Genomic DNA, 57,671 nt, shown 5'->3' with positions numbered 1-57,671 from the left:
GCAGCACTGGGTTCTGCTGACGCTTTATCAATTGAAGCCTCTACAGATTCAACTTGCTCATCAACGCCAGTTGATACCGTTTCTTCGTTCTGAACCGCTGCCTGTTCGCTCTCAGTATTCTTAGCACCAACTTTCTGACCGCTAACGTTTGGCTCGGAATGCTCGACTGGTTCAGGTACTGACTGTGAATCGTGGCTATCAGAATGATGGGCTTCAGCGGAAGAAGAAGCAGGCGCGCTACTTGTTGTCGTTTGGCGAGTAGCGTCTGCGTGCTGAGCTTCACTGTTAACAGTATTGCCGGGACTCTCTTCAGCCATAAATATGCTGGGCTCCCGACGCTCGGACTCAGGAGTTGCAGACCTGCTTAACGTGTGCTCGGCTGAAGCAGTATCTGGCTGAACGGATGCATGGCTCGTTGAGGTGGGGTGTCCAACCGCAGAAGGCTGCTCATGTTTTCGAGGCTCATTTTTACGGGACCACGAAAAATGCGCATTGGCTTTTGACTTGGCCGAACTGGCAGAGCTGGAAAAAGAACGACGAAAATCGGACAGCACTTTGGAAGGCCCTGGATGCTCTTGGCGTTCCAACTTTGGTTTTTGGCCAAGGTTGCTGTAGTCGGCAGGCTTGACTACCCTGGCACCACCGTTTGGCAGTTCCCAGTTTATTTCCGCCTCTTTAACTTCATCATTAAATTCTTCGGATTTAGCGGCTGGCAAGTCTTTACCCGCTTGATCCAGACGGGGCACACGGCGTTGGCGCTGAAGCCTTCGCACACCGTCAACTACGATGAGCGAAACCAGTGCCAGTCCTAGAATGATTAACCACTCTCTTAATTCCATGTCGAGCATTCCATGGGTCAATATACCGATTGCAAAGGCGCGATGCCTGATGACGTAAACATATTCGAAATTAGCTAAATATCATCAAGCATAGCGCGGTTGCTACGAAAAGGGCCACTTTTTGCAGATTTTCACGCTTTAACACCGCTATAGGTGGTTTTAGGCCAAATCTCTGACTATATCAACTAAGAAAAGTGCCATTTTAGCGCTAACTTATCCCGACAGGACACATCGTCACATCATCGTCTGCTTTCTATAGGGAGAATTGTTGCTCCCTTGCTCGCCTTTTCACGCCGTAATATGACAAGCCCAAGCCCACACTAAAACCTACGTAACGAAACGCCACTGCTCTGCCAAAACTGCCCTACCAACTGCTGTCCGATCAACACTGTCCTGTTACAAATCTGTCTCACCAAGAAATCTGTGGTAACAAACAGTATTGAATAGCTAACGAAATCATAGCATAAATGTTTTAAACCCTTAACTAACGCTATACAAGAGTAATGAAAGTTCACATTTCAGATTTATCGATTTTCGCTAGAGGAACACGCTTAGCGGCACGCCGCGCTTTAGCAGGAGCAGCCCCCAACGCTTTGATGAAGGTGGTTAACCAGAAGCCTTGAATAAATATAAACAACTGATAATAAATAATTTTTACGATCAAAAAGAATAGAGAAAGAAACGCTATCAATAGCCACTAATGAATCTAATATGGGATAGCTAAGCTAAAGCAGCACGACTCACCCTCATGTCCGCACACACCGTCACAGGCTTGCTCCAGCACAGTTTTTGCATATTTCCCGAGGCATTTAAGAGGTGAAAATTCGTTTAATTCAGCACTATTACTGCCGAGAAAGCACTTAATCAACCAGCGCAGCAGCTTCATCAATCCCAACTGACACAAGCCTAGACACACCAGGTTCCTGCATGGTGACCCCCATCAAGCGTTCGGCAGCTTCCATCGCTATTTTGTTATGGGTGATATAGATGAACTGAACACTTTCCGACATTTCTTTAACAAGTTTGGCATAGCGCCCTACGTTGGCATCATCCAGCGGAGCATCGACTTCGTCCAACATACAGAAAGGTGCAGGGTTCAATTGGAAAATTGCGAAAACCAGCGACAGTGCTGTTAGCGCCTTTTCTCCCCCTGAGAGTAGGTGAATAGTGCTGTTTTTCTTACCTGGCGGCCGCGCCATAATTGCCACACCGGTTTCCAGCAAATCATCTCCGGTAAGGGTTAGCCAAGCAGCTCCCCCACCGAAAACTCGTGGAAATAGCGTTTGTAGCCCCGTATTAACTTGGTCGAATGTTTCTCGAAAGCGAACGCGCGTTTCTTGATCGATACGTTTAATCGCCCGCTCTAACGTTTCTAATGCTTCCGTAAGCTCAGCATGCTGAGCTTCCAAATAGTTACGCCGCTCGGCTTGCTGATCGTACTCTTCAATCGCCGCAAGGTTGATGGCACCTAAACGGCGAATCTTATCTGTGGTGTTTTCCAACCGCTCCTGCCAAGCAGTTTCACTGGCGTCGCTAGGCAAGTGCTCTGCTAAAGCATCGGGGTCATGGCCTAATTCTGCCAATTGCTCATCTTGAGTGGCCGCTTTAAGCGCCAGCGCTTGAACATCCATACGGCGCTGCTGCAGCTGCTCACGGCTTTGTTCCAAATTGCGTTCATGCTGCTGGCGAGCCAGCTCGTCGTTGCGCAGTTGCTCTGCCAATGTTTGGGCCTGCTGGCGGGTATCATTAAGACGCCGCTCCTGCTGCTCACGCTGGTGTAGCAACTCCTCTAACTCTTCGGCAGCCAATTCATCTGGCTCTACCAGCATTTCCCGTGACTCTTCTAGCTCAGCAATACGCAGCGCAAGGCGCTCTTCACTATCGCTACTACGACTTTGTTGGGCTCGCAGGCTATCGCGCTCAGCATTTAACCGCTCTCGCTCTAGCGCCAATGCCTGCTGACGCGCTTTCATGGGAGCATGTTGCTGATTTAACTGGTCACGCTGCTCACGTTGGCGACTGCGCTGTTCAGCACTAGTTTCGCGAGCTTCGGCAGCGGCTTCAAGCTGTTCCATGGCCGCATGCCAGCGAGCGCGCTGCTCTTCTAAAGTGAGCGTTAACTCCGCCTCATCCTGTTGTAGTTGGGCGAGTTCATCATCCAATTCAGTGGCACGACTCTCTAAATGCTCTAGGCGTTGAGCTAGGCGTTGTTCTTTCACCGCAAGCTGTTGAAGCGAAGCGGCGTGGGCACGCTCTTGCTCGGCCTGCTGCTCACGGGTTTGCTCTAGCGCTTCGATGGCTTCGCTAGCGGCTTCGCACTGCTCATCCAGCAGCGCTAACGCCTCTTCATCCTGGGCAAGACGGGCGTCTAACTCATCAAATCGACGACGCGTCACCAATAGCGCATCAACACCTTCACCGTTAGCTTGTTGGTGCAGCCAGCCGCGCCCACGCCACACCCCTTCTCTGCTGACAACACTTTCTCCAGGCGCCAAATTACCTAGTAGCCTCTCGGCATCTTCGTTGTTTTCTGCGAAGTGAATACTTGCCAACCATTCGCCTAACGCACCTGCCCCAGACACCAACGAATCTAAGCGCTGCCTAGATGAGGCTGGCTGCTCAGCTTGGTCGATTAAGCACCAATCAGTGGCGAGAGCATTAGGTAGTGCTTTTAACTGATTTGCAGTCACTAAACGGGCGTTTAACCACGGCGCAAGCAGCCAGGAAATCACTCGCTCCCAGCCAGGTGCAACACGAATCGCTTCACCAAGACGTGGCGCATCAGCTAAGCCGTAGGCCGCTAATGCGTCGCTCAAATCCGGGTCGTGATCAGCTAGGGCGGCATCAATTAACGCCTTCAATGAGGCGAGTTCGCCTTGATGTTGACTTAGTTCAGCACGCTGTTGATCACGCGCCTGAGTGGCCTGCTGATAAGCGGCCTTGGCATCGCTATAGCGCTGTTGCCAGTGGTCACGTTCGGCTTGGAAGTCTTCAGCACGCTGTTCAGCCTCTTCCCGTAGGGCCTGGCATTCAGCGTGTTCATTGCGCAGTTCAGTAACATCGGCAAGTTCGCCGCGCTGCTGTCGGCGGCGCTGGTTTTCCGCCTGCATGCGTGCAATACGTTGCTCTAAATCGCGTAATTGGTCTTGGCTACGATCCGCTTCCCGACTGGCATCGCGCCAGTGATTCTCTGCATCGGCCCACTGCTGTTCGGCAGCTTCAAGAGCGGGGGTTGCATCCGCTAAGGCTTGCTCAAGTGTTTCTAGCTGCTCTTCAAGGGCTTCGTGCTCTGGAAGCAAGTCCTCTAAACGAGCCTCTATCGCGCCAAGTCGCTCTTGATCGCTTTCACTGACTCGCCGCTGTTCATCAAGGTCACGGCGCGCCGTTGCTATATCGCTTGCCAATTGAGCCTCACGGCTGCGGCGGTGCGCTTGATCCTGTTCCAGGCGGGCAATTCGGGTGGTGGTTTCAAAGAACTGTTGCTGATGGCGTTCTAATACATCAGCAAGTTCATCATGCTGCTCACGCGCTTGTTCCAGTCGCGTTTCACACTGACGTACGCCAAATACGTCTTTCTCAACCGCAATCTCCAGCTCGCGCACTCGGCTTTCTTGGTGAGATTGCTCAGCCCGCAATGCGCGTCCACGCACTAGTGCCAGCTCACCTTTTAGCCGGTACTCCTGCTGTTTTAACTCTTGGTAGCGCTTAGCAGCTTCAGCCTGACGTTTAAGGCGTTCGAGCTGTTTGTCCAGTTCCTCACGGATATCATCCAGGCGTTCCAGGTTCTCCTGGGTGCGGCGCATACGGTTTTCAGTTTCACGACGGCGCTCTTTATATTTTGAAATACCCGCCGCTTCTTCCAGCGTGGCACGCAGGTCATCGGGGCGAGCTTCGATTAGCCGTGAAATCATCCCCTGGCCGATAATGGCGTAAGAGCGCGGGCCTAAACCAGTACCCATAAACAGATCAGCAATATCTCGCCGACGGCACTTTTGACCATTAAAGAAGTAATTGGATTGACCGTCACGGGTGACTAAGCGCTTTACCGCAATTTCTGAGTACTGCGCGTAAGCGCCCCCCATGCCACCATCGCGATTATCGAATTTGAGCTCGATAGAAGCTTGGCCGATCGGCTTACGACCGGTGGAGCCATTGAAGATAACATCGGCCATCGACTCACCGCGCAGGGTTTTAGCTGAGGACTCCCCCATTACCCAACGCACCGCATCGATGATATTAGATTTGCCACAACCGTTTGGCCCAACGATGGCCGTCATATTGCCATCGAAGGGCACCGTTACTGGATCAACAAAAGACTTGAACCCAACAAGACGAATAGAGGTTAAGCGCATTGCGACCCTTAGCTGCGGTTGTTTGCGTGGACGTTATTCAAAAACGCGGTCAATAACAACATTTGCCGCATCATCCTCACTAATAGGTCCAACGCTGACGCTTTCCAGATCGCCAAACAGATCACCAGGCTGAGGGGTTGCCTGGCCAGATTGCGAAACGCGAACAACTAAGCGTGCTTCACGCACTTGTGAGATTTGCGCTTGGGGTGACATGGCCGCGTTGTCATCCAACACGACCGTCATGGGAAGCTCTGACACCTGAGTACGAATAACAGCCAGCGGCGGCAGTTCGCCTTTCATATCCCGGGCAGTAATAAACACGCTAGTATCGTCACTGACGTTATCCATCAGCGCTTCGTCTAATGAGACCGTCACACGCACGCCTTGGCTTTGGCCAGCCCCAACCGCCTCTGCTTCTGGCTCGACTCCTAAACGCTCTTGAGCAACGCGAATACCTTCGCGCAAAGAGGATGCCGTTTCGGGGTCTTCTATGTTTGCGACAGCACGACGCCAGCGGTCAATCGCTGTTTCATAGTCGCCATTATCAAACGCATGAATACCAAGCACGCCGAGCACTGTGGGCTGGCGTGGGTCTTGCGCTAGCGTCTCATCCACTAGCGACTGCACTTCGGGAGTCAGTTCGCGTTCCGCCATAAAAAAGCGCAGTTGAGCCAGCTGTGCCAACAGGGGAGGAATCCGCCCTTCAATAGCAATCAACCGCTCTAACGCATCAGCAGCCTTGTCGGACTGACCGGTTTCACGGTAAAGCGGAAACAGTGAACTCCATACATTGGGATTATTCGGCTGACGCTCGACCTCTGCTTCCATGCGTTCTAGATACATGGCCAGTGAACCATCGGGGTCGTTTTGCACTTCTTGCTGAATAGCATAAAGCGTTAAATCGCCTTCCGCGCCGTTTTGCTGATACCAAAACGTACTCGCCCCCACTACAGCAACCATAACCAAGGGAACAGCAAACCTACCCGCCGTTGCCGCCTTCAACGGGCGTTTAGTTCGGCTAGCGGTGTCTTCCAATAAGCTGCGCTCTAACTCCAGACGGTCTTCTTTAAACTGTTTCTCATCCATATCACCACGTTCGTGAGCAGCTTCCAACGAGGCCAAACGGCGCTTAAAAATCGCCACATTTTGCTCATTAGCGGTATCGTTAGCTTCGAAGTGATCTAGCTTGTCACGTAGCCCATGGGCACCGCGCATCGGCGCTATTAATAACCAAAGCGCAGGGAGTAATAGTAAAGCAATTGCAATCCACAGCGGTGTCATGAAGACCTCTCGCGGTTAATCAGGGCATCCAGGCGGGCACGCTCTTCGGCGCTAAGCGCTTTCGCTGAGGCATTACGGCGAGCGCGAACCATCATCACGACGACCACGACACCGAGCAGCACCAAACCTAGCGGTAACCCCCACAGCAGGTAAGTGCGATTTTCTAAACGCGGGTTATAGAGAATGTACTCTCCAAACCGCTGCACCATGTGGTTAACAATTTCGATATCCGATTGACCATCCTGTAGCAATTGATAGACACGCTCACGCATATCCGCGGAAATTGGCGCGTCAGAATCATTGATAGCCTGGTTCTCACATAAAGGGCAACGCATCGAAGCGGTGAGATCATGGTAGCGCTGTTCCATCACAGGGTCATCGAACTCACGTATCTCAATACCGCCGGCCAACGCGCCGCTAGCCAGTGTCAGCAGCGCGACGGTAAGCATTAAGCGTATTAGCGCCATTTTTCCACCTCCGGCAGAATGCGTTCACGAACGTCTTCCGGCGACACGTAACCTTTGTGGTGGTAGCGAATGACACCGTCAGCATCAACAAGGAAGGTTTCCGGCGCACCGTAGACCCCTAGGTCAAAGCCCAAGTTACCATCAGGATCAAATACATTAACTTCGAAGGGATCCCCAAACTCGCTCAAGAACTCCAGCCCTTTTTCGCGAGTATCACGATAGTTAATGCCGACCATGCGAATTCCGTGATCAGCCAGCTCCAGCAGCTGCGGCATTTCCTGCTTACAAGCGGGGCACCATTCACCCCATACATTCACCAAGGTGACGCTGCCAGTTAACAGGGTTTGATCAACTTGGCGATTTTCATCACGTAGTGTTGTGGCTTCAAACGCAGGAAACTGCCTAGCCATTAGTGCCGAGTCGCGGTGCGAAGGATCGCGCCCTAGCCCTTGATAGAGAAACAAAGCGATCCCCAGAAAGCCAATCGGCAGGAGTAAAAGCAATAGGCGGCGTGTCATACCATAGCTTCCTTCGAGGTTGCAGACTCAGACGTTGCAGGAGCCGTGCTAGCAGACGCTTTGCGCGATATGACACGACGATACCGTTTATCAACTATCGCCAGAATGCCACCGAAAGCCATCAACAACCCACCGAGCCATAACCAGCGTACAAACGGTTTGTATTGAACGCGCATCGCGTAACTACCATCGCCAAGGTCTTCGCCCATAGCGACATAGAGGTCACGGAAAAGCCCGGGACGAAGCGCCACTTGGGTCATTGGCATTCGGGTAGCGAGATAGAGGCGCTTTTCCGGGCGCATCACAAAACTGCTTCCGGAGTCGCCGCGCTGCACTTGAATAATAGAGGTATCTGCTAGGAAGTTCGGGCCCCGGCGATTGGTCAGCTCCGTCATCGTAAACTGATAGCCTGCCACTTCGACAGTCGTGCCCGGCGACATCCGCACGTTGCGTTCGATGTTGTAATTGGAAACAACTGCCACGCCAACGATAGTGACTGCGATGCCCACATGACCAAGCACCATGCCCCAATACGCTAACGACAGCTTACGCAGCCCCGCAAAAAAAGAGTTGGCATGGCGAACTTTATCGAACAAGTCACGCACGATAGGCAGTACGATCCAGAGCGCCGAAACAATGCCCAAGGAGACCCAAAGATTCCACTCGCCGCCATATAGCAACGGCATAGCACCGCCCAGGATCAGCGCAGCAGCGCCGGACAGCCAAAGCTTACGCCACAGCTCACTGGCACTCATACTTTTCCAGCGGGCGATCGGCCCCAACCCCATAAACATGCACATCACCACCGTTAGCGGTACAAAAAGTGCATTAAAGTACGGAGGCCCCACGCTAATTTTACCTAATCCAAGGGAGTCCAAAATCAGCGGATAAACCGTCCCTAACAGTACGGTGACCGTCATAATGACCAGTAGAATATTATTGACCAACAACAACGAGTCTCGGGATAGCCAATTAAAGCCGACCTTATGGCTCACTCGGGGTGCGCGTACAGCGAATACCAGCAACGATAGCGTCACGGTAATTGCCAACAGCATTAGAATAAAGAAGCCGCGAGAGGGATCGTTAGCAAACGCATGCACAGAGGTCAGCACACCAGAGCGGACCAAAAACGTGCCCATTAGTGACAGCGAGAAGGTTGAAATAGCCAGCAACACTGTCCAGCTTTTAAACGAGCCGCGTTTTTCCGTGACCGCCAACGAGTGCACCAGCGCCGTTCCGGTTAGCCAGGGCAGTAGTGAGGCGTTTTCAACCGGATCCCAGAACCACCAGCCGCCCCAACCTAGCTCGTAATAAGCCCACCAACTACCTAGCGCGATGCCTACGGTTAGAAATGCCCAGGCCACATTAGTCCAAGGGCGCGCCCAGCGGGTCCAGGCAGCGTCTAAGCGCCCGCCTAGCAACGCGGCAATGGCAAATGCAAATACCACTGAGAAACCTACATACCCCATGTAGAGCATAGGGGGATGCACAACTAGCCCAAAATCTTGCAGCAGCGGGTTAAGATCAGCCCCGTCTTGGGGCATATTTGGCAGCAGTCGCTCAAATGGATTGGAGGTCATCAAGATAAATAACAGGAAGCCAACGCAGACCATTCCCATCACGCCTTGCACCCGCGCTACCATATCGCGAGGTAGGTCGCCGGAGAATACCGAAGCGGCATACCCCCAGCCAGCCAGCATTAAACTCCACAATAAGACCGAGCCTTCATGGTTTCCCCACACGGCACTAAACTTGTAGTACCAAGGCAGCAGCGAGTTGGAATTATTAGCAACGTTCGCCACGCTGAAGTCATCCAGCATATAACTGGCTGTTAGGCACAAATAGGCAATGGCAATAAACAGGAACTGCCCCGTGGCCATAGGTCGACCATAGGCCATCCACAACGGACGACGAGTGGCCGCGCCTGCCAGCGGCATCACAGCTTGTATCACAGCCATCAACAGGGCAATGACCAGAGCAAAGTGGCCGATTTCAGGAATCATCTTGATGAACATGCGCGCTCCGAATTAGCAGTGGGTATCACCGTCTGCTTGACACGATAAGACATTAGTAATCGCTTGCTTGGGGGGTGCCTTCCTGTTCCAAACGTTTACCCACCTCTGCCGCTTTTGCCTGATAATCTGCCGGGGAGTAGCCTGCATCTTCTAATGCTTGCGCCACTTCAGGCGGCATATAGTTTTCATCGTGGCGAGCTAAGACTTTATCAGCATATAAGCGCCCATCTGCCTGAAGCTCTCCTACCACGACCACCCCCTGCCCCTCACGGAACAGATCCGGCAAAATTCCGCTGTAGTAGACTTCCAAGTCCTCGACGTAATCCGTCACGGTAAACTCAACATCAAGACTGGCAGGGTCACGCGATACCGATCCCTCTTTAACCATTCCGCCCGCGCGAATCTGGCGCTCCATGGGTGCATCGCCCTGAGCAATTTGTACCGGGCTAAAAAATAAATTGATATTGGAGCGCAGCGCATACAGTGTCAGTCCCACCGCTATCGCGGTTAATGAAACCAACCCTAAAATGACGAACAGCTTCTGTTTACGTTTAGGCGTCATTACGAACGTCCCTTTGAGCAGAGTTAACTGGTGTTTGCGCAGCCTGGGGCTGGGCGTTTTGGCGGCGCACACGGCGCTTTACACCTTTCAGCAGCTGACTGCGCTCAAGGCGCGCATGCCAAACGATCACCAGCATCAACAACGCAGTAATGCCCCAAGCAGCCCATACATAAAGCCCGTGGCCACCCATGGCAAAAAATTCATTAAGTGAGGAAAAAGCCATTATCTCACCTCCTCTACTAGCTCTTGCACCCAGCGCTTATTGGTTTCACGGCGCAGTATTTCACTGCGCGTACGCATCAGGGTTAACGCTATAAAAAAGCAGTAGAAGCCGAGCACCATAATGAGCAGCGGTGCCCACATTTCCATAGGCATTGCCGAACGTCCGGTAATCGTAAACGAGGCAGGCTGGTGCAGGGTGTACCACCACTCCACCGAATATTTGATGATCGGAATATTAATCACGCCCACCATTGCTAGCACTGAGGCTGCACGTGATCCACTATCGCGACTACTGAAAGCACCGCGCAGTGCAATGACCCCTAAATACAAAAACAGCAAAATCAGCATGGACGTTAAGCGCGCGTCCCACATCCACCAGGTTCCCCAGGTGGGCACCCCCCATACTGCGCCTGAAAAAAGCGCTACAAAGGTCATCGCAGCACCTAATGGTGCCATCACGGTGGCCGCCATATCGGCTACTTTAATTTTCCAGACCATATATACCAAGCCTGAAACAGCCATCGAGACAAAAATGGATTGCGCCAAGAAAGCGGCAGGAACGTGGACATAGATAATCCGAAAGCTATTGCCCTGCTGGTAATCCGCCGGAGCAAAGGCTAGTCCCCAAACGCTGCCCAGCAGCAACAGTAACACCGCCGCTGTCCAGAACCAGGGCTGAAGCTTGGCGCTAATCGCATAGAACCACTTGGGTGATCTCAGTTTATTTATAAAGGCCCACATGGTGTTTTTGTCCTTTAACCGTTGATGCTGATGCGTAGCGAGGCGGCAATAGCCCAAGGTGCTAGCATTAACGAAATCGCTAAAAGTGCGCCCAAAATAGCCAGATGCGCCGCGATACCATCGCCTAAAATAGCAGCCTGCACAGCGCCGGCACCAAAAATAAGCACCGGGATATAGAGCGGCAACACCAGCAGTGACAGCAATACACCGCCTCGCGCCAACCCAACGGTCAGCGCGGCGCCAATGGCACCAATCAAGCTGAGGCTTGCGGTTCCCAATGCCAGCGACAGCGCTAAAACCATGTAGCTACCGGCAGGAAGAGCCAACATGATACCTAAAATTGGTGCCATGAGTGCTAAAGGCAGACCTGTCAGCAGCCAGTGAACGGCAACTTTTGCAAGGCTGAGCGCCGCCAACGGCTGAGGGGCTAACAGCAGCTGCTCCAAACTGCCGTCGTCGTAGTCACTCCGGAACAGGCTATCCAGGGAAAGCAGCGCCGCTAGTAATGCCGCCACCCACAGCAACCCTGGCGCTATTTCTGCTAGTAACTGGGGATCAGGTGAAATGCCAATCGGAAAGAGCGTTATCACCAAGGCAAAGAACACCAATGGATTAAGCACTTCACCACGACGACGTAGCAAAAGCGTTAGATCTCGCTTAAAGGTGGCACTAATGGCAACCATGAGCCCACCGGAAGGCGCATGCATCGACATTTCTGGGATGCCTGTCGTGGCGTGTGAGCTTGGCAACGCTGTCTCCTTCTACCCCAGTTGAACGCGCCTAAGCACGGATGATGCGGTTAATTCATGATGTGTTGTCACTAATACACAGCCGCCCGCGTTGGCATGTGCAACAAGCTGCGCTTCTAATGCTGCCACTCCGTGGCGATCAATGGCTGTAAAAGGTTCATCCAGGACCCACAATGCCCGTTTAGTAAGCGTCAGCCTTGCAAGAGCAATTCGCCGCTGCTGCCCTGCGGAAAGCTGGCCTGCGGGCACATCCTCAAAGCCACAAAGCCCAACCTGTGCCAGCGCTTCTTCACGCTGGTAATCGTCGCCTTTCTCGCCGCTTAGCGCTTGGTACCACGCCAAGTTTTCCAACGGAGAAAGACCCGCTTTTATACCAGGGGCATGCCCTAAATAGAGTAGATTGGCGAGAAAATGTTCACGCACCTCGCGCATCGAGTCGCCATTCCAATAAATGTCGCCATGGTAGTCGCTCAATTGGCCTGAGAGAATTTTCAACAGTGTCGTTTTTCCGCTCCCGTTAGGGCCTTCAATGCGCACTATTTCGCCACGTTGAATATCAAGATCTAACCCCTCAAACAGCCAACGGTCATCGCGTTCACAGGCTAGCTGTCGGGCTTGTAGGCAGAGGCTCAAGAATATCTCCAGGCACGTAGATTTTGCGTCGAACTCTACACGGAAAGCCCCTTTCTCGCCAGTCGCTCTATGCGGTCTGGGGTCGCATCACATTTCAACCAATCTTCGCTTAAGAACAATAGACTCTGCAGAGCACTAGCACTGTATGCAAAAACAGGTCTATACTACAAACACTGTATGAAAAAACACTACCGATTATAAACACAGCAATCTGCTCAATTACACGCCTAGGGAGCGGGCGCTGCATTGGAGAAAACTCATGACGATGACAATGCCAACACCCCTGAACATCACTCAACATACGCTACCTCAAACAGCGCCGAATACAGCACGCCCTGCTTATTCGCCCCCCCGTGTCACACGACGCAATACATATGCGCTACGCGTGCGCGGCAACAGAATGCGTGAATGCAACCTATTCGATGGTGATGTCATTATTATTCGCCGCTATCAGCAAGGCAGCCATCAAGAAACCGCTATTGCGACGATCAACCAGCGAGAAGTTGCCCTAAGACAACTTTCAATTAGTCGGCTTGGCGTTCACTTATGGCCCGAAGATGCAGCTATGCCTGCCGTCTTCCTGCATAATTGTGATATTCAAGTGCTGGGAATGGTGATGGGCGTCGGGCATGGCGCTAGCAACACTCAGCACCACTAATTGGCCACCCGCTTTAGGGAGCATCGATTGCGTTACCGAGTTCCAGACCTAGCACCCGCCACATGGCATACCGCTGAAATTGAGGTTGAAAAAAGTCGCTTCCTCACTTGGATATGCCATGCCCCCAACACTGGCGACTATCATACGATGTTGCAGGCGGCAAAAGCCGCTCATCCCAATGCAAGCCATCACTGCACCGCCTTTATTGCTGGTCCACCAGGAGAGCAAACACACATAGGGTTCTCTGATGATGGCGAACCTGGCGGCACAGCAGGTAGGCCCATGTATCAAGCCTTGCTCGGTAGCCAGATGGGCGAAATAGGTTGCGTGGTGATTCGTTACTTTGGCGGCACCAAGTTGGGCACTGGTGGGCTTGCCCGGGCTTACGCACAGGCGGTTAATGCCGGGATTGAAAGATTACCTACACGCGAAGTCGTCGAACGAGATAGCTACTTGCTACGTGTCAACTTCGCCCATGAAGCAGTCGCGCGCGCCTGGTGTGATGAGCAGAAAATTCCCATCCAACAGGCAGAGTACGATGGCAGCGGCGTATGCCTCACGATTGGCTGGCCAAAAGATGAGCCACTAAATTTTACTACGCTTGAAAATCGTCTCAAGACAGCACTCGATATGCAAAAAGTGCCGCCACCATAAGATCATTACTATCTCTAATAAAAAACGCGACTTACGCGAGCAGTTGCTCGGTAAGCCGCGTTTAAGATACCCGCCATTACCCAGACTTACTATGCAATGGCAGTACTAGTGGGTTTAGCCTAAATATTTAATCATCACACCCGCCGCAACGGCTGAACCGATAACACCGGCTACATTAGGGCCCATAGCGTGCATCAGCAGGAAGTTATGCGGATTTGATTCCAAGCCAACCTTATTAGCCACTCGCGCAGCCATCGGCACTGCCGAAACACCCGCGGCACCAATCAGCGGATTAATCGGCATTTTGCTGACCAAGTTCATCAACTTCGCCATCAACACGCCTGCGGCCGTGCCAATACCAAACGCCACAATACCCAAGCCCAGGATACCCAGCGTTTCGAATGCCAGAAAGCTGTCTGCCATCAGCTTGGAACCTACCGATAGCCCTAAGATAATCGTCACGATATTGATCAGAGCATTTTGCGCAGTATCCGATAAGCGCTCAACGACACCACACTCACGCATCAAATTACCAAAGCAGAACATTCCTAACAGCGGCGCTGCATCAGGTAGGAAAAGCGCAACGGCAATCAACAACATCAGCGGGAAAACGATCTTTTCCAGCTTAGATACCGGACGCAGCTGCGTCATCTTAATTTGACGCTCTTTCTGAGTGGTCAGCAAGCGCATAATCGGCGGCTGAATCAGCGGCACCAGCGCCATGTAGGCGTAGGCCGCCACCGCGATAGCGCCCAACAGCTCAGGAGCCAATACGCTTGATACATAAATAGACGTTGGGCCATCAGCGCCGCCAATAATACCAATGGCGGCTGCTTGATTTAGCGAAAAGTCCATCACCCCCAGCGAGGTAAGCACTACCGCACCAAACAGCGTGGCAAAAATGCCAAACTGAGCAGCCGCGCCTAAAAAGAGCGTCCGCGGGTTAGCCAGTAACGGGCCAAAGTCGGTCATGGCTCCTACGCCCATAAAGATAATCAGTGGCGCAATACCAGAGGCAATCGCTACTTTATAAAAGTTATAGAGCATCCCATCGCTATAGCCCACGCCAACCGCAATATCCTTTGCCGCACGCAATTGATCGGGAGCTGCTGCGTCGTGGGCAATCGCTTTAAGTAACTCTCGCCAAGCTTCCACACCACTTGATGGATCAAGGGTAGCACCCAGTGCGGAAGCGATCTGTTGCAGCACAGCAGGTTTTGCTACCTCGATCGCTTGGTCGAGCGCTGAGATTGCCAAGCCTGCTTCCGGGATATTCGCCAGAATACCGCCAAACCCAATTGGCACCAGCAGCAACGGCTCAAACTTCTTGTGAATGGCAAGATAGAGCAGCCCAAGCCCTACCAAAATCATGGCCGCCTGACCAAGCTCAAGGTTATAAAGCCCCGAGCCCTCCCATAAGGTAATTAGTTTTTCCATTGCCAAATGCCCTTAAAGCTCGATCAGCGAATCGCCGACGGCGACGCTGTCACCCTCGCTGACATTAACTTTCGAAACGGTACCAGAGCTACTGGCGCGCACTTCGGTTTCCATTTTCATGGCTTCCAAAATAATCACTACATCGCCATCCGCTACTTGATCGCCCGGGCGCACATTGACCTTGAAGATATTGCCAGCCAGCGGCGCATCAATGCTTTCTCCACTAGGCGCGGTCACTTCCTCTTTAGGTGCATTAGCACTCACTGCCGTCTGCTCTTGCACCGCCCCTATCTCGCCACCTTCAGACACTTCCACTACAAATGCTTTGCCATTGAGCTTAACGGTATAGGTTTCCGGGCCACTAGAAGCCACTGGCGCTTTGCTTTCGGCTTTTGCCGGCACGTTAGCGCTTTTCGCCTCAGCTGCTTGGGGAGCGGGCTCGAAGGCATCCGGGTTGTCACGGTTTTTAAGGAATTTCAGTCCAATTTGCGGGAATAGTGCATAGGTCAGCACGTCGTCTATTGCCTGCTCGCCGCTGGCAATACGGATGCCATCAGCACTCGCTTTTTCGTTAAGCTCAGTCGTAAGTCGGTCCATTTCTGGCGACAGGTTATCTGCCGGACGACAGGTGATCGGCTCGCCACCTTCGAGCACGCGTTTTTGCAGCTCTGCATTAAACGGCGCGGGCGCGGAGCCGTACTCACCTTTGAGCAGCGCCTGAACTTCTTTGGAGATGGACTTGTAACGCTCGCCCATCATCACGTTCATCACAGCTTGAGTACCCACAATCTGGGAGGTCGGCGTCACCAGAGGGATAAAGCCAAGGTCTTCGCGTACCCGGGGAATTTCATTCAGCACATCGTCAAGTTTATCGCCAGCGCCCTGCTCTTTAAGCTGGCCTTCCATGTTGGTGAGCATGCCACCAGGCACCTGAGCAATCAAAATGCGTGAGTCGATACCGCGCAACGAGCCTTCAAACGCCGCATACTTTTTACGTACTTCACGGAAATAGCTGGCAATGTCTTCCAACAACTCCAGATCAAGACCGGTATCACGATCGGTATCTTTTAGCATGGCCACGACGGATTCAGTCGGACTGTGACCATAAGTCATGGACATGGAAGAGATTGCAGTATCGACATTGTCGACGCCTGCCTCGACGGCTTTCAAAATTGTCGAGGTCGACAACCCGGTAGTCGCATGACAATGCAAGTGAACGGGAATAGATAGCTCTTTTTTCAACCGCGTGACAAGATCATAGGCAATATAAGGCGTCAGAAGCCCCGCCATATCCTTGATAGCCAGTGAGTCAGCGCCCATTGCGGCAATGGTTTTAGCGAGCTCTACCCAGCTATCCAGGGTATGTACCGGGCTAACCGTATAAGAGATGGTGCCTTGCGCATGTCCACCTACTTGGCGAACCGCCTTGATAGCACGCTCAAGATTGCGCGGGTCATTCATCGCGTCAAACACGCGGAACACATCAACCCCGTTGGTCTTGGCGCGCTCGACAAACTTATCAACCACGTCATCGGCGTAGTGGCGATAACCTAATAAGTTTTGGCCACGTAACAACATCGCTTGAGGTGTATTCGGCATCGCTTCTTTCAGTGCCCGAATACGCTCCCACGGGTCTTCACCCAAATAACGAATGCATGAATCAAACGTTGCTCCGCCCCAGGTCTCTAATGACCAATAGCCGACATTGTCGAGTTTTTCGGCAATCGGTAGCATGTCATCAAGACGCAAACGGGTGGCAAACAGCGATTGATGGGCATCGCGAAGAACAACATCAGTGATCCCCAGAGGACGTTTTGTTTCATTCATGGTCGTGGCTCACAATTTTTACGTTATGGATTTGTAGTAAATTTAACAAAACAAATAGTAATCGAGCGGTAGGATAACTACAAAAATAGGGCCTTACTTACGCCGCGAAGAACGATAACGGTGCACTGCAGCACTAATCACTGCCTTGACTTCATCATCCTGGCCTTTCGGTGCAGATGGTTTTGCATTATTTCGACCGCTCGGTGCTGCTACAGGGGCAGGCTGGAAACGGCCAATCAATTTCGACATTAGCGTAACGCTAATTACCAAAACCGTAAGAAAAACAAAAACAAAACCCATACCCAACCCCATAAGGGCAAGCCCCTCTTGGAGCAACTCTGACTCTTGCATACCGCATCCCCCCTCTTTCAAATGCTTCTCGGCACACCAATAGCCTCTAAAGGCGCTTGGCGCAGTGAGGCTAATACACTAACCTGCCACATCCAGGATAGATTGCAATCGCGCCATAGTGGAAGTCATGGTTGTTAATTTACTACATAAAGGCAGGATAGGCCTAGCGCCTATGGAAGGTGTCATCGACGCCTTAACGCGTGATTTACTGACTCAGCAGGCAGGTTTTGACTGGGCAGTGACTGAGTTTGTCAGGGTGGTCGACACACGACTCCCCCCTCGCGTGTTCTATAAACATTGCCCCGAACTGTCAGCAGGCAGCGTCGCCACTCCTAGCGGCGTTCCCGTGCATTTGCAGCTTTTGGGATCAGACCCCTTGGCGCTAGCCAGCAATGCGCAACAGGCACGCTCTCTGGGCGCCATCAGCGTTGATCTTAACTTTGGCTGTCCGGCAAAACTAGTCAACCGCCACGACGGTGGCGCATCGCTGCTTCGCCAGCCTGAGCGCGTCTATCGTGCCGTAAAAGCGGTCGCCGAAGCCCTGAACGGCGAAATCCCAGTAACAGCCAAAATTCGCCTTGGCTTTTCTGATCGTCGCCTAGCAGTCGCTTGCGCCCAGGCCACAGAAGCTGGCGGCGCTGCACAACTGGTTGTCCATGGCCGCACACGAGATGAAGGCTATCGCCCACCTGCGCACTGGGAGTGGATTGGCAAAGTTCGCCATCAAGTATCGATCCCTGTCGTTGCAAACGGCGATATTTGGACATTAGAGGACTACTGGAAGGCTCGCACGCTATCTGGCTGCGAGGATGTCATGCTTGGCCGTAGCGCCCTTTCAGACCCATGGCTTGCAGCTCGCATACGTCACTGGCAGCGCACCGGAGAGCGCCTCCCCGACACCACCTGGACAATGCGTGCCAATGTGCTGAAGCGGTACGCCGACTTACAGCGGCGACAACTACCAGACCGAGTAGTGGTATCACTCGTCAAGCAGTGGCTAGCACAAATGCGCCAAGGCAATAGCGAAGCTAATCAACACTTTCATCGCCTGAAGCGCCTTACGGACCTCGACACTCTGCTCAACAACCTGGCTCCTAGCGCAGCACTTTGCTGCGAGCCCGCATAAAGTCGCTTTCGAGATTAGATTAAAAAAAGCGCCCTTTGCTTGCACATAAGGGCGCTTTAAATGATCGCAGGACCAAATCATGGTCAAACTAGCAATAAAAAACCCGCTTTCAATAGAAAGCGGGTTTTTCGAATTTGGCGCGCCCGGGAGGATTCGAACCTCCGACCCCCTGATTCGTAGTCAGGTACTCTATCCAGCTGAGCTACGGGCGCTTAACAGTTTTTAACATCGTTTTCGCGAACAAAAACATAGTAACATCAATTGCTTACTCATTTCAAGTTGGCGCGCCCGGGAGGATTCGAACCTCCGACCCCCTGATTCGTAGTCAGGTACTCTATCCAGCTGAGCTACGGGCGCTTATCCAAATTGATGTTACTTTATGCAGTTGGCGGAGAGAGAGGGATTCGAACCCTCGATAGGGCTATAAACCCTATACTCCCTTAGCAGGGGAGCGCCTTCAGCCACTCGGCCACCTCTCCTTAACGGCACGGCGCGAATATTACCGATTCTGATGGTAGCTGTCCAGCCCTATGCCGATTTTTTTTCGCACCGCCCCGTAGTTACCGCTTAAACGCCCAGTAGTAGACGCAACACGGATAACCATTTACTCAGATTCACTTTCGCTGTTGCGTTCACGCTGAATGCGCTGGTAAATCTCTTCACGGTGAACCGCGACGTCTTTTGGCGCGTTGACACCAATACGTACTTGATTCCCCTTCACACCTAACACTGTAACGGTGATCTCATCACCTATCATCAGTGTTTCGCCGACACGGCGGGTTAGGATGAGCATGGCTGATCTCCTTCTCAGACGTTTTATACAACGGGATGTGTCCGCTCGAAGCGGCACCACTTTATTATGCGGCATGGTGCCGCCGCCACCAATGGCTCAAGCTCCTATGACACCTTAACCTCCCGTTGAAAGAAAGCTCACCACCACACGGCAGCAAGTACCCTTCAGCGTAGAAGGTTTAGTGCGCAATTGTTATTCGGATTCGATATCAGCTTTATCTAAACCGAATGCCTTGTGTAGGGCATTAACCGCAAGTTCCATATGCTTTTCATCAATAACGACGGAAATTTTAATTTCCGACGTGGAAACCATACGGATATTGACGTTTTCGTCGGCCAAAACACGGAACATTTTAGAGGCAACACCGGCGTGAGAGCGCATACCAACACCCACTAGCGATACTTTGGCAATATTGTCATCGCCACGCAGCTCACCACCACCCAAATCAGGAATTACCGTCTCTTCAAGCAACCTTTTGGTCGCTTTGTAATCACCTTTGGCAACGGTAAAGGTGAAGTCAGTGTAATCCCCAGCAGGTGCCACGTTTTGCACAATCATATCGACTTCGATATTGGCATCGGCAATAGGACCAAGAATACGCGACGCGACACCTGGCACATCAGGCGTATTCAAAAGGGTTAATTTGGCTTCATTTTTAGTAAAAGCGATACCGGAGATTAGCGGTTCTTCCATAGCGTCCTCGTCTTGGTCTGCGTCTGCAACAATTAGGGTGCCGGGGCCGTCTTCAAAGCTCGACAGCACGCGAAGTGGTACGTTGTACTTACCCGCAAATTCGACGGCGCGAATCTGTAGCACTTTGGAGCCCAGGCTTGCGAGTTCAAGCATCTCCTCTACGGTAATAGTCTCAAGGCGCTGAGCCTTGGAACACACGCGAGGGTCTGTGGTGTAAACACCATCAACATCGGTGTATATCTGACACTCATCAGCACCCAGTGCTGCTGCAAGCGCAACGCCCGTTGTATCAGAACCACCACGCCCAAGCGTCGTAATATTGCCGTCTTCATCGACGCCCTGGAAACCAGCCACAACGACCACTTTGCCTGTATCAAGATCAGCTTTTAGATCATCGGTTTCAATACGCCGAATACGCGCCTTGGTGTGGGCGCTATCGGTGTGAATGCCGACTTGGGCACCCGTATGAGAAGTAGCTGAAACACCTATCTGCTGAAGTGCCATTGCCAGCAGTGAAATGGTCACCTGCTCGCCCGTCGAGAGCAGCATATCCATTTCACGCGGCGCTGGGTCATCATTGATTGCGTTTGCCATGTCCGTCAGGCGGTTGGTCTCTCCGCTCATCGCGGACACCACCACTACCACTTGGTGGCCTTGTTCGCGAAAGCCTTTAACCTTTTCCGCCACGGCCTTGATACGGTCGACAGAGCCCACAGAGGTACCGCCGAACTTCTGTACGTATAATGCCATATGCCGTTTTTTCCTATAGGTTCGGGAATGGAGAGTGAGTATTGTTATTGCTATTTAACAAAAAGCCGGTAGCAAATAGTGCCACCGGCCTTTGTAATTAGCTAAGCGTATTTTCCAGCCAAGCCGGCACGCTGCTTAATGCTGCTGGCAAGGCATCGGGTAAACTTCCACCCGCTTGAGCCATATCCGGGCGACCACCACCTTTGCCGCCCACTTGCGAAGCGACATGATTGACTAATTCACCCGCTTTTACGCGGCCAGTTAAGTCTTGGGTAACCCCAGCAATCAGGCTCACCTTACCTGCCGCCGTATCCGCAACTCCCAGCAGGATAACGCCTGAGCCAAGCTTGTTTTTCAATTGGTCAAGCACGCCACGCAACTCTTTACCGGACACCCCCTCAAGCTGAGTGGCCAGTAACTTAACGCCGTTGATTTCTTGCACTTGGCTAAGCATGTCGCTGCCCGCAGCGCTTGCCAGCTTCGCTTTAAGTTGCTCAAGCTCTTTTTCTAGCGCGCGGTTACGCTCAACCAGCGAATCAACTCGAGCTTCCACTTGCTCGGGTTTGGTTTTTAGTCGTTCGCCAAGTCGCTGAACACGAGCTTCCTGCTCACGGAAGTAAGCCAGCGCGTTTTCACCGGTAATCGCTTCAATACGACGCACGCCAGAAGCGATACCCACTTCGCTCACCACATGGCAACAACCAATGTCGCCACTGCGGTTCACGTGAGTACCACCACACAGCTCGATAGAGAAGTCGTCAGCACCAATGGTCAGCACCCGTACGCTATCGGCATACTTAGCTTCAAATAGCGCGGCCGCCCCTTTTGCCTTTGCCTCTGCGAGACTCATCTGCTCAGTTTTGGTCGGCGCATTCGCTAAGATCTGCTCATTTACCAGCCGTTCTACTTCCGCTAATTGCTCTGCGGTCATCGGCTCGAAGTGGCTAAAGTCAAAGCGCAGGCGCTCTGCATTAACCAGCGAGCCTTTCTGCTGAACGTGGTCACCCAGCACCATACGCAGTGCTTTATGCAGCAAGTGAGTCGCCGAGTGATTACGGATGGTGGCACCACGCAAACTGGCATCCACCTCGCCTCGCACGTTAGCGCCGACGCTCAGCGAGCCATCGACCATAATCCCTTGGTGAAGGTGGTGGCCACTCTGCTTCTGCGTGTCGGTCACCTGGAAACGACCGCCATCAACGTATAAGTAGCCGGTATCCCCCACCTGACCGCCCGACTCACCATAGAATGGCGTACGGTCTAGTACAACGGTGCCTTTTTGACCAGCTTCCAGGGCCGCTAACGCATTACCTTCGCTATCCACGATAGCAGTAACCGTCGCTTGGTCGGCCAGATGGTCGTAACCGGTAAACTGGGTTTCACCCTCTAGATCAATAGCAGCGCTGTAGTCAGCGCCAAACTGACTGGCCGCACGCGCACGTTCACGCTGCGCTTCTAACTCGCGCTGGAAGCCGGCTTCATCCAATGTGACTTCGCGTTCACGGCATACATCCGCCGTCAGGTCGAAGGGGAAACCGTAGGTGTCATAAAGCTTAAAGACGGTTTCGCCGGGCAGTACGTCGCCTTGTAGTTCTTCAAGCGCCGCATTCAACAGCCCCATGCCATGGTCCAGCGTGCGCGCAAACTGCTCCTCTTCTTTAAGCAGCACGCGGGCAATTTGTTCACTCGCTTCACGCAATTCAGGATAGGCGTCGCCCATCTCAGTATCTAGTGCGGTTACCAGCTTGTGGAAAAACGGCTCGGAAGCTCCCAGTTTATGCCCGTGGCGAATCGCACGGCGAATAATCCGACGTAGCACATAGCCGCGCCCTTCGTTGGAAGGCAGAACGCCGTCTGCAATCAAGAAGGCACAGGAGCGAATATGGTCGGCAATCACGCGCAATGAAGGCGTAGTAGTGTCACCATGACCTGTCGCTTCAGCAGCCGCTTTCAGCAGGTTTTGGAACAGGTCGATCTCGTAGTTGGAGTGAACGCCCTGCATAACGGCAGCCACCCGCTCCAAGCCCATTCCCGTATCGATGGAAGGCTTAGGCAGCGGATTCAATGTTCCTGCGGCATCGCGATCGAACTGCATGAACACCAAGTTCCAGATTTCGATGTAGCGATCGCCATCCTCTTCAGGGCTGCCAGGCGGGCCGCCCCATACTTCAGGACCATGATCAAAAAAGATTTCAGAGCTGGGGCCACAAGGACCGGTGTCCCCCATTTGCCAGAAATTATCTTCATCAAGCTTTGAGAAACGTTCAGGGTCAATGCCGATCTCATCTTTCCAGATACGCTCTGCTTCGTCGTCACTGATATGCACCGTTACCCAGAGCTTCTCTTTGGGCAGTCCCAGGGTTTCCGTCAGAAATGTCCAGGCAAAGCGAATGGCATCACGCTTAAAGTAGTCACCAAAGCTAAAGTTACCCAGCATTTCAAAAAACGTGTGGTGACGCGCCGTGTAGCCAACGTTATCTAGATCGTTATGCTTACCGCCAGCACGCACGCAGCGCTGGGCTGACGTGGCGCGCACATAGGGTCGCGGGTCACGGCCAAGAAAAACATCTTTGAAAGGCACCATGCCTGCATTGGTGAAGAGCAGCGTCGGGTCATTGCCCGGCACTAGAGAGCTGGTGGGCACAATAGTATGCCCCTGCTTTTCAAAAAAAGATAAAAAGGCCTGTCTGATCTCTGCGCTTTTCATAGGGTATCCGTGACAAGAAAGCATGATGCCCCAGGGCGCTATCGCCGCCACCCGCTGGGGTCGCAAAAGGAGCATTATAACGCAGTTGTCAAACGACTAAAGCCGCAGTTAGCGACAGAACTAAAACAGAGGGTGAAAAAACACCCGGAGAAGGCTCGTATAAGGGGGTTTACAAGCAAGACAATGCGTAGCGGATTTGCTCAAAATTAAAGCCGCGCGTGGCGAGAAAGCGCTCGCGTTTAGCACGCTCTTTGGGAGTATCACCTGGCGAGGAAAAGCGCCTAGACAAGGTATCGTGAGCTAGCTCAAACCAATCTACGGCTTCGCGCTCTTCTACTGCGGCAAAAGCCGTCGTTAACGTTTCTTGATCTACGCCCCGCTGGCGCAGCTCCCCCTTAATACGAATACCCCCTTGTCCACGAAGAATCCGTGAACGTATAAAGCTTTCGGCAAAACGTTCATCGGACTGTAAATTTTGCTCTTCTAAGCGATCCAGGCAGGCATCAATTTCATCGGGCTGAAATGATTTTTGCTGCAACTTGCGCGCTAGCTCAGCGCGAGAGTACTCACGCCGAGACAGCATTTGAATCGCCACTTCACGCGGCGTTAACTCACTACTGGGGGGGAACATACTGTTCTCTCAACGGTTAGAAGAGTGCGTCTATTCGCTCACTGATCAATGGCCAATTGGCGTCTTTTTCGGACACGACGGTGGGCGGCAAAGGCCACTCGATCGCGAGGCGCTCATCATTATAGCGCAAACCGCTTTCAGCCTCGGGATGATAGGCCGCCGACACCAGATAACTGACTTCAACAGCGTCGCTCAGCGTCTGAAAGGAGTGCGCAAAGCCTGGCGGCACATAAAGCTGGTACCGATTGGTCTCGGTCAGCTCGAACAGTTGATGGTGCAGGTAGGTTTCGGAGTCTTCACGAATATCCACAATAACGTCAACAATGCTCCCCCGGAGGCAGCGCACCAGCTTGGCTTCCGCGTGCGGCTTTCGCTGGTAATGCAGCCCCCGCAGAGTACCTCTTTTGGCTGAGAACGAGGTATTCTGCTGTACAAAATCGCCCAGCAAACCATGGCGCTCAAACTCAGCGCGGCACATCGTTCGGGCAAAAAAGCCCCGCTCGTCACCATGAGCCTCAAGCTCTATCAGCTTGGCATCCTTGAAGTTCGTTTGATGAAATAGCATGGCTTACTCCACAGAAGTAGCGGCGGTGCCAGATAGCGGATCCAAGGCAAACATGGCTTCTTGTTCAGCATACAGACGATCGATCAAGCGCAATGGTGGAATAAGCACATCATCGAAGGTTAGTGCCGCGTCCTTTTCGACACGGCCAACCACCTGACACCCCAGCGCTAGACCGATAGGTAGTAGCCGTTCACGCCGTATCACCTCTATGTTTTCAGCCACGCCGTAGACTTCGAAGCCTCCAAGCTCCTCAATTTGATCGCCCGCATGCAAGGTTTTCTTGGCCATCGCGATCACCCCCACCCTTGGGCCACCTAAAGGAGATAAAACCGGGTCACGGAACAACACTGCTCGCGCAACGGACGTGGGCACTTCAAAATGGCAAAGGTGATAAGGCGTTGAAAAGCAGTAATACGGCCCCTCGCCCATTTTATAAAGCTCGAGATAATGCCGTTGACGGGGGTTATCAATGGCGCCCAGCACGAACACACCCGGCCCCGGCCGTGCCCCAACAACGTAATCCACCAGCCCTGGCCCTGCCGGACCCAGAGAGGATTCAAACGCCGATATCGTCTCCTCGATAGGTACCAAGGGGCCACCAGGCACGCCAGCGGAAAAATCAGGACCGAGCATGCCGCGTTGAGCAACTCGCATACCGGTTCCATTGGCGACAATCGCCTGTTCAAACGAAATTTTGGTGCCATCGGCAAAAGACGCCACCATCGCCGCCTTCTGCCCCCAGCGTTTAGCAAAACTTTCCTGGGTAGCCGGATTGCGATAAGGGTCATGCAGCCCCTTGATGTTGCCACACAGCACAGGCTTGATGCCCAGACCGGCGACGAAGCGATAGAGATTCATCTGCACGCCAGGCTGGTCGCCATCGGCAAAACTATAGATAACGCCTGCCGCATCAGCCTTCGCTTTTAAAATAGGGCCGATCGTCCCGTCGAGTTCCGCGTTCATTTGGATGACGTCTTTACCACTTTCAAGTGCCGCCAGCACAACATGTGCCGCGAACTCCAACGAGCCGGTCACCTCAATGATCGCATCCAACCCTTCCGCGCGAGCCAGAGCCACGGCATTCTCAGTAACTGCCGCTCGCCCCGCAGCAATCGCCATCTCAAGTTCCTGCTGAGTGTCGCAGGCGATTGGTTCAATATCGACTTGTTGATAGACCTTGACCGCTGCATCAAGATGACGATTGGCAATAGCGCAAAGATGCATCCCTGCTGTTGCCGTCATAATCTGCAGGCCAATCCCCTTCGCTTGGAACCCCGCCCCTATCATTCCGACTCGAATGGGGTTGCCTTGAGCCTCTCGCTTGGCAAGTGCTGTATCAACAATGATCATCGGTGATTCATTCCTTCCAAAGCTTCCAGGGGGCTCCTTCCGACCAAGCAGCCTCAAGCACCATTTTGTCCCTCAAAGTATCCATGCTTTGCCAGTATCCGTTGTGATGGAAGTATCCTAATCTGCCCGCTTTAATCATTTGCTGCATAGGCTCGTTTTCCCATACAGTCTGACTATCGTTAATCGTCTCAAAGACTTCCGGGTCACAGACAAAAAAGCCGCCGTTGATCAGGCCACCATCGATTTCTCCCTTTTCGCGAAAGCCCTCCACCTGATGGTTGCCTTCCTGCAAGCGCAGTGCACCATAGCGGCCCGGCTGCGTGACTGCCGTCAGGGTGCACCAATTTTTTGAGGCCAGATGAGAATCGATCAGCGCGGTAATGTTCAGGTCGCTCAGCCCATCGCCATAGGTCAAGCAGAAAGGCTCATCCGCCAGTAAATGCATGGCCTTCTTAAGCCGCCCACCTGTCATGGCATCGGCGCCGGTATCCAATACGGTGACTTTCCAGTCATCGTTCACGCTTTGAAGCCAGTCTACTTTGCCTGTTTTCAGGTCGATGGTGTAATCGGTTCGATTACCGCGATAATTGAGAAAGTAGTCGCGAATATACTCAACCTTATAGCCCCCCAGCACGACGAAGTCCTTCAGGCCGTGGTGGGCATACATTTTCATGATGTGCCAAAGAATTGGCCGCCCCCCTACCTCCACCATCGGCTTTGGACGAACCGTCGTTTCTTCACTCAAACGTGTGCCAAACCCTCCCGCAAAAATTGCAACTTTCATGATTTAGCCTCCATTGCAGGCATCTAAGTAACTAAGGAAGAGCCAAGCTAATCAGTGGGGTACTCCATTACGAATTTGCCAATTTAGACTCTCGGACAGGCGACCCTCGTCGATATGCGCTTGTAGCGCATGCAGACGCACATAGCGTGAAGTTCGGAATTGGGCATCAGTAAACTTCATGCCTTTTAGTCCGTTAACTACCCCCATTATCGAATCCAAAAGTGTCATTTTTGGCTGATGTTCAGGCGCTAGCCTAGCGAATAGGCTGAAATCTACTTGGTAGGAACGGCTGTCCGCCGGTGCTTGGGTATTGATACTCAGAGTGGTACCGGGAACTGCTTGGGCAACCGCTGCCGCTAGATCCCGTATCTGGTGGTTACGTTCATTAGAGCCGGTATTGATAGTGAGGATACGCCCCCCATTTTCGGGCTTACGCTGTATCGCCCAACTAATGGCTCTTGCCATATCGGCGACATCGATCAAGGGCCGCCAGGGCGACCCATCGCTAAGCACGGTAATATGCTGCTGGCTAAGCGCGCAGGCGACAAAATCGTTGAGCACTAAATCCAGGCGTAGACGCTCCGACATTCCACAGGCGGTCGCAAAGCGTAAACTAGTAATCACCATGTCCCCTTCGATGCCCGCCAAGGCTTCTTCTGCCGCAATTTTCGAACAGGCATAGGCGGTGACCGGAGCGACAGCATCTGTTTCACAACGCGGCGCACCAACAGCAACGCCATAAATACTGCAACTCGATGCAAACACGAAGTTTTCCACTCCTGCTTGAGCCGCTGCCTTGGCCATGGCTACCGTAGCGTATTGATTGACGTCAGCTGTGACAGCAGAAAAACGATCTCCCATAGGATCATTGGAGATAGCGGCTAGCTGAACCACGGCCGTGTAGCCCGCAAAAAAGTCAGCGGAAATATCCCTAACGTCGCCCAAAAACTGTTGGGCGAGATAACGCTCAGGAAGGAAATCAGCTCCCGTGAGACAGTGCGCGAAATAGGCATTGTCGTAACCATCAAGAGTGGCAGATGGATAGCGTGCGGCTAGTTCTCTTACTAATACAGAGCCGACGTATCCCATATTGCCTACGATTAAAATTTTCAAAGGATCACCTATTTTTTAGCATCAGGTCATCAGAGCGCCAAGCATTACCACGATCCTTGCTTAAAGCTTTTTAAGCTTTCATCCTGTTTTTTTCTTTAAGCTTTCTTTATCTGGAATCAGCTGATCTAACAGCCACGTGGAAGTTTGCTTCTTTTCGATAGGCGTATCTGCGGCCTCAGGCGCAGGATAAAACCACAAACTCTCCAACATTCCATGCAAAACTATATTGGCCTTACGGACTTCGCCTCTAAACAACAATATAAAAAACAACCGAAAAACTCGATAAACCTCCGAAACCATAAGGTATCGATAATGTGGAAAGTGACGATATTTACGGGCGATATAAATTTTATTTCTAATAAAGTGTCGATATAATTTCAAGCGCGCCGGATTATTTTCAGTGAGAATGCTAATAGGACCATTTTCTTGACGTAAATGCTGCACCTTACTCATACCTACAACGTAGCCGGGGTTATCTTGCGTAACTCTTAAGGTAAATTCGCTGTCTTCCCCCCATATGAACATTGCGGTAATTGGTAAACCATGCTCTGCCAAGGTAGCTCGCGGCAGCAGTATTGAAACGAAAGTAGCACGATGCACCGCCACGACACCTAGTTCAAGCAGCTCATGCCAGTCGCGATAACCAATAACATTTTTCAAAGGACTTATAATAGGTGTATTAGTAACCAAACCATTTTCAGTGAAAGCCTGGGAGAGAAGAAAAGCTGGTGTTTTTCCTTTATCTTTAAGCGTTTCATTAGCTAATAGCAAGAAGTGAAGTGCATCCGAATCGGGTATGACATCATCATCCATGGTCCAAATAAAATCAGCACCCTCTTGATAGGCGAGGCGCATACCTGCATTAAATCCCCCAGAGGCGCCAACATTATCCTTCAGAACATGCACCATAAGACCAGGGTAATTACTTTCGGACAACATCTTTTGGGTACCATCACTGCTTGCATTATCAATGACGATGACACGATCACAAGAGCGGCACTGGGAATATACTGCATCGAGACATCGCTTCAGTAGTTCCTTTCGATTATAAGTAAGGATTACCGCGAATACTTTATGCATAGCACATTATCCCCAAAGATGAACTTTTTCTTAGCACGACAAATATTAGCCTTTAAAATTAACCAACAGGCTATCCATCGTATTAAAAGTTTTATCTCATTATTTTTATAATTCTATAAATATCCCCTAACCACAATAATCAAAGTTTCGCCTTAGAAACGTAGCAGCCGTAGAAACATAGCAGCCGTAGAAACATAGCAGCAACGGCGACCAGCCTCGGTTACACTTTGAAACCTTATGAAATTAAAATTTACATTTAAAAAATAAGCGACGTGTTTTTTTCTGTCAAGCACATGAACGGATCAAAAGTCTAGTTTGCAGTACCATTTTTCTCATTTCAGAAAAGCAAAAGGGGCACCTTTTTAGGCACCCCTTTTTTCATGCTAAAAATATAGGCTAAGCCCATCGCTACGCTTAGCTTGCTACTACTCGGCAGCAATCTCATCAAGCTGAAAAGGTTTTCGCCGCAACTTGCCCGCTAGTTCAGCGCGAGAGTATTCGCCCTGAAATAGCAACTGAATCGCCACTTCTCGTTGCGTCAACTCACCGCTGAAAGAAAACATGTCGTTTAATTAACAGCTTAGAGAACAGCAACATAAAGAGACTTACAGCAAATCATCATCACTCTCAGCGGCGACATCTACCTCTGGGGCTTCTTCTTTTTTTGCATCCGGCGGAGCAAGCAGTTGCGCTCGGATTTGCGCTTCAATTTCTTCCATGGTTTCAGGATGCTCTTCTAAATACTGAGCTGCATTGGCTTTGCCCTGGCCAATTTTTTTGCCTTTGTAGCTATACCACGCGCCCGCCTTGTCTACCAAGCTGCACTGGACGCCTAGGTCAATAACCTCGCCCGCATGGTAGATCCCCTTACCGTAGAGGATTTGGAACTCAGCCTGACGGAATGGCGGCGCCACTTTATTTTTAACTACCTTCACTCGGGTTTCGTTACCAGTGACTTCGTCACCCGATTTTACGGAGCCTGTACGCCGGATATCCAGACGCACGCTGGAATAGAATTTAAGCGCGTTACCGCCGGTCGTGGTTTCGGGCGAACCAAACATCACACCGATCTTCATGCGGATCTGGTTGATAAACATCACTAAACAATTAGCGTTTTTGATATTACCGGTAATTTTACGCAATGCCTGAGACATTAAACGTGCTTGCAGACCAACGTGGGAGTCGCCCATTTCGCCTTCGATTTCAGCACGCGGCGTTAATGCAGCCACTGAGTCGATCACGATCACATCTACCCCGCCGGACCTTACCAACATGTCGGTAATCTCCAGCGCTTGCTCACCAGTATCGGGCTGGGAAACCAGCAAGTCGTCGAGATTAACTCCGAGCTTTTCTGCATAGCTTGGGTCCAGAGCGTGCTCTGCATCGACGAACGCACAGACTTTGCCCTGCTTTTGCGCCTGCGCAATGACTGACAGAGTCAGCGTCGTTTTACCTGATGACTCGGGGCCATAAATTTCACATACGCGCCCAAACGGCAGCCCGCCGATACCAAGCGCAATATCAAGCCCCAATGAACCGGTGGAAACAGACGGCATTATCACGCGCGGGGCATCGCCAAGGCGCATAACGGTTCCCTTACCAAACTGGCGATCAATCTGGCTAAGTGCAGCATTTAGCGCTTTGGTGCGGTTGTCATCCTGAGCCATGCAGAAATTCCTCATCACAAACTGTATAATTAGACAGTAGTATGCCAAAGATTAGCGGCTAAACAAATCCTCAGCACCATATTTAATGGTTATTTCTTTTCACTGTCGCTGGCCTGAGCCATTAAGCGCGCAACTAGGCCTGCCAAGGCTTCACGTACGGCTTGCTCACGTACCGCTTGTCGATCACCATGAAAGTGGAAACACGCTGCCTGTTGGCTTTCTGCACTGCCCCAGGAAAGCCATACGGTACCCACAGGCTTCTCTTGGCTACCACCATCAGGGCCAGCCACGCCGCTGACGGCAACCGCTAAATCAGCCCCACTTGCTAAACAAGCACCTTTGACCATTGCATTGACTACCTGTTCGCTGACCGCGCCATGGGCTTCGATAAGCGCCTCGGGCACATCCAACATGCGTGTTTTAGCCGTATTGGAGTAGGTTATATAACCCGCTGTAAAATACGCAGAGCTACCTGCCACAGAGGTAATTGCGCTAGCGATGCCACCGCCTGTACAAGACTCCGCAGTAGAAACTTCAACCCCAAGCTGCTGACACAGCCTTCCCAATCGTTGAGCAAGCAGTGATAGGTCAAGATTCTTCAGGCTTGAAACGCTAGGTGCCATGGTGACTCCTTCATGTGAGACCTCAGTTCAGCGTAGAATACCGTGTTTAACTTTCTCAAAGAAATTGCTCAAAGAAATTGCGCAAAGAAGTCGTTTAAAGTAACTGCCAAAGAACATGTCGCAAGCTGAAACTGCTTGCGCAACGCTCAACCAGGACACCCATGTCACAGGCCAGCCCCGCTCATACGCCAATGATGGCGCAGTATCTTAAGATCAAACGCGATCACCCCGAGGTACTTCTGTTTTACCGAATGGGGGATTTTTACGAGTTATTTTTCGATGATGCCAAGCGCGCCGCAATGTTGTTGGATATCACCCTTACCCAGCGCGGTCAGTCAGGCGGCAAACCGATTCCTATGGCAGGTGTGCCCTACCATAGCGCTGAGGGCTATTTAGCCCGTTTGGTATCAGCCGGTGAATCCGTCGCTATTTGCGAGCAAGTCGGCGACCCTGCCACCAGTAAAGGCCCCGTTGATCGACAAGTAGTGCGTATTGTCACCCCAGGCACGCTTCACGATGAAGCCTTACTGGATGCTCGCCGAGATAACGTACTGGTCGCCGTTGCGCCTGGCAAAGACGGCTGGGGCCTTGCATGGCTGGAGCTCTCCAGTGGGCGCTTCAATGTCCTGGAAGTAGAAAGTGAAGCCGAGATGCTGGCAGAACTGACCCGCCTGTCGCCTGCCGAACTGTTAGTACCCGAAAGCTTGACCCTGCCCGACGCATGGTCACAAAAGCGCAGCCTACGACGCCAAGGAGAGTGGCTGTTTGACTTAGACAGCGCCACGCGCAGCCTATGCGATCAGTTTGAAGTCCAGGATTTACGCGGCTTTGGATGTGCGCACTTAACCAGCGCCCTTATCGCCGCGGGCGTACTGATTGATTACGCCCGAGATACTCAACGTTCACGACTTCCCCACGTAACGGCCATTAGTGTCGAAAATCGTGATGATGCCGTAGTGATTGACGCGGCCAGTCGACGTAACCTGGAAATTGACATTAACCTCGGCGGCAACAGCGATAACACCCTGGCCAGCGTACTAGACACCTGTACCACCGCAATGGGTTCACGGTTACTAAAGCGCTGGCTTAACCGCCCACTGCGCCAACGTAATGTTGTGGAAGGACGTCACGCGGGCGTAGCGCTGCTCTCTATTGAAGCAGCCTACCTACCGCTACGCGATACATTGAGTGATGTAGGCGATGTCGAGCGCATCCTGGCCCGCGTCGCCCTCTATAGCGCGCGCCCCAGAGATTTGGCGCGCCTGCGCGACGCCCTGGCAACGCTACCTGCACTTGAGCAATTACTAAGCGAAATTGATAGTGGTAGCGCTATCGATGGCCTGAAACCTCACATTCGCCCCTACCCGGAAATAGCCGATACCTTAACTCGCGCACTGGTTGAAAACCCGCCGGTAGTCATTCGCGATGGCGGCGTAATTGCGAACGGCTTTGACGCCGAGCTAGATGAACACCGCGGCATGGCTGAAAATGCCGGTGACTACTTAGTGCAGTTAGAGCTTCGCGAGCGCGAACGCACTGGCCTGGCCAATTTGAAAGTCGGCTATAACCGGGTTCATGGCTACTTTATTGAACTACCTCGCTCTCAAGCTCAGCAGGCACCCGCCGACTACATCCGTCGTCAAACACTAAAAAATGCTGAACGCTTTATTATTCCGGAACTTAAAGAGTTTGAAGATAAAGCACTTTCAGCCAAGTCCAGGGCCCTCACGCGAGAGAAATGGCTCTACGAGCGCCTGATGGGCGAACTCAACGCAGTGCTTCACGCCCTGCAAAGCACCTCGCGGGCATTGGCTGAACTTGACGTGCTCTGCGCCTTTGCCGAGCGCGCAGAGGCACTCAACTGGGTAAGGCCCCAGCTACAAGATGCCACTGGCCTTAGAATTACTGCTGGACGGCATCCCGTGGTCGAACATGTCAGCGATACACCGTTTGTACCCAACGATGTCACGCTAACACCCGACCAGCACATGTTGATTATCACCGGTCCCAACATGGGCGGTAAATCAACCTATATGCGCCAGACCGCGCTCATCGCGCTGTTGGCGCATAGCGGCAGCTTCGTACCCGCTGATAGCGCTGAAATAGGCCCTGTAGATCGTATCTTTACCCGTATAGGCTCGTCAGATGATCTAGCGGGGGGGCGCTCTACATTTATGGTAGAAATGACCGAAACCGCTAATATTCTGCACAATGCTACCGAGCATAGCTTGGTATTAATGGACGAAATTGGTCGTGGCACTAGCACTTTCGACGGCCTTTCACTGGCCTGGGCAAGCGCTGAATACCTAGCCGACGCAAAGGCACTCACCCTGTTTGCCACGCACTATTTTGAAATGACCGCACTACCGGAACAGGCCGAAGGTGTGGCAAACATTCACCTAACAGCCACCGAGCACGGCGACAGCATCGTATTCATGCACCGCATTGAAGCGGGTCCTGCGAGCCAGAGCTATGGCTTACAGGTAGCCCAGTTGGCAGGTGTTCCCAGCCATGTGATCCGTAGAGCCCGTGAGAAACTAATGGCCCTAGAGCAGCGCGATGTGGATGAGTTACAGCGCCCAAGTGGCGTTTCCGCAACACCGCAACAAAACGATTTGTTCGCCAGCGCTCCGCACCCCGTGGTGGAAGCGTTAGACAAGGCCGATATAGATGATTTAACACCCCGCGAAGCGCTAGCACTGCTATATCAGTGGCGAGAGCTGCTGTAATGGTATGAAAAGGAAAGCCATGAGCGCTTGCCGCCGCGTAAGGGCACCACTAGAATGTCGCCCATACTGTTTTATATTATAAGAAACGGCCGATTTATAACCATTAACTATTGACCACGACCGGGAAGCTCCCGGTCCCGCAAGAGGGATAGCAAGATGACGTTTGTCGTTACCGAGAACTGCATCCAGTGCAAATACACCGACTGTGTTGAAGTCTGTCCGGTCGACTGCTTCTACGAAGGCCCCAACTTCCTGGTCATTCACCCAGACGAGTGTATTGACTGCGCCCTGTGTGAACCGGAGTGCCCCGCAGAAGCTATCTTCTCAGAAGATGAGCTACCGGATGGCCAAGAACAGTTTATAGAGATTAATGCCGAATTAGCCGATGTATGGCCGAATATTGCTGAGAAAAAAGACCCGCTGCCCGATGCCGAAGAGTGGGATGGCAAAACAGGTAAGCTGGAAAAGCTAGAGCGCTAATCCTATAAGCCGCACATTTCCGGACCAGCGTTCGCGCTGGTTTTTTTTGTGTGCCACGAGCTGGGCGCACAAAAAAAGGCGGCCCGTAGGCCGCCCGCTCCAAGCACTTCCTCTGACCACTCCCTGTGTCAAACTCCTCAGATACAATCCTTGCCAGAGCCCACATCACTGTGTCACCTAGCGTATCTGACCTGCATCCCGTTGCATCCTGCCTGAAGCATCCTTGCCTCCCCTGTCCTGAATGCATTGTGGCAGAAAGCCGTTACAACTCAAGCAGACCAAAACGGCAACAGGCGAACCACTGCGGCTCGCCTGCTAACAAAAAACCAATAAAAATCAAAAACATAACCAAAAACAGAGAAGACATTTGAGCAGTTGGCACCGGCATTTGTAAGATATCTCTTACAAAATCTTGAGACATCTCTTACACGCCGGCACCCATTTTCGCTTACTGTCCTTTAATGGCTTTCAAGCCGGGGTACGCCACATCGCCCAATTCCGCTTCGATAACAAGCAGGCGGTTATATTTCGCGACGCGGTCGGAACGGCACAGAGAGCCCGTTTTAATTTGGCCAGCACAGGTGCCCACTGCCAAATCGGCAATCGTAGTATCTTCAGTTTCGCCACTACGGTGTGAAATAACCGCAGTAAAACCAGCGTCTTGGGCCATTTTGATCGCATCCAGCGTTTCAGATAGCGAACCAATCTGGTTGAACTTGATTAGAATTGAATTACCAATTTGCTCGTCGATACCACGCTTAAGAATCTTGGTATTGGTAACAAACAGATCGTCGCCAACCAGCTGTACTTTATCGCCCAACTTGTCAGTCAGTGCCTTCCAGCCTACCCAATCTGATTCATCCATACCATCTTCGATGGAAACGATCGGATAGTCCGCACAGAGGCCCGCCAGGTAATCGGCAAATCCTTCAGCATCGTAGCTTTTGCCTTCGCCGGAAAGGTTGTACTGGCCATCTTTATAGAACTCGGAAGAGGCACAGTCTAGCGCCAAGGTAACGTCTTTACCCAGTGCATAACCGGCATCAGCAACAGCTTGCTTAATGACCGCTAGGGCATCTGCGTTAGATGCTAGATTGGGGGCAAAACCGCCTTCGTCACCCACGGACGTAGAAAGGCCTTTAGCAGACAGTACTTTTTTCAGCGCGTGGAAAATTTCCGCACCCATTCGCAGGCCTTCGCGGAAGTTTGCCGCCCCTACTGGCTGTACCATGAATTCCTGGATATCAACGTTATTATCGGCGTGCTCACCACCGTTAAGAATGTTCATCATCGGTACCGGCATGCTGTACTGACCCGGCTGGCCATAAAGCTCGGCAATATGTGCATATAGCGGCACACCTTTAGCGTTAGCAGCGGCTTTAGCAGCAGCCAACGACACCGCTAGAATGGCATTCGCCCCCAGATTCGCCTTATTTTCAGTGCCATCTAGGGCTAGCATTGCGTCGTCCAGCCCACGCTGATCACGCGCATCCATTCCTAACAACGCACCACTGATTTTGCCATTCACGGCCTCAACGGCTTTTAAAACGCCTTTGCCAAGGTAGCGTGTCTTGTCGCCATCGCGCAGCTCGAGCGCTTCGCGGGAGCCTGTAGAAGCACCGCTTGGCGCACATGCTTCACCTACGGCGCCACTTTCCAGACGAACCATGGCCTGAACGGTCGGGTTGCCGCGGGAATCAAGCACTTCTAGTGCGCTGATTTCAACAATTTTGGTCATAACAGTATCCTTTGGTTGTCAGTCTAATGGATGATTGTGGGTCCAATGTATACCATATTTGCTGGCGCGGTTAACGAATGGTCAAAGGCGTAAACCCTTTCACCAAGGCGTCTAACTGCGAAAGCTGAGTCAAAAATGGCTCTAATTGATCTAATGGCAGTGCGCAGGGTCCATCACACTTAGCGTTATCTGGATCAGGGTGAGCTTCTAAGAAGATCCCCGCCAAACCAACGGCCACCCCCGCACGAGCCAACTCTGCCACTTGAGCACGACGACCATCGGCACTGTCCGCACGGCCACCAGGGCGCTGTAAGGCGTGGGTGACATCGAAGAACACCGGGTAACCGGTCTGTTTCATATCCCCAACACCCAGCATATCCACCACTAGGTTGTTGTAGCCGAAGCTGGTACCACGCTCGCATAGCATCAGACGGTCGTTACCAGCTTCCTGAAACTTGGTAAGGATATGACGCATTTCGTGGGGTGCTAGAAACTGTGGTTTTTTGATATTAATCGCCGCGCCGGTATTGGCCATCGCCACCACTAGATCGGTCTGACGGGCAAGAAACGCTGGCAGTTGAATAATGTCAGCGACTTCAGCCGCAGGCTCTGCCTGCCAGGGCTCATGAACGTCAGTAATGATGGGCACGCCATAGCGCGCTTTAATATCCGCTAGGATCTGCAAACCTTTTTCTAGCCCAGGCCCACGGTAAGAGTGGATAGAACTACGGTTTGCTTTATCAAAGCTTGCCTTAAAAACATAAGGCATCCCGAGCTTTTGCGTCACATTAACGTAGGCCTGTGCCACCTCATCAGCAAGCGTCGCCGACTCCAGCACATTCATGCCGCCTAATAACATTAGCGGCAAAGAATTGCCGGCGGTTAGGCCGGCAACGTTAATATGACGCTCTGGAAAGGATGTTTGAGAAGTCGAAGCCATGTTATTCGCTCTCCCTCTTATTCCTGAGTCGTTGTATGAGCGCGCGTACGTGCCGTTTTATGCTCTAAGGCAGCATTAACAAACCCAGAGAACAGCGGGTGCCCGTCACGTGGTGTCGAGGTGAATTCCGGATGGAATTGACACGCTACGTACCAAGGGTGGTCAGCCAACTCGACGACTTCTACCAAGGACTGATCGACGCTCTTGCCTGAAATGACCAGGCCTGCCTGCTCTAACTCATCAACAAACTGGTTATTGACTTCAAAGCGGTGGCGATGACGCTCGACAATCTCATCAGCACCGTAGGCTTCGCGAGCTTTGCTGCCGGATTTCAAGTGACAGACCTGACCGCCTAGACGCATAGTGCCGCCTAAGTCAGACGCGGCGTCACGCAGCTCGATCTTACCTTCAGCATTAATCCACTCGGTAATCAGGCCCACCACCGGGTGCTTGGTGTCGTGGGTGAATTCTGTTGAGTTAGCGTCTTTCCAACCAGCCACGTTGCGGGCAAATTCGATGACGGCTACCTGCATACCCAAACAAATACCCAGGTAGGGAATGTTGTTTTCACGCGCGAACTGAGCGGTAAGAATTTTGCCTTCCACACCGCGCTCGCCAAAGCCGCCAGGAACCAGGATGGCATCTTTGCCAGCTAACCGCTCGGTACCGTGACGCTCGATATCTTCGGAGTCGATATAGTCGACATTGACCTTAATACGCCCTTGAATGCCTGCGTGAATAAGCGCTTCGTTAAGCGACTTATAGGCGTCCAGCAGCTCCATGTATTTACCGACCATGGCAATGCTTACCGACTTCAGCGGATTCAATTTGGAATCCAGCACTTTGACCCATTCGGAAAGGTCGGCAGGCTCTGCTTCAAGACGCAGCTTATCGCAAACAATGTCGTCCAGACCGTGCTCGTGCAGCATCAGCGGAATCCGATAAATAGTGTCGGCATCCTGCAACGGCACAACGGCACGCTCTTCCACGTTAGTGAACAGGGCGATTTTACGGCGCTCACTCTCTTCTAGCTCTACTTCACTACGGCAAATCAAAATATCCGGCTGGATACCAATCGAGCGTAGCTCTTTGACACTGTGCTGAGTCGGTTTGGTCTTGGTCTCGCCTGCCGTCTTGATATACGGCACCAGCGTCAGGTGCATGTAAATCGCCCGACTAGCGCCAAGCTCACTACGGATCTGGCGAATAGACTCTAAGAATGGCAGCGATTCAATATCACCCACCGTGCCACCGATTTCTACCAGCGCCACATCAAAGCCTTCACCGCCAGCATAGACGCGCTGTTTGATTTCATCGGTGATATGCGGGATGACCTGAACGGTACCGCCCAAGTAATCACCACGGCGCTCTTTGCGCAGTACATTCTCGTACACGCGCCCCGTCGTGAAGTTATTCCCTTGGGTCATTTTGGTGCGAATAAAACGCTCATAGTGCCCTAAGTCCAAGTCCGTCTCGGCGCCATCTTCGGTGACGAACACCTCGCCGTGCTGGAAAGGACTCATGGTGCCCGGATCCACGTTGATGTAGGGGTCGAGCTTGAGCATGGTGACCTTAAGGCCGCGGGCCTCTAGAATCGCCGCCAGCGAGGCCGACGCGATGCCCTTGCCAAGAGAGGACACAACGCCGCCGGTCACGAAGATATATCGTGTCATGGAAAACCTGTCGAAACGTGATCAAAAGGCGTAACAGAAAGCCACACCAGGATGGGATGACAGAATAGCAGAGTACGCCTAAAGGCTCAATTTGAACTGCAGGTGGCAGAGGGGCGAAGACGCCCCTCACTATCAAAACTAAACCCCAAGGTAATCCAAAATCCCCTCAGCAGCCTGGCGGCCTTCGTAAATCGCGGTGACCACCAGGTCAGAGCCGCGCACCATATCGCCACCGGCAAAAATTTTCTCGTTGCTGGTTTGGTAAGCGTACTGACCATGCTCTGGCGCTTTTACGCGATCACGCTCATCGACCTGAATGTTGGCGCTATCGAACCACGGTGCAGGGCTTGCCTGAAAACCAAACGCTACCACGACTGCGTCGGCGGCAATAATCTCTTCAGACCCAGGCACGACTTCAGGACGGCGACGGCCATTTTCATCGGGCTCACCCAAACGGGTACGCACGACCTTAACTCCTTCGACCTGCTCTTCTCCCACCACCGCAACCGGCTGACGGTTGAACAGAAATTCAACGCCCTCTTCACGCGCATTGGCGACTTCACGACGGGAGCCCGGCATGTTTTCTTCATCACGGCGATAAGCGCAGATCACGCTGTCGGCGCGCTGGCGAATAGAGGTGCGATTACAATCCATCGCCGTATCACCACCGCCAAGCACTACCACTCGTTTACCTTCCATCGAGATAAAATCGTTAGGATCTTTTTCAAAGCCTAAACGACGATTCACGTTGGCAATTAGGAAGTCGAGCGCTTTATACACGCCAGGTAAATCTTCGCCAGGGAAGCCACCTTCCATGTACTTGTAAGTGCCCATTCCCAGGAAAACAGCATCGTACTCCTGCAGCAGCGTATCGAATTCGATGTCGGTACCAATTTCGGTATTCAGACGAAACTCGACGCCCATCTCTTCAAAAACAGCGCGCCGACGCTCCATGACGTTCTTTTCCAGCTTGAACTCTGGAATACCAAAGGTGAGCAGACCGCCAATCTCGGGATATTTATCAAACACGACAGGCTTGACACCGTTACGTGCCAGAATATCAGCGCAACCAAGGCCCGCAGGCCCCGCACCTACGATGGCGACCTTCTTATCGGTCCACTCCACCTTAGACATATCCGGGCGCCAACCCATTGCAAACGCGGTGTCGGTGATGTACTTCTCTACCGACCCAATGGTCACCGCACCAAAGCCATCGTTCAGCGTACAGTCGCCTTCACACAAACGATCTTGCGGGCACACGCGGCCACACACTTCCGGCAATGAGTTGGTTTTATGCGAAAGCTCGGCTGCTTCAATAATATTGCCTTCCACCACTAGCTGAAGCCAGTTGGGAATGTAGTTATGTACCGGGCACTTCCACTCGCAATACGGATTACCACAGTGCAAGCAACGGTGTGCCTGACTCGCCGCATCGGTGGGCTTAAAGGGCTCGTAAATTTCAGCGAACTCTTTTGACCGTGTGTGTGCGGCTTTTTTCTGTGGGTCTTGGCGACCCACATCAACAAACTGGAAATCGTTATTTAAACGGTTAGCCATGATTTCTCTCCTCGAAGCGTAGACTCTGGCGGGTTATTCCGGCTGACGCCGAGATTGATTCAGCAAACTACCCAAACTTGCCGCTTTTGGCTTAACTAGCCAGAAGTGGCGCGCGTAGTCGCCAAAGTCTTCCAGAATCGCCGCACCTCTAGCGGACCCTGTCGCCGCAACGTAGGCTTCGATCATTTCACGCAAATGACGGCGATACGCTTCCATCGCTTCGGTATTGACCCGGTGAATTTCGACCAGCTCGTGGTTGTACTTGTCCACAAAGGTACGGTCTTCATCCAATACGTAAGCAAAACCACCGGTCATGCCCGCGCCAAAGTTAACACCCGTTTCACCCAATACGCAGACCAATCCCCCAGTCATGTATTCACAACAGTGATCACCTGCACCTTCAATCACAGCAGTCGCGCCAGAGTTGCGCACGGCAAAACGCTCACCCGCAGTACCTGCAGCAAACAGCGTGCCGCCTGTCGCACCATACAGGCAGGTGTTACCGATAATGGCGGTTTTATGGCTTTCAAACTGGCTAACCTTGGGCGGCACAATCACAATGCTGCCGCCATTCATGCCTTTGCCCACGTAGTCGTTGGCATCGCCCTCAAGATAGAGATTTAAGCCGCGGGCGTTCCACACCCCGAAACTTTGCCCAGCCACCCCGGTAAAGCGCGCAGTGACCGGAGCGGATTCCAGGCCATCTTCACCGTAGCGTTTGGCAATTGCGCCAGAGCTCAATGCACCTACGCTGCGGTCGCAGTTAGTAATAGTGAAGTCAAACTCACCTCCAGACTGGCTTTCAATGGCCTCTTTCAGTGCTGCCAACACTTCCTGGTTCTTAGCACCCGGGTCATGGGGCACATTACGACTCACCTTACAAAACTGCGGTGCATCTGCAGGCACAAAATCATTCGAAAGCAGTGGCGCTAGATCCAATTTACGCTGAGCAGCCGTGTTGCCTTCCAACACTTCAAGCAAATCGGTGCGACCAATCAGATCTGTCAGCTGACGCACCCCTAACATCGCCATCAGTTCACGCACTTCTTCAGCAATAAAGCGGAAGTAGTTTTTCACCATATCGACAGTGCCGCGGAAGTGCTCACCACGCAGGAAGTCATCTTGCGTTGCTACGCCGGTGGCGCAGTTATTCAGGTGGCATATACGCAGGAACTTACAGCCCAATGCCACCATCGGCGCAGTACCAAAGCCAAAGCTTTCAGCCCCCAAAATCGCCGCCTTAACGACATCAAGCCCCGTTTTGAGACCACCATCAGTCTGCAGGCGAATCTTATCGCGCAGGCCGTTAATACGTAGCGCTTGGTGCACTTCAGGTAACCCAAGCTCCCAAGGAGAGCCCGCGTGCTTGATAGAGGTCAATGGGCTTGCCGCGGTACCACCGTCGTAACCAGAAACAGTGATCAGATCTGCATAGGCCTTCGCCACACCGGTGGCAATGGTGCCAATGCCTGGCTCAGAGACCAGTTTCACGGAAACCTGGGCATCGGGATTGACTTGTTTGAGATCAAAAATCAGCTGCGCCAAGTCTTCAATCGAGTAAATATCGTGGTGTGGAGGCGGTGAAATCAGCGTCACACCTGGCACCGCGTAGCGCAGCCGGGCAATCAACTGGTTCACTTTACCGCCTGGCAACTGGCCACCTTCACCGGGCTTGGCACCCTGGGCAACTTTGATCTGCAGTACTTCCGCATTGACCAAATAGGCCGGAGTAACACCGAAGCGGCCAGAAGCAATCTGCTTGATTTTCGAACTACGGATGGTGCCGTAGCGGGCAGGGTCTTCACCACCCTCGCCAGAGTTGGAGCGCCCGCCCGCCTCGTTCATCGCTTGGGCCAACGCCTCATGAGCTTCCGGAGACAGCGCGCCTAGCGACATCCCTGCGCTATCAAAGCGCGGAATCAACGCCTCAACCGGCTCAACATCCTCTAATGGAATGGGCGTTGCAGCAGGTTTGAGCTGCAGCAAATCACGAATAGTGGCAACCGGACGCTCGTTGACCAACTGAGCAAATTTTTTCCACTTTGCGTAGCTGCCTTCTTGCACCGCCGCCTGAAGCGACTTCACGACATCAGGGTTGTAGGCATGATATTCGTAGCCATGCACATACTTCAGCATACCGCCTTGAGAAATGCCTTTGCGGGCAATCCAGGCATCCTTGGCCAGTAACTCCTGCTGCATTTGCAGCTCAGCAAAGCCAGCGCCCTTAATCCGGGATGCCATGCCGACAAAGCAGGTCTCCATAATCTCGTCGGATAGCCCCACCGCTTCGAACAGCATAGAGCCACGGTAGGAAGCTAACGTTGAGATACCCATCTTCGAAAGAATTTTGAACAACCCTTTCTGCAGACCTTTGCGGTAATTCTCGCGAGCATCGGCAGGGTTGCCTGTTAGCTCACCAGTGCGATGCATATCGGCCATAACCTGATAAGCGAGCCACGGGTACACTGCCGTCGCGCCCACACCAAACAGCACGGCCATTTGATGGGCATCCCTTGCATAGCCGGTTTCCACCACAATGTTGGCATTCGGCCGCAGCGCCAAACGACCAAGATGAGAGTGAACAGCCCCCACCGCCAACGCTGCCTGAATGGGCAACTGCCCTTTTGGAAGGTCAGCATCGGTCAACACCAAAATCACCTTGCCCGCTTTTACCTGCGCTTCAGCTTCTCGGCAAAGTAAAGTCACTGCCTGCTGCAGACTAGTGTGCTCCGGGTCGTAGCCGAGCGACAGCGTGTGGCTAGCGAAGGCAGGGTCATCCTGACTGACCAGCGCCGTAAATTTACGAGGAGATAGGACAGGCGTTGTCAAAATCAAACGGTGGGCATGCTCAGGCGTTGCCTTAAAGACGTTCAGCTCCGCACCACAGCAGGTCTCCAGCGACATAACAATCGCTTCACGAAGAGGGTCGATCGGCGGATTGGTCACCTGGGCAAACTTTTGACGGAAGAAATCAGTTAATAGACGTGGGCGACTAGACAGCACCGCCATGGGGGTATCATCACCCATCGAGCCAACCGCCTCCTGACCACTTTCTGCCAGCGGGCGCAGCACCTGATCACGCTCTTCAAAGCTCACCTGGAACATTTTCTGCTGAACATTAAGTGCGTCAGTGTCCATTGTCTGGAAACGCGCAAGCTCAGTCAGCGCTGACTCTAGGTAATTAGCTTCCTGCTTGAGCCAGCGCTTGTAGGGGTAAGCCGACTTCAGGCGATTATCAATATCCTGGGTGTGCAGCACTTCACCGGTCTGAGTGTCTACCGCCAGCATCTGGCCTGGGCCAACGCGGCCCTTAGCGACAACGTCCTCAGGGCGATAACCATAAGTGCCAATCTCAGACGCTAGCGTAATGTAGCCATTCTTGGTAATCACCCAGCGTGCTGGGCGAAGGCCGTTGCGATCCAGCATACAAACAGCTTGGCGACCGTCAGTCATTACCACACCGGCCGGACCATCCCAAGGTTCCATGTGCATGGAGTTGTATTCATAGAACGCGCGCAATTCGGCGTCCATGGTCTCAACGTTTTGCCAAGCAGGCGGCACCATCATGCGCACCGCACGATGTAGCTCCATACCGCCAGTCAACAGTACTTCCAGCATGTTATCCATGCTTGAGGAGTCTGACCCGGTGGTATTAACAATTTCCTCAAGCTCAGCAATATCAGGCAGGCGCTCATTAACAAAGTTGGCTTTACGCGAGTTTGCCCAGCCGCGGTTGGCCTCAATCGTATTGATCTCGCCATTATGCGCCAATAGACGGAATGGCTGAGCCAACGGCCAGCGCGGCGCAGTGTTCGTAGAGAAACGCTGGTGGAACACGCAAATGGCGGTTTCCAGACTTGGGTCATTTAAATCTTTATAGAATGCCGGCAAGTCTTCCGGCATAACTAAGCCTTTATAGGAAACAACTTCCGATGAGAGCGAAGCAACATAAAAGTCTTCATCGCTACGTAGCGCTTGCTCTGCATAACGGCGCGCCATAAACAGATCGACGTCGAAGCGATCACTGCTTAAATTTCCGCTACCAGCCGGCTGAACAAACAGCTGCTCAATTCGCGGTAGACAGTCCAGCGCCATCGGACCACATACGCTCGAATCAGTGGGCACTTCGCGCCAGCCCAATACCTCTAAGCCACGGCTGCTTAGTTCGCGCTCAAGGGTTTCTTTAGCATGAGCGGCACGTGCATCGTCATCTGGCAAAAAGATAACGCCTACAGCGAAACGCTCGCCAAGCTCCTTATCAAGTGCTTGCTTCGCGGCAGCGCGCATGAATTGCACCGGCATTTTCAGCAGCAAGCCGCAACCGTCACCGGTTTTACCGTCGGCCGCAATACCGCCGCGATGGGTCATGCAGGTAAGTGATTCAATAGCAGTTTTCAGCAAGTCGTGACTGGCCTGCCCTTCCATATGGGCAATAAGGCCAAAGCCACAGTTATCGCGAAACTCGCCAGGCTGGTGAAGACCTCTATTCATGGGCGTGCCCCTAGTCAACGTATATTTATTTAGCAGCTTTTTCATGTTATGGTAGCGGGTTTTTCTTATTTTTTTATCCATTAAAGCCCATCAAAAAAAGGGCATTTCCCGCTTTCACTGCATCAAGAAAAGGTCACTCAGCATAGCGATTTGCCTGCGTGTAGCGCAATCACTCAAAACCCGCCAACCCTTAAAAAACCTTGTCAAATCGTGCATTTGCATTCGAAGACAATTAAAAAACATATTAACTTCAACCACTTGCAAACCAGCTAAACGATATTTAAACGATAAAATTTAATAATTAGACTTTAGTCTCGATTTGTCAAAAAAACCCATGCCGATAGCGCATAAGGCATGCTGATTACATACGGAATGATCATCACTTAACGCCAGACAACAAAAAACCCACGCGATGGTGGGTTTTACGTGCAGCTTTGTTTGTTAAAACTATTTAGCCATGCGGCCTCTCAAGACTGCTTATCCTTACGGGCTGCCATATAGGCTGCCGATTGTTTATCTATATGGCCTATACGTTTAGATATTTAGTTTTAGCCGCGCGGATAGTGGTGAAGTAGCTCACGCAGCACATCAGGCGGCGTAGCATCACTGACGCAGGCATCACCCAGGGCATTGAGCAGCACCAAACGTAGACGAGTATCGATATTTTTCTTGTCCAACTTCATGCGGGCTAAAAAGTCCTCTACCGACATTCCGGCAGGCGCGGCTAGTGGCAGTCCAGCACTTTCGACAACCGCTTTAGCACGCGCGAGTGCATTGCTATCAATCCAGCCAAGCTGATGCGAGAGCGTTGCTGCCATCGCCATGCCTGCCCCAACGGCTTCACCATGCAACCAATTGCCATAACCTTGATGAGCTTCAATCGCGTGGCCAAACGTGTGCCCCAAGTTCAGCAGCGCACGAACGCCCTGCTCAGTCTCATCATCCGCCACAATGTCGGCTTTAATCTGGCAACTTTGAGCAATCGCTTCAGCAATCACCGCAGGTTCAACACTTCGCAGCGCCTGCATATGCTCTTCTAACCAACTTAGGAAGCGTTCATCACGGATTAATCCATACTTGATCACTTCAGCCAGACCTGCAGACAGCTCCCGGCTAGGCAGTGTGGCCAAGGTGTCGATATCTACGATCACGGCTTTTGGCTGCCAAAAAGCGCCAATCATATTTTTACCCAGCGGGTGATTAACGCCGGTCTTCCCGCCCACCGAAGAGTCTACCTGGGATAGTAACGTAGTCGGCACCTGAATAAAGGCAACGCCACGTTGATAAGCTGCTGCCGCATAACCAACCATATCGCCAATCACACCGCCCCCTAAGGCAATCAGCGTACAGCGACGATTGAAGCCTGCCTCTAACAGCGCATCCCAGATCCGGCTTACCTGCTCGATGGTTTTATATTGCTCCCCGTCAGGCAGCACTACCGTGCGAATATCTAAATGACTAGGCAGACCAGCACAAAGCGTTTCTAAATAAAGCGGTGCGATAGTCTCATTGGTAACGACCATCACCTGCTGACCCGCGAGATAAGGCTCCAGCATATTGGCGCGCTTTAGCAGCCCAACACCAATATGGATCGGGTAACTACGCTCCCCCAATGCGACGGTTAACGTACGCTGAGCACTTGTCATTTCAGTCATTGTGATACCTTTTTACTTTGAGCCCGCGCAATTTCCAGAGGGTCCACCATGCGATGGACACGACGCAGAATTTCGTTAACCACCGCACGAGGGCTGCGCCGATCCGTGCGCACCGTAATATCCGATGTCGCTCGATACAGCGGATCTCGTGTGGCGAACATGTCGTTTAGCACCTGTTCACGATTATCACACTGTAATAGCGGTCGATTTCGATCTTTAGCAGTGCGCTTCAGTTGCTGGTCAACGGTGGTCAGTAAATAAACCACGGCGCCTCGCTCCCGCAGAGCCCGTCGATTCTCTTCGCGCAGCACCGCGCCACCGCCGGTAGCTACTACCACGCCGGACAGCTGAGTGAGCTCGTCAATCATCTGACTTTCGCGCTGACGAAAGCCGGGTTCACCTTCAACGTCAAAAATCCAGGGGATATCCGCACCACAGCGGTCTTGTATGGCGTGATCGCTATCAAAGAACGAGCGTGACAACTCAGCCGCGAGTAAGCGGCCTATTGTGCTCTTGCCAGCCCCCATGGGGCCAATTAAAAAAATATTGGGTAACTCTTGCATCAGCGAACCGCCAAACCATCATCAAGTAGTCGTGGAGTAATAAAGACCAATAACTCTACCTTTTCATTGCTCTCTTCGGTATAGCGGAACAGCCGCCCCAGCCAAGGAATATCTCCTAGCAGCGGTGTTTTCGCTATTTGACTCAACTGCTCTGTTGTCAAAATACCGCCTAATACCACCGTTTGCCCATTATCGACCAGTACTTGGGTCTCTATCTGGTTGGTATCAATCGGCGGTTCACCGCCAAATTCACTTTCCCGGAAGCTATCGTTTTTAATCACTAAATCCATAATGATGCGGTTATCCGGAGTAATTTGTGGCGTCACCTCCAAGGAAAGCTCGGCCTCCTTGAACTCTGTATCAGGGTTTCCCTCTGTATCTACACTCTGAAAAGCACGCTCTTCACCTTGCCGAATAATAGCGGTTCGTTGGTTAGCTGTGATCACTCGGGGCTGTGATATCGTCTGGCTTTTGCCCTCACTCTCCAACGCGCGCAGCTCAAGGTCTAGCAGAACATCTCCCGATAGATAACCAAAACTAACCCCTGTGCTGGCGGCCGCCGTTGAGCCTAGGTCTACAGCAAGACCACCCTGGGCACGGTTAATGCCGTTAGGGTTAATGTTACGTCGAGAAAACGTACCATCATCGTTTTCTAAAAAGCCGCGGGTGCTCGACACACCCCAGTTAATCCCCAGCTCCTGGGACGCCGTATCCCGGGCAATGACAATTCTTGCCTCAATTTGCACCTGACGGACGGCGACATCCAAGCGATTCAAAGTAGCGATAATAGCGCGCACCTGCTCTGCCGTATCTTGTACCAGTAGCATGTTAGTACGCTGATCAATACTAACTCGCCCCCGGGCGGTTAACAGCCCAAAGCCATCGCCGCCACGCAACAGTTGAGCTAGGTCTTCGGCGCGAGCATATTTTATTTCAACAAACTCAGTGACCAACGGTGCAAGCGTTTGGCGCTGGTTGCGAGCTTCTATCTCTTGTCGTTCAAGAGCCGCTAGCTCGCTGGCAGGCGCCACAACGATCACATTACCCTGCTTTCGGCTTGCCAGCCCTTGGCTTTGCAAGATCAGCGCTAGCGCTTGATCCCAGGGAACATCGTTTAAGTTAAGCGTAATGCGTCCGGAAACGCTATCACTGGCTACTAGGTTCAGGCCAGTAAACTCTGCCAGGGTAGTCAGCACTGCACGCACTTCAATATCTTGAAAATTCAGGCTTAGCCGCTCTCCAGTGAAAGATATTCCCTGCTGTTCTGGCTGCTGTGTAACTTGGCTAACTGGCTGCACTTCAATCGTTAACGTACGCCCATTTTGCGATGAAACCATCGCGAAAGGGCCGTTAGTGTGCAGCTCCAGCCGCACATCACGGTCCCCAAGATAAGGGGTAATACGGCTAACCGGCGTCGCAAAATCGGTGACATCGTAAACCTGGTTAAACGCATTAGGCAGCACCACATTACGCAGCTCCGCTATAACGCTCCCCCCACTGCCTTCACGCACATGAGTAACCACACCAGCACGATCAAATGTGACCTCTAGACGTCCGGCACCATCGCCTCCACGCCGAAAATCAAGATTTTCAACACGCGGCCCCTGGAGAGACTCGGAAGTCTGGATAGCGTTAGCCGCTTGAGGTGTCGACGATACAGAACCACCTGATGCTAGGGTGACTATTAACTGTTCACCAATCGCTCGTGCCGTATAACCAAGAGGCGCATTCGAATCAACCACGAGACGCGTCCGCCCACTGCCTTCTAACACCGTCACTTGTTCTACAATACCACTACTAACGACGATACGGCGTTGGGCAATCGCACTTTGTGTCTCTGCCAAATCCAGCGCTAAACGAGGAGGTGCATCTAGTCGATAGCCGCTTAGCTGGGCAACGCCGCCACTGAACTGCAGCACTAGCTCTACGTCACCATTATTGGTTTGGCGCACATCGACATTAGTAAGCAGCGATGCCATGCAGACCGATGGCACGACCATAATTAATAACAGCAAGGTTCGACAACATATAGCAGCCATAAGCGATATCCATATCTGATAGCGAGTGAACAAGCTATTCTTCAAGGGTGAGCGTTATCTGGCGCTGTTGCCACCCTTGCTGAGGGCTAAAAACACGTTCAACAATAGTGATTCCCTGGGGGCCAATCTGGTTAATAAGACCGTTGTTAGTGCCTAAATAATCACCCTCTCGAACGCTAATCACCTCCCCCTCGGGAGGCTCGATCAATGCAACCTGCTGCTCCCCCATACGCAGCGTACCCACTAAACGCAATGACTGGAGTTGGAAACGTTCCAAAGGCTCTTGAGCGCGCGGCTGATCAGGAGCAAGCTCGCTCATTGCCTGCGCCACTGCTAATACGTTTTCGCGCACCTCCTGCGGCGCCAAGAAGGGACTGCGCGTATCACTAAAGCGATAATCAAGCGGCTGATACGCTGGCAAAGTCTCCATCACCTCGGGCGCTTTCCCATCAGCAGCATGACGTATGTCTGCAAGGGTTTGATCTAACCGCCCTAGCTGGGGGTCGCTGCAGCCAGCCAGGCCAGCAATACATAGCAGGACGACCAAACGCTTCATGGCGCAGCCTTGTTGCTATAGGTGCGTGCAAGCAGCGACATCCGTAACATGTTGCTACCCTGAGCAGCAGGCACTAGGGTTAAATCATGCTGGGTAATAATCCGCGCCAAATCGCTGATATCCGCAACAAAGTGTGCCAAAGCATGGTAATCACCGCGCACCTGTATATCCAAAGGGTGCTCAATATAGTGCGTGTTAATCACCGTAGGCCGCAAACGGATAGTTTCAATGGTAAGTCGATTCTCGATAGCAGCGTCACTGATACTATCTAATAAAGAAGGAATTTCTGCGCTGGTAGGCAGCATCGCCTGCATTTGCACCATTTGATCTTCAAGGCTAATCAACTGGCTGCGAATGTCCGACAGAGAAGCTGCTTCAGAAGCCTTACGTCGATACTCACCCAACAGACGCTCCTCTTGTCGCTGCTCTGCTGCCAGCGAATCGCGAACCTCACTCACCAGCCACCAGTTGATACCCAGTAGAGCAACTAAAAAAACAAGTAATGCTATTAGGGCTTTAAGCAGCCAGGGCCACCCACCCGCTTCTTTGATATCCAACGTCTGCCATTCAACGTTTCGCAAGTGCAGCCAGCTAATTTTAATGCTGTCACGAATAGACGTCATGGCGCTTTCTCCATGGAAACAGCTTCTTCAGGAGACAGTTGTCTTACCTCAAACTGAAAAACACGCAGACTGCCATCTTGGCCACTAGCAACTTCAGAAAATAGCGGTACGTCCAACCCTGGAATAGCTGCAATTTGGCGTAGTTGCTCAGAGACCTGGCGTTCATTGATGGCAACTGCTGAAAGTCTAACTCGCTGACCGCTACGAGACAGGCGCTGATAGACAACCCCATCCGCGACGCTAGCGGCAATATCGTTAAACAGCCTTACTGTACTTATGCGTTCGTTGTTAAGCATGTGAAACAGCGTCAGCTGCTCTTCCAAACGCTCAATATCGCCTTGGTAGCGTCGTACATCAGCGATTTCATTGCCTAGCTGCTCAATACGAGTAGAGATATGGGCATTACGCTGTTGCTGGGCAGCTAACTGCTGCTGGTAGAAGTGCAACACCACAACACCAGATGCCACGCCCAGCAGCAACACAAACAACATAACGCTATAAAACTGTCGCGTCTGTCTCGCTCGCCACCCCTCGCGCCAGGGTAAAAGATTAATATTAATGCTCATTGGCTAACTCGCATCGCTAACCCACCCGCCGTTAGCATCGCTGGGGCATCATTATTTAACGCTTCTTCACTTAGCCTTTTGTTAATGCGCAAACGTTGAAATGGGTTAGCAATACTTACCGACATGCCACTATCATCAGCAATACGCTCAGCGAGGCCTGGAATGACACTTGAACCACCCGCGAGTACCGTATGTTGTACTTCATGCTGACGACCGACAGTGTAATAAAGCTGCAGCGAGCGTCTCCCATGCTGTACCAGCGTGTCTAGAAAAGGAGTGAGCACTTTCTCTTGGTAGTCGTCTGGAAGACCGCCACGCTTTTTAGCAACTCCGGCCTCAGCGATGTTCATGTGGTAATAGTCGCGGATGTCCTCTGTTAGCTGGCGTCCACCAAACGCCGTATCACGGCTATAAACAATGTGCCCACCCCGCACGACATGGAAAGCGCTCATATTGGCCCCGATATCGAATAGCCCTACACAAGCAGCTGGATCATTTTCCACACTTGATTGCCTGCGCAGTTCGGCCAATACGCGCTCTAGAGCGAACGTCTCTACATCGACAGCGACAGGCTCTAGTCCCGCACGCTCTAGCGTTTCGGTCAACAGAGTCACGTCTTGCTGACGACACGCGACTAAAACAACTTCTTGCTGGCCTTCATCGAAAGGAGCAGGACCTAGGCACTGAAAATCAAACGCCACCTCACTGAACGGAAAGGGAATATAGCGGTCAGATTCGGCGATTATGCGCTCTTCGATTTCCTCTTCGCTTAACGAAGCAGGAAAAATAAGCGTTTTCGCAATAGCAGCGCTCGCCGGAACGGCCACTGCTGTTTTACGCGTAAGGGGCTTTGCGCGCTCGACCGTACGCCGGAGCACATTCGCCACTTCATTAATGTCGCGGATGCGGCGCTCAACAACGGCACCTTCGCGCAGCGGTTGAACAGCGTAGCTGTCTACTTGGTAGTTATCGTTATACTGTTTGAGCTCTAACAGCTTGACGGTTGCCGATGTGATATCGACGCCAATCAACCCTTTACCAGGCTTGAGTAATCGCATGTTTAGTTCGGCTCCGCCTGCCTATCGTGCGAATTTTGAGGTTACATGATTTTTAGTGAAGTCACACGCGAATGACATTACGGCATATCAACACTGGTGACTGCTGCCTCGCCTTCCTATAATGGCAACCAATTGCGTGATACGGTCGTTTAGTTACCGTGTCTGTTCTCCTTTTCACGGGTGCACTCTGTTCATGATGTTTTTTCGAACCCTCATCCTGTCACTTTTTTCGCTAATCGTTGCGCTCATTGGCGCCACCGTGTTGGCAGTGGTGGGTGCCGCTATCTATTTTTCCCCAGGCCTGCCTGATGTCCGTCAGTTGCAAGATTTCGAGCTACATACACCGCTTCGCATCTTCACCAATGATGGCAAACTCATTGGTGAATTTGGCGAAGAGCGCCGCATGCCCGTCGACTTTGCTGATATCCCACAGGATATGATCAACGCGCTGATCGCAGCGGAAGATGCCAGTTACTTTGATCATGCAGGCGTTGATCCTCGGGGTATCGCCAGGGCAGCGGTTGAACTGGTTCAGAGTGGCGGCTCCATTCAGTCAGGTGGCTCGACCATTACCATGCAGGTTGCGCGTAACTATATGCTGACGCTTGACCAGACGTTCACGCGTAAAATTCGCGAGATTCTGCTAGCCCTGCAAATGGAGCAGATTCTTGATAAAGACGAAATCTTCGAGCTCTACGTTAATAAGATATTTCTCGGTCATCGCGCCTATGGCATCGCAGCCGCATCAGAAACGTATTATGACAAGCCATTGACTGAATTAACGCTGGCTCAAACGGCAATGATCGCGGGACTTCCTAAAGCCCCCTCAGCCTTTAACCCACTGGCTAATTCTGAACGCTCGCTGATTCGCCGCAACTGGATTCTATTCCGCATGCGCGAGCTAGGGCATATCGATAATGAGGCTTACCTAGCGGCTGTACAGGAACCGGTGACAGCTCGTCGGCACTACACCCAAACCGAAGTCGACGCGGCTTATGTTTCAGAAATGGCTCGCCAATATGCCATCGAACGATTTGGAGATAAGGCGTATACCGGTGGCTACCGGATTTACACCACGATTGATAGCGAAATACAGCCCTATGCGCACCAAGCATTAGCAAATGGTCTGCTGGCTTACGACCTTCGCCATGGCTGGCGCGGCTCAGAACAGCAAGATATCGCAGCAAGCTTGGTAGAAGCTCAAGAGCAAACTGCTACTCAAGGGCTCGAAGAGGAACTTGCAGAATCACCGGAAATTCGTCAAACGGCCCGCCAAGCAGCTGAGCGCAGCCAAACACAAGTTGAGGGTGTCGATGGCGACGTCAGCAACTGGTTACAAGTATTAGAGCGCACACCCAACTATGGCCTACTTCAGCCGGCGATTGTGGTTGAGAGCAGTGGCCGTGAAATGCAGGTACTTACGCGCGGTGGCGAACTGCAAACGATTGCCTGGAGCGGCCTGAACTGGGCACGCCCCTATTTGAGCCCACGCAGTCGTGGTGCCGAACCAAGTAGCGCAGATCAAATTGCGGTTCGCGGCGACTTAGTCCGCGTGATTGAAAACGAAGATGGATCGCTACGCTTGTCGCAGCGCCCCGACGCCGAAGGTTCCTTGGTTGCACAAGATCCTCGCACTGGCGCTATTTTAGCCTTACAAGGCGGGTTTGATTTTAATGCCAGTAAGTTCAACCGTGCCATCCAGGCCCAACGTCAATCTGGTTCCATCTTTAAACCGTTCATCTATCTTGCAGCCTTAGAAGATGGCGGTATGAATGCAGCAAGCGTGGTCAATGATTCCCCCGTCGTACTAGACGACGGTAGTAATTCATTATGGCGTCCAGTCAATTCAAGCCGTGATTTCCTAGGCCCGATGCGCTTGAGAACAGCGCTTGCTCGTTCGCGTAACTTGGTTACCATTCGTGTGCTTCAAGCGACGGGATTGGATCATACTATTCGCTATCTAGAAGGATTTGGCTTCTCCCCCGACCGCCTACCACGCGGGCTGTCTCTCGCCTTGGGCAGCGCCAGTTTAACGCCACTGGAAATGACCAACGCGTATTCCGTTCTTGCCAACGGTGGTTTTCAGGTCGCGCCATGGTTTATCGAACGCGTAACGCGTAACGATGATGAGGAACTTGTTGATGAAGCAACGCCTCAGGTTGCCTGCCCTAGCTGCGCAGAGGGGCAGGAAACAGTTGAAATCGACGGCAAAGAGTACCCTGTAGCTGCTCGGGTCGCTGACCCTGCTGCTGTCTATATTCTGCGCGACATGCTGCGTGACGTCATTACGTCTGGCACCGGTCGTGGTGCTCTTAGCCTGAACCGCGACGATATCGTCGGCAAAACGGGCACCACCAATAACCAGCGTGATGCTTGGTTCGCAGGCTTTAACAGCGACTTAGTCACCACCGTATGGGTAGGCAAAGATAGCAACGAGTCCACCGCTGAATATGGCTCTAACGCAGCACTGCCTATCTGGGTTGACTTTATGGGCGATGCACTAGAAGGCACCCCCTCAGCGATCCCCGAACGCCCGGATACTGTTGTTAGCGCACGGGTAGACCCCTCCACCGGATATCGCTTGGCGGATGGTCAGTCAGGCGGCATTTCGGAGATTTTCCACCGTGACCATCTTCCCGGCTACCAGCAACGTCGCATTAGTCGTGAACTGGAAGAAGCGAGTGGCTCGCAGGGGTCTGGTACCGCAGAGTCCATTTTCTAAGCCGTACCTGCACAAAGCAAAAGCCCGGAAACCTAATGGTCTCCGGGCTTTTTTATGGCGTACATTAATGTCCTACGATTAGCCATTCATCGACAGACGTTCTCGCTTGCTGGCAAACCAGTTAGCACTAATCGCGGCAATCATCACCACTACCCCAGCCATTTCAGTTAGCAGATTCGGATAAAATACGCCAACGATAGCGCCGCCAATCGCCAAACGCGGTAGCCAAGACATTCTGGTAAACAGATAACCTTCAAGCGCGGCAGCAAACGCACACAGTGCCAGAATAGCAATCAGCGCATTCCAAACCACCACTGGCACGGGGCCACCGACAATGATTTCTGGATTAAACACCATAAATAGCGGAATTAAATAGAGACCTTTAGCAAATTTCCAAGCTTGGAAGCCAGTCTCCATGGGTTTACTGCCTGCAATTGCTGCCCCTGCAAAACCGGCCAGGGCGATAGGTGGCGTCACGTTAGAGTCCTGGGAGTACCAGAACACCACTAAGTGAGCAATCAGTAGCGGCACCCCAAATTCAGCGGTCAACGCCGGACCCACCAGTACAATCAAGACAATATAGCTCGCGGTAACCGGCAGCCCCATCCCCAAAATCAAGCTTGCCAGCAGTACCATCACCAACGCCAACACTAGGTTGCCGCCAGAAAAAGCCAGCATCATTGAGGAAAACTTCAATCCTAGCCCTGTCAGGCCCACAACGCCGACAATAATCCCGGCCACGGCACAAGCCATAGAAACCGCAACGGCATTCCGCGCCCCCAACTCCAGCCCCTGAGCCAGCTTAACCAGCCCCGCCCACACCACATCTTTGGTGCGACTCATGGTGACCGGCTGGCCTTGCTTGGGAGCAATAAAGAAGTACCAAAGCGCATAACGAAGCACCGCCACAGCGATGATAGTGACTACGGCGTAATAGCCAACGCGCATTGGCGACATACTCATCGCTAGCAGCCACACTAGCACCGCGAGAGGAAGCAGAAAGTGCCAGCCATCTTTCATAACTTGGCGCATTTGCGGCAGCTCGCTTTTCGCCAATCCCTGCATCCCCTGCTTCAATGCAATGATATGGACAAATAGATACACCGTTGCAAAGTACATAATCGCCGGCAAAATGCTGACTTTAACGATTTCCAAATAGGGCGTGTTGGTATATTCAGCAATTAAAAACGCCCCTGCCCCCATTAAAGGCGGCATAATTTGTCCACCGGTAGAAGCGGCTGCTTCTATTCCTCCCGCCTGCTTTGGCTGATAGCCCAGCTTTTTCATCAGCGGAATGGTAAATGCCCCGGTGGTCACCACGTTGGCAATCGCACTACCCGAAATAGAGCCCATACCCGCCGAAGCCAGCACGGCGGCTTTCGCAGGGCCGCCCCGCTGGCGACCAGTGGCCGCATAGGCCATATCAATAAAAAACTTGCCCGCGCCAGTGCTTTCCAAAAAGGCACCAAAGAGCACAAATATAAAGATGTAGGTCGCTGCAACTCCTAAAGGCAAACCAAAAATGCCTTCTTGTCCTAAATAGAGCTGCCCTGCGACGCGCTCCAAGGTATAGCCACGATGCTCTAAAATGCCGGGCATCCATTCGCCTAGCCATGGCAGTTCGCCCCTAGGCCCTGCAAATGCGTAAATAATGGCAAGCAGGCCAATCACCGTCATGCCAAACCCAACGGCTCGCCGACTTGCTTCCAACACAGTAACCGTCGCAATACAGGCCACTAAAATATCGGTGTCACTCCAGAAGCCGGCTCGATTGATAATCTCATCTAAAAAGAGCACCAGATAGCCACCGGTGGTTAAAGCCCCAGCAAAGAAAATTAGATCAATGCCCCACCCCAGTACTCCGCGTTTGCGCGTTGGCCCAAACACAGGAAACATCAAAAATGCCAGCAACATAATCAACGCTAAGTGAATACTGCGCTGATAGAAAAGCCCAAGGGGCTGGATACCAGCAGAATATAGCTGGAAGAGTGAAAGCCCCACCGCAACCACGGTGATACACCACAGAACCATGCGGGGCTGCATCGCATTCGCGCCGGGCATCACGACCGGCGGCGGAGTGGATTCGTTCATGAGCGTCCTCGGAAGCGTTAACTACTATCGTTTTTATTCACGCGGAGCAGTGCTAGGTGATAATAATTGGATAATCACACGTTGCCCGGCTGCGTACTCACTTAAACTCACCGGTGAATGCTCACCATTCGGCCACACCACTTGGTGATTGACGGCAGAAGAACCAACTCTTAATGCATAACGGTTATTTGCTACTGGCTCATGAATAGCATTAATCCAATAACCGCCCTCACCGTCTGAGACCTGCTCCCCACGACCAAATATATGACCAAGCCCTGCGGCAAAGTCTGGTTGATGACTACGTTCAAGTTGCATAACGCCTGCCGCATTGCGATAACAATCCAGTACCGTAAAGTGCTCAACAGAGTGCCGCCACTGGATACACCAGCGCCCTTCTGAAGGCACCAGCTCATCCACCAGAACATCGCCTTGTTCAGTCACTACAGCTAACCGCATAGACGCATTCGCCGAAGCGGGGGAAGCCCCCACTTCGGCGAGCGGTAGACATGCAAAAAGTAGCGCCATCAGTCGTTGTTGCCACTGCATGGCAATATCCTTATGGCAATGTCTTATGGCAAGACCCTTTAATCGTTAAGGGCGCAGACGATCAGGAATATCCGCTCCTACTTCTTCAAAGTAGCGAATCGCACCCGGGTGCAACGGCACAGGCGTAGAGTTCATGGTGAACTCAATGGTGGTGTCGTTGGCGGCAGGATGAACAGCAATTAACTCATCGGTGTTTTCAAACAGCAGTTGAGTCAGTTGGTAGGCGAGCTCTTCGTCCATATCAGAATTCACCACCAAGACGTTAGGAATACCGATAGTCTGAACAGACTCGTCCATACCGTCATACATACCCGCTGCCAGCTCGTAGGGCGCGAACACCGCCTCCGCCTCCTGTGCGTTGGCAACCTCTTCATCCGAGAGGCCGATCAAGCGGATATCACGGGTAGCGGCAAGGTTAAGAATAGAACTGGTGGGAGGGCCAACGCTCCAAAAGCC

Annotated in this window: 47 protein-coding genes and 3 tRNA genes (2 of these 50 only partly in view); 6 read left to right on the top strand and 44 right to left on the bottom strand. The window is 52.3% G+C overall.

The window, feature by feature from the left end:
* From zipA to ccmA, 11 genes are all read right to left on the bottom strand, one after another.
* Positions 1-839, bottom strand: partial view of a cell division protein ZipA gene (gene zipA / locus IR195_RS03875; protein WP_206048786.1) — the 5' portion only. It extends 1,081 nt beyond the left edge of the window; only the first 839 of its 1,920 coding nucleotides appear in the window; it begins with the start codon at positions 837-839; its stop codon lies beyond the left edge, outside the window.
* A gap of 860 nt (positions 840-1,699) precedes the next feature.
* Positions 1,700-5,191 carry a chromosome segregation protein SMC gene (gene smc / locus IR195_RS03870; RefSeq protein WP_206048785.1) on the bottom strand — a complete coding sequence of 1,164 codons (3,492 nt, stop codon included), beginning with the start codon at positions 5,189-5,191 and terminating at the stop codon, positions 1,700-1,702.
* Between the two features lie 33 nt (positions 5,192-5,224).
* Positions 5,225-6,472 carry a c-type cytochrome biogenesis protein CcmI gene (gene ccmI / locus IR195_RS03865; RefSeq protein WP_206048784.1) on the bottom strand — a complete coding sequence of 416 codons (1,248 nt, stop codon included), beginning with the start codon at positions 6,470-6,472 and terminating at the stop codon, positions 5,225-5,227.
* A complete protein-coding gene (locus IR195_RS03860) occupies positions 6,469-6,939 on the bottom strand; it encodes a cytochrome c-type biogenesis protein (protein WP_125745807.1) in 471 nt (156 codons plus the stop codon). The genes ccmI and IR195_RS03860 overlap by 4 nt, the downstream gene beginning before the upstream one ends.
* Positions 6,930-7,457: a DsbE family thiol:disulfide interchange protein gene (locus tag IR195_RS03855; RefSeq protein WP_125745805.1), complete on the bottom strand. Its 528-nt coding sequence runs from the start codon at positions 7,455-7,457 to the stop codon at positions 6,930-6,932. Before IR195_RS03855 ends, IR195_RS03860 begins: the two co-directional genes overlap by 10 nt.
* Positions 7,454-9,472: a heme lyase CcmF/NrfE family subunit gene (locus IR195_RS03850; RefSeq protein ID WP_277395560.1), complete on the bottom strand. Its 2,019-nt coding sequence runs from the start codon at positions 9,470-9,472 to the stop codon at positions 7,454-7,456. Before IR195_RS03850 ends, IR195_RS03855 begins: the two co-directional genes overlap by 4 nt.
* A gap of 52 nt (positions 9,473-9,524) precedes the next feature.
* Positions 9,525-10,034: a cytochrome c maturation protein CcmE gene (gene ccmE / locus IR195_RS03845; RefSeq protein ID WP_125745801.1), complete on the bottom strand. Its 510-nt coding sequence runs from the start codon at positions 10,032-10,034 to the stop codon at positions 9,525-9,527.
* A complete protein-coding gene (ccmD, locus tag IR195_RS03840; protein ID WP_146944521.1) occupies positions 10,024-10,257 on the bottom strand; it encodes a heme exporter protein CcmD in 234 nt (77 codons plus the stop codon). Before ccmD ends, ccmE begins: the two co-directional genes overlap by 11 nt.
* Positions 10,257-10,997, bottom strand: a complete 741-nt coding sequence (locus IR195_RS03835; protein WP_206048783.1) for a heme ABC transporter permease — start codon at positions 10,995-10,997, stop codon at positions 10,257-10,259. The genes ccmD and IR195_RS03835 overlap by 1 nt, the downstream gene beginning before the upstream one ends.
* Positions 10,998-11,011: 14 nt before the next feature.
* A complete protein-coding gene (ccmB, locus tag IR195_RS03830; protein ID WP_172422509.1) occupies positions 11,012-11,710 on the bottom strand; it encodes a heme exporter protein CcmB in 699 nt (232 codons plus the stop codon).
* A 48-nt stretch (positions 11,711-11,758) separates the two neighbouring features.
* The gene (ccmA, locus tag IR195_RS03825; RefSeq protein ID WP_125745794.1) at positions 11,759-12,379 is read right to left on the bottom strand and encodes a cytochrome c biogenesis heme-transporting ATPase CcmA; all 621 of its coding nucleotides are present in this window, start codon (positions 12,377-12,379) and stop codon (positions 11,759-11,761) included.
* Between the two features lie 259 nt (positions 12,380-12,638).
* On the opposite strand from ccmA, the gene IR195_RS03820 reads away from it, so the two are divergent.
* Entirely contained in the window at positions 12,639-13,037 is a 399-nt protein-coding gene (locus IR195_RS03820; RefSeq protein ID WP_206048782.1) for a LexA family protein, read from the top strand.
* 27 nt (positions 13,038-13,064) lie between these two features.
* Positions 13,065-13,691, top strand: a complete 627-nt coding sequence (locus IR195_RS03815; protein ID WP_206048781.1) for an IMPACT family protein — start codon at positions 13,065-13,067, stop codon at positions 13,689-13,691.
* A 114-nt stretch (positions 13,692-13,805) separates the two neighbouring features.
* Here the strand turns inward: IR195_RS03815 and IR195_RS03810 are convergent, their stop codons facing one another.
* The 3 genes from IR195_RS03810 to IR195_RS03800 all read right to left on the bottom strand — a co-directional run bounded on the left by IR195_RS03810 (position 13,806) and on the right by IR195_RS03800 (position 17,306).
* Entirely contained in the window at positions 13,806-15,128 is a 1,323-nt protein-coding gene (locus IR195_RS03810; protein WP_125745788.1) for a sodium ion-translocating decarboxylase subunit beta, read from the bottom strand.
* A 12-nt stretch (positions 15,129-15,140) separates the two neighbouring features.
* A complete protein-coding gene (gene oadA, locus IR195_RS03805) occupies positions 15,141-16,955 on the bottom strand; it encodes a sodium-extruding oxaloacetate decarboxylase subunit alpha (RefSeq protein WP_206048780.1) in 1,815 nt (604 codons plus the stop codon).
* Positions 16,956-17,048: 93 nt separating this feature from the next.
* Entirely contained in the window at positions 17,049-17,306 is a 258-nt protein-coding gene (locus IR195_RS03800; protein ID WP_125745784.1) for an OadG family protein, read from the bottom strand.
* A gap of 127 nt (positions 17,307-17,433) precedes the next feature.
* Between IR195_RS03800 and IR195_RS03795 the strand changes: the two genes are divergently transcribed.
* Positions 17,434-18,432: a tRNA dihydrouridine synthase gene (locus IR195_RS03795; RefSeq protein ID WP_241006790.1), complete on the top strand. Its 999-nt coding sequence runs from the start codon at positions 17,434-17,436 to the stop codon at positions 18,430-18,432.
* 135 nt (positions 18,433-18,567) lie between these two features.
* On the opposite strand, the gene IR195_RS03790 is transcribed toward IR195_RS03795, so the two are convergent.
* The 14 genes from IR195_RS03790 to IR195_RS03725 all read right to left on the bottom strand — a co-directional run bounded on the left by IR195_RS03790 (position 18,568) and on the right by IR195_RS03725 (position 31,188).
* Positions 18,568-18,644, bottom strand: a tRNA-Arg gene (locus tag IR195_RS03790).
* 68 nt (positions 18,645-18,712) lie between these two features.
* Positions 18,713-18,789, bottom strand: a tRNA-Arg gene (locus tag IR195_RS03785).
* Between the two features lie 29 nt (positions 18,790-18,818).
* Positions 18,819-18,911: transfer RNA gene (locus IR195_RS03780), tRNA-Ser, on the bottom strand.
* A gap of 125 nt (positions 18,912-19,036) precedes the next feature.
* A complete protein-coding gene (gene csrA, locus IR195_RS03775; protein ID WP_009722197.1) occupies positions 19,037-19,225 on the bottom strand; it encodes a carbon storage regulator CsrA in 189 nt (62 codons plus the stop codon).
* Between the two features lie 192 nt (positions 19,226-19,417).
* Positions 19,418-20,668, bottom strand: a complete 1,251-nt coding sequence (locus tag IR195_RS03770) for an aspartate kinase (protein ID WP_125745782.1) — start codon at positions 20,666-20,668, stop codon at positions 19,418-19,420.
* Between the two features lie 97 nt (positions 20,669-20,765).
* Positions 20,766-23,375 (bottom strand): alanine--tRNA ligase, encoded by a 2,610-nt coding sequence (gene alaS, locus IR195_RS03765; protein WP_206048779.1) that lies wholly within the window; start codon positions 23,373-23,375, stop codon positions 20,766-20,768.
* 169 nt (positions 23,376-23,544) lie between these two features.
* The gene (locus tag IR195_RS03760; protein ID WP_125745779.1) at positions 23,545-24,006 is read right to left on the bottom strand and encodes a regulatory protein RecX; all 462 of its coding nucleotides are present in this window, start codon (positions 24,004-24,006) and stop codon (positions 23,545-23,547) included.
* 16 nt (positions 24,007-24,022) lie between these two features.
* Entirely contained in the window at positions 24,023-24,571 is a 549-nt protein-coding gene (rfbC, locus tag IR195_RS03755) for a dTDP-4-dehydrorhamnose 3,5-epimerase (protein WP_206048778.1), read from the bottom strand.
* A gap of 3 nt (positions 24,572-24,574) precedes the next feature.
* On the bottom strand, positions 24,575-25,921 hold the full coding sequence (locus IR195_RS03750) for an NAD(P)H-dependent oxidoreductase (protein ID WP_206048777.1): 1,347 nt from the start codon (positions 25,919-25,921) through the stop codon (positions 24,575-24,577).
* Between the two features lie 7 nt (positions 25,922-25,928).
* Entirely contained in the window at positions 25,929-26,705 is a 777-nt protein-coding gene (gene rfbF, locus IR195_RS03745) for a glucose-1-phosphate cytidylyltransferase (protein ID WP_206048776.1), read from the bottom strand.
* A 51-nt stretch (positions 26,706-26,756) separates the two neighbouring features.
* Positions 26,757-27,818 (bottom strand): NAD-dependent epimerase/dehydratase family protein, encoded by a 1,062-nt coding sequence (locus IR195_RS03740; RefSeq protein ID WP_125745772.1) that lies wholly within the window; start codon positions 27,816-27,818, stop codon positions 26,757-26,759.
* Between the two features lie 78 nt (positions 27,819-27,896).
* Entirely contained in the window at positions 27,897-28,898 is a 1,002-nt protein-coding gene (locus IR195_RS03735; RefSeq protein WP_206048775.1) for a glycosyltransferase family 2 protein, read from the bottom strand.
* A 605-nt stretch (positions 28,899-29,503) separates the two neighbouring features.
* Positions 29,504-30,565 carry a recombinase RecA gene (recA, locus tag IR195_RS03730; RefSeq protein WP_125745767.1) on the bottom strand — a complete coding sequence of 354 codons (1,062 nt, stop codon included), beginning with the start codon at positions 30,563-30,565 and terminating at the stop codon, positions 29,504-29,506.
* Positions 30,566-30,654: 89 nt separating this feature from the next.
* Complete coding sequence (locus IR195_RS03725; protein ID WP_206048774.1) at positions 30,655-31,188, bottom strand: CinA family protein; 534 nt, start codon at positions 31,186-31,188, stop codon at positions 30,655-30,657.
* 161 nt (positions 31,189-31,349) lie between these two features.
* Between IR195_RS03725 and mutS the strand changes: the two genes are divergently transcribed.
* Positions 31,350-33,917: a DNA mismatch repair protein MutS gene (gene mutS / locus IR195_RS03720; RefSeq protein WP_146944679.1), complete on the top strand. Its 2,568-nt coding sequence runs from the start codon at positions 31,350-31,352 to the stop codon at positions 33,915-33,917.
* Between the two features lie 156 nt (positions 33,918-34,073).
* Positions 34,074-34,397: a ferredoxin FdxA gene (gene fdxA / locus IR195_RS03715; protein ID WP_009722190.1), complete on the top strand. Its 324-nt coding sequence runs from the start codon at positions 34,074-34,076 to the stop codon at positions 34,395-34,397.
* A 262-nt stretch (positions 34,398-34,659) separates the two neighbouring features.
* Here the strand turns inward: fdxA and IR195_RS03710 are convergent, their stop codons facing one another.
* The 13 genes from IR195_RS03710 to pilM form a co-directional block, all read right to left on the bottom strand.
* Positions 34,660-34,818, bottom strand: coding sequence for a hypothetical protein (locus tag IR195_RS03710; protein WP_164517059.1), 159 nt, complete (start codon positions 34,816-34,818; stop codon positions 34,660-34,662).
* A 27-nt stretch (positions 34,819-34,845) separates the two neighbouring features.
* Positions 34,846-36,135, bottom strand: a complete 1,290-nt coding sequence (gene eno, locus IR195_RS03705; RefSeq protein ID WP_125745761.1) for a phosphopyruvate hydratase — start codon at positions 36,133-36,135, stop codon at positions 34,846-34,848.
* A 70-nt stretch (positions 36,136-36,205) separates the two neighbouring features.
* The gene (gene kdsA, locus IR195_RS03700; RefSeq protein WP_206048773.1) at positions 36,206-37,075 is read right to left on the bottom strand and encodes a 3-deoxy-8-phosphooctulonate synthase; all 870 of its coding nucleotides are present in this window, start codon (positions 37,073-37,075) and stop codon (positions 36,206-36,208) included.
* 17 nt (positions 37,076-37,092) lie between these two features.
* Positions 37,093-38,748: a CTP synthase gene (locus IR195_RS03695; protein ID WP_125745757.1), complete on the bottom strand. Its 1,656-nt coding sequence runs from the start codon at positions 38,746-38,748 to the stop codon at positions 37,093-37,095.
* Positions 38,749-38,886: 138 nt separating this feature from the next.
* Positions 38,887-40,305 carry an FAD-dependent oxidoreductase gene (locus IR195_RS03690; protein ID WP_125745755.1) on the bottom strand — a complete coding sequence of 473 codons (1,419 nt, stop codon included), beginning with the start codon at positions 40,303-40,305 and terminating at the stop codon, positions 38,887-38,889.
* 33 nt (positions 40,306-40,338) lie between these two features.
* Positions 40,339-44,796 (bottom strand): glutamate synthase large subunit, encoded by a 4,458-nt coding sequence (gene gltB, locus IR195_RS03685; protein WP_206048772.1) that lies wholly within the window; start codon positions 44,794-44,796, stop codon positions 40,339-40,341.
* A 548-nt stretch (positions 44,797-45,344) separates the two neighbouring features.
* A complete protein-coding gene (gene aroB, locus IR195_RS03680) occupies positions 45,345-46,451 on the bottom strand; it encodes a 3-dehydroquinate synthase (RefSeq protein ID WP_125745751.1) in 1,107 nt (368 codons plus the stop codon).
* Complete coding sequence (aroK, locus tag IR195_RS03675; RefSeq protein WP_038481630.1) at positions 46,448-47,014, bottom strand: shikimate kinase AroK; 567 nt, start codon at positions 47,012-47,014, stop codon at positions 46,448-46,450. Before aroK ends, aroB begins: the two co-directional genes overlap by 4 nt.
* Positions 47,014-49,053: a type IV pilus secretin PilQ gene (locus IR195_RS03670; protein ID WP_206048771.1), complete on the bottom strand. Its 2,040-nt coding sequence runs from the start codon at positions 49,051-49,053 to the stop codon at positions 47,014-47,016. The genes aroK and IR195_RS03670 overlap by 1 nt, the downstream gene beginning before the upstream one ends.
* A gap of 34 nt (positions 49,054-49,087) precedes the next feature.
* On the bottom strand, positions 49,088-49,609 hold the full coding sequence (locus IR195_RS03665) for a pilus assembly protein PilP (protein WP_125745747.1): 522 nt from the start codon (positions 49,607-49,609) through the stop codon (positions 49,088-49,090).
* Entirely contained in the window at positions 49,606-50,232 is a 627-nt protein-coding gene (locus tag IR195_RS03660) for a type IV pilus inner membrane component PilO (RefSeq protein ID WP_206048770.1), read from the bottom strand. Before IR195_RS03660 ends, IR195_RS03665 begins: the two co-directional genes overlap by 4 nt.
* Positions 50,229-50,798 (bottom strand): PilN domain-containing protein, encoded by a 570-nt coding sequence (locus IR195_RS03655; RefSeq protein WP_146944688.1) that lies wholly within the window; start codon positions 50,796-50,798, stop codon positions 50,229-50,231. The genes IR195_RS03660 and IR195_RS03655 overlap by 4 nt, the downstream gene beginning before the upstream one ends.
* A complete protein-coding gene (gene pilM / locus IR195_RS03650; RefSeq protein ID WP_206048769.1) occupies positions 50,795-51,856 on the bottom strand; it encodes a type IV pilus assembly protein PilM in 1,062 nt (353 codons plus the stop codon). Before pilM ends, IR195_RS03655 begins: the two co-directional genes overlap by 4 nt.
* A 193-nt stretch (positions 51,857-52,049) precedes the next feature.
* Between pilM and IR195_RS03645 the strand changes: the two genes are divergently transcribed.
* The gene (locus IR195_RS03645) at positions 52,050-54,578 is read left to right on the top strand and encodes a penicillin-binding protein 1A (RefSeq protein WP_206048768.1); all 2,529 of its coding nucleotides are present in this window, start codon (positions 52,050-52,052) and stop codon (positions 54,576-54,578) included.
* 78 nt (positions 54,579-54,656) lie between these two features.
* Here IR195_RS03645 and IR195_RS03640 read toward each other — a convergent pair whose 3' ends face one another.
* The 3 genes in view from IR195_RS03640 to IR195_RS03630 are tightly spaced (at most 45 nt apart) and all read right to left on the bottom strand, a layout consistent with a single transcriptional unit that may run on beyond the window.
* On the bottom strand, positions 54,657-56,669 hold the full coding sequence (locus tag IR195_RS03640; protein ID WP_125745737.1) for a TRAP transporter permease: 2,013 nt from the start codon (positions 56,667-56,669) through the stop codon (positions 54,657-54,659).
* Between the two features lie 33 nt (positions 56,670-56,702).
* Positions 56,703-57,215, bottom strand: a complete 513-nt coding sequence (locus tag IR195_RS03635) for a DUF1850 domain-containing protein (RefSeq protein WP_125745735.1) — start codon at positions 57,213-57,215, stop codon at positions 56,703-56,705.
* Between the two features lie 45 nt (positions 57,216-57,260).
* Positions 57,261-57,671, bottom strand: the final stretch of a protein-coding gene (locus tag IR195_RS03630; protein WP_206048767.1) for a TAXI family TRAP transporter solute-binding subunit. It continues 549 nt past the right edge of the window; only the last 411 of its 960 coding nucleotides appear in the window; its start codon lies off the right edge, out of view — the gene reads right to left on this strand; its stop codon occupies positions 57,261-57,263.

It is taken from the genome of Vreelandella venusta, from assembly GCF_015689495.1.
GTDB lineage: Bacteria > Pseudomonadota > Gammaproteobacteria > Pseudomonadales > Halomonadaceae > Vreelandella > Vreelandella venusta.
The sequence above is the reverse complement of the archived record's forward strand: the minus strand, read 5'-3'. Positions and strand labels throughout refer to the sequence as shown.

Bases quoted from the DNA above. Each gene is read 5' to 3' on its own strand.
- mutS (WP_146944679.1), top strand. From the start codon at position 31,350: ATGTCACAGGCCAGCCCCGCTCATACGCCAATGATGGCGCAGTATCTT.
- rfbC (WP_206048778.1), bottom strand. From the start codon at position 24,571: ATGCTATTTCATCAAACGAACTTCAAGGATGCCAAGCTGATAGAGCTT.
- IR195_RS03640 (WP_125745737.1), bottom strand. From the start codon at position 56,669: ATGAACGAATCCACTCCGCCGCCGGTCGTGATGCCCGGCGCGAATGCG.
- ccmI (WP_206048784.1), bottom strand. From the start codon at position 6,472: ATGACACCGCTGTGGATTGCAATTGCTTTACTATTACTCCCTGCGCTT.
- ccmD (WP_146944521.1), bottom strand. From the start codon at position 10,257: ATGGCTTTTTCCTCACTTAATGAATTTTTTGCCATGGGTGGCCACGGG.
- IR195_RS03850 (WP_277395560.1), bottom strand. From the start codon at position 9,472: ATGTTCATCAAGATGATTCCTGAAATCGGCCACTTTGCTCTGGTCATT.
- IR195_RS03860 (WP_125745807.1), bottom strand. From the start codon at position 6,939: ATGGCGCTAATACGCTTAATGCTTACCGTCGCGCTGCTGACACTGGCT.
- gltB (WP_206048772.1), bottom strand. From the start codon at position 44,796: ATGAATAGAGGTCTTCACCAGCCTGGCGAGTTTCGCGATAACTGTGGC.
- fdxA (WP_009722190.1), top strand. From the start codon at position 34,074: ATGACGTTTGTCGTTACCGAGAACTGCATCCAGTGCAAATACACCGAC.
- IR195_RS03855 (WP_125745805.1), bottom strand. From the start codon at position 7,457: ATGACACGCCGCCTATTGCTTTTACTCCTGCCGATTGGCTTTCTGGGG.
- rfbF (WP_206048776.1), bottom strand. From the start codon at position 26,705: ATGAAAGTTGCAATTTTTGCGGGAGGGTTTGGCACACGTTTGAGTGAA.
- IR195_RS03800 (WP_125745784.1), bottom strand. From the start codon at position 17,306: ATGCAAGAGTCAGAGTTGCTCCAAGAGGGGCTTGCCCTTATGGGGTTG.
- aroB (WP_125745751.1), bottom strand. From the start codon at position 46,451: ATGACTGAAATGACAAGTGCTCAGCGTACGTTAACCGTCGCATTGGGG.
- pilM (WP_206048769.1), bottom strand. From the start codon at position 51,856: ATGCGATTACTCAAGCCTGGTAAAGGGTTGATTGGCGTCGATATCACA.
- oadA (WP_206048780.1), bottom strand. From the start codon at position 16,955: ATGAATGAAACAAAACGTCCTCTGGGGATCACTGATGTTGTTCTTCGC.
- kdsA (WP_206048773.1), bottom strand. From the start codon at position 37,075: ATGGCTTCGACTTCTCAAACATCCTTTCCAGAGCGTCATATTAACGTT.
- IR195_RS03635 (WP_125745735.1), bottom strand. From the start codon at position 57,215: ATGCAGTGGCAACAACGACTGATGGCGCTACTTTTTGCATGTCTACCG.
- csrA (WP_009722197.1), bottom strand. From the start codon at position 19,225: ATGCTCATCCTAACCCGCCGTGTCGGCGAAACACTGATGATAGGTGAT.
- IR195_RS03645 (WP_206048768.1), top strand. From the start codon at position 52,050: ATGATGTTTTTTCGAACCCTCATCCTGTCACTTTTTTCGCTAATCGTT.
- smc (WP_206048785.1), bottom strand. From the start codon at position 5,191: ATGCGCTTAACCTCTATTCGTCTTGTTGGGTTCAAGTCTTTTGTTGAT.
- IR195_RS03665 (WP_125745747.1), bottom strand. From the start codon at position 49,609: ATGAAGCGTTTGGTCGTCCTGCTATGTATTGCTGGCCTGGCTGGCTGC.
- IR195_RS03670 (WP_206048771.1), bottom strand. From the start codon at position 49,053: ATGGCTGCTATATGTTGTCGAACCTTGCTGTTATTAATTATGGTCGTG.
- IR195_RS03820 (WP_206048782.1), top strand. From the start codon at position 12,639: ATGACGATGACAATGCCAACACCCCTGAACATCACTCAACATACGCTA.
- IR195_RS03695 (WP_125745757.1), bottom strand. From the start codon at position 38,748: ATGACACGATATATCTTCGTGACCGGCGGCGTTGTGTCCTCTCTTGGC.
- ccmB (WP_172422509.1), bottom strand. From the start codon at position 11,710: ATGTCGATGCATGCGCCTTCCGGTGGGCTCATGGTTGCCATTAGTGCC.
- IR195_RS03750 (WP_206048777.1), bottom strand. From the start codon at position 25,921: ATGATCATTGTTGATACAGCACTTGCCAAGCGAGAGGCTCAAGGCAAC.
- IR195_RS03655 (WP_146944688.1), bottom strand. From the start codon at position 50,798: ATGAGCATTAATATTAATCTTTTACCCTGGCGCGAGGGGTGGCGAGCG.
- IR195_RS03710 (WP_164517059.1), bottom strand. From the start codon at position 34,818: ATGTCTCAAGATTTTGTAAGAGATATCTTACAAATGCCGGTGCCAACT.
- eno (WP_125745761.1), bottom strand. From the start codon at position 36,135: ATGACCAAAATTGTTGAAATCAGCGCACTAGAAGTGCTTGATTCCCGC.
- IR195_RS03810 (WP_125745788.1), bottom strand. From the start codon at position 15,128: ATGGAAAAACTAATTACCTTATGGGAGGGCTCGGGGCTTTATAACCTT.
- IR195_RS03725 (WP_206048774.1), bottom strand. From the start codon at position 31,188: ATGGCACCTAGCGTTTCAAGCCTGAAGAATCTTGACCTATCACTGCTT.
- aroK (WP_038481630.1), bottom strand. From the start codon at position 47,014: ATGCAAGAGTTACCCAATATTTTTTTAATTGGCCCCATGGGGGCTGGC.
- IR195_RS03690 (WP_125745755.1), bottom strand. From the start codon at position 40,305: ATGGCTAACCGTTTAAATAACGATTTCCAGTTTGTTGATGTGGGTCGC.
- IR195_RS03760 (WP_125745779.1), bottom strand. From the start codon at position 24,006: ATGTTCCCCCCCAGTAGTGAGTTAACGCCGCGTGAAGTGGCGATTCAA.
- ccmE (WP_125745801.1), bottom strand. From the start codon at position 10,034: ATGACGCCTAAACGTAAACAGAAGCTGTTCGTCATTTTAGGGTTGGTT.
- IR195_RS03835 (WP_206048783.1), bottom strand. From the start codon at position 10,997: ATGTGGGCCTTTATAAATAAACTGAGATCACCCAAGTGGTTCTATGCG.
- IR195_RS03770 (WP_125745782.1), bottom strand. From the start codon at position 20,668: ATGGCATTATACGTACAGAAGTTCGGCGGTACCTCTGTGGGCTCTGTC.
- recA (WP_125745767.1), bottom strand. From the start codon at position 30,565: ATGGCTCAGGATGACAACCGCACCAAAGCGCTAAATGCTGCACTTAGC.
- alaS (WP_206048779.1), bottom strand. From the start codon at position 23,375: ATGAAAAGCGCAGAGATCAGACAGGCCTTTTTATCTTTTTTTGAAAAG.
- IR195_RS03795 (WP_241006790.1), top strand. From the start codon at position 17,434: ATGGTTGTTAATTTACTACATAAAGGCAGGATAGGCCTAGCGCCTATG.
- IR195_RS03660 (WP_206048770.1), bottom strand. From the start codon at position 50,232: ATGACGTCTATTCGTGACAGCATTAAAATTAGCTGGCTGCACTTGCGA.
- IR195_RS03735 (WP_206048775.1), bottom strand. From the start codon at position 28,898: ATGCATAAAGTATTCGCGGTAATCCTTACTTATAATCGAAAGGAACTA.